At 40.1% G+C, this 51,799-nt stretch carries 41 protein-coding genes and 1 pseudogene; 19 read left to right on the top strand and 23 right to left on the bottom strand.

Features of this window, described 5'->3' with window-relative positions; all coding sequences use genetic code 11:
* The 3 genes and pseudogenes from HYG89_RS11610 to baeS all read right to left on the bottom strand — a co-directional run.
* A pseudogene (locus HYG89_RS11610) lies at positions 1–344 on the bottom strand (RNA-guided endonuclease TnpB family protein); the annotation flags it as partial.
* Positions 345–575: 231 nt separating this feature from the next.
* Positions 576–1,262 carry a response regulator gene (locus HYG89_RS11605; RefSeq protein WP_168418565.1) on the bottom strand — a complete coding sequence of 229 codons (687 nt, stop codon included), beginning with the start codon at positions 1,260–1,262 and terminating at the stop codon, positions 576–578.
* Positions 1,263–1,282: 20 nt separating this feature from the next.
* Entirely contained in the window at positions 1,283–2,938 is a 1,656-nt protein-coding gene (gene baeS, locus HYG89_RS11600; protein WP_178867610.1) for a sensor histidine kinase efflux regulator BaeS, read from the bottom strand.
* Between the two features lie 139 nt (positions 2,939–3,077).
* Here baeS and HYG89_RS11595 point away from each other — a divergent pair, with 139 nt between their 5' ends.
* The 4 genes from HYG89_RS11595 (at position 3,078) to HYG89_RS11580 (ending at position 8,456) form a co-directional block, all read left to right on the top strand.
* A complete protein-coding gene (locus HYG89_RS11595) occupies positions 3,078–3,695 on the top strand; it encodes a hypothetical protein (protein ID WP_131260773.1) in 618 nt (205 codons plus the stop codon).
* A gap of 309 nt (positions 3,696–4,004) precedes the next feature.
* Positions 4,005–5,807 (top strand): acyl-CoA dehydrogenase C-terminal domain-containing protein, encoded by a 1,803-nt coding sequence (locus HYG89_RS11590; RefSeq protein ID WP_178867614.1) that lies wholly within the window; start codon positions 4,005–4,007, stop codon positions 5,805–5,807.
* Between the two features lie 219 nt (positions 5,808–6,026).
* The gene (locus HYG89_RS11585; RefSeq protein WP_178867608.1) at positions 6,027–7,808 is read left to right on the top strand and encodes an acyl-CoA dehydrogenase C-terminal domain-containing protein; all 1,782 of its coding nucleotides are present in this window, start codon (positions 6,027–6,029) and stop codon (positions 7,806–7,808) included.
* A 138-nt stretch (positions 7,809–7,946) separates the two neighbouring features.
* Positions 7,947–8,456, top strand: a complete 510-nt coding sequence (locus tag HYG89_RS11580) for a phosphate-starvation-inducible protein PsiE (protein WP_004975036.1) — start codon at positions 7,947–7,949, stop codon at positions 8,454–8,456.
* 78 nt (positions 8,457–8,534) lie between these two features.
* Here the strand turns inward: HYG89_RS11580 and HYG89_RS11575 are convergent, their stop codons facing one another.
* Positions 8,535–9,005, bottom strand: coding sequence for a hypothetical protein (locus HYG89_RS11575; protein WP_178867606.1), 471 nt, complete (start codon positions 9,003–9,005; stop codon positions 8,535–8,537).
* Between the two features lie 179 nt (positions 9,006–9,184).
* Between HYG89_RS11575 and HYG89_RS11570 the strand changes: the two genes are divergently transcribed.
* On the top strand, positions 9,185–9,637 hold the full coding sequence (locus HYG89_RS11570) for a hypothetical protein (protein WP_178867604.1): 453 nt from the start codon (positions 9,185–9,187) through the stop codon (positions 9,635–9,637).
* Positions 9,638–9,704: 67 nt separating this feature from the next.
* Here the strand turns inward: HYG89_RS11570 and HYG89_RS11565 are convergent, their stop codons facing one another.
* Positions 9,705–11,168, bottom strand: a complete 1,464-nt coding sequence (locus HYG89_RS11565; protein WP_178867602.1) for a phospholipase D family protein — start codon at positions 11,166–11,168, stop codon at positions 9,705–9,707.
* A gap of 105 nt (positions 11,169–11,273) precedes the next feature.
* Entirely contained in the window at positions 11,274–13,415 is a 2,142-nt protein-coding gene (gene znuD, locus HYG89_RS11560; protein WP_178867600.1) for a zinc piracy TonB-dependent receptor ZnuD, read from the bottom strand.
* Positions 13,416–13,563: 148 nt separating this feature from the next.
* Here znuD and HYG89_RS11555 point away from each other — a divergent pair, with 148 nt between their 5' ends.
* The 3 genes from HYG89_RS11555 to HYG89_RS11545 all read left to right on the top strand — a co-directional run bounded on the left by HYG89_RS11555 (position 13,564) and on the right by HYG89_RS11545 (position 16,637).
* On the top strand, positions 13,564–14,313 hold the full coding sequence (locus HYG89_RS11555; protein WP_178867598.1) for a DUF4184 family protein: 750 nt from the start codon (positions 13,564–13,566) through the stop codon (positions 14,311–14,313).
* 209 nt (positions 14,314–14,522) lie between these two features.
* A complete protein-coding gene (gene aspS / locus HYG89_RS11550; RefSeq protein ID WP_004975017.1) occupies positions 14,523–16,307 on the top strand; it encodes an aspartate--tRNA ligase in 1,785 nt (594 codons plus the stop codon).
* 114 nt (positions 16,308–16,421) lie between these two features.
* Complete coding sequence (locus tag HYG89_RS11545; protein ID WP_019836460.1) at positions 16,422–16,637, top strand: hypothetical protein; 216 nt, start codon at positions 16,422–16,424, stop codon at positions 16,635–16,637.
* Positions 16,638–16,740: 103 nt separating this feature from the next.
* Here HYG89_RS11545 and HYG89_RS11540 read toward each other — a convergent pair whose 3' ends face one another.
* A complete protein-coding gene (locus HYG89_RS11540) occupies positions 16,741–18,717 on the bottom strand; it encodes an acyltransferase family protein (RefSeq protein ID WP_178867596.1) in 1,977 nt (658 codons plus the stop codon).
* A gap of 224 nt (positions 18,718–18,941) precedes the next feature.
* Here HYG89_RS11540 and HYG89_RS11535 point away from each other — a divergent pair, with 224 nt between their 5' ends.
* A complete protein-coding gene (locus tag HYG89_RS11535) occupies positions 18,942–20,027 on the top strand; it encodes a glycosyltransferase (RefSeq protein WP_178867594.1) in 1,086 nt (361 codons plus the stop codon).
* Here HYG89_RS11535 and HYG89_RS11530 read toward each other — a convergent pair.
* From HYG89_RS11530 to HYG89_RS11485, 10 genes are read right to left on the bottom strand one after another with little or no spacing between them, the layout of a single operon-like run.
* Positions 20,011–20,844 (bottom strand): glycosyltransferase, encoded by an 834-nt coding sequence (locus HYG89_RS11530; protein ID WP_178867592.1) that lies wholly within the window; start codon positions 20,842–20,844, stop codon positions 20,011–20,013. The genes HYG89_RS11535 and HYG89_RS11530 overlap by 17 nt on opposite strands.
* The gene (locus HYG89_RS11525; RefSeq protein WP_178867590.1) at positions 20,844–21,971 is read right to left on the bottom strand and encodes a DegT/DnrJ/EryC1/StrS aminotransferase family protein; all 1,128 of its coding nucleotides are present in this window, start codon (positions 21,969–21,971) and stop codon (positions 20,844–20,846) included. Before HYG89_RS11525 ends, HYG89_RS11530 begins: the two co-directional genes overlap by 1 nt.
* Complete coding sequence (locus HYG89_RS11520; RefSeq protein ID WP_178867588.1) at positions 21,968–22,822, bottom strand: WxcM-like domain-containing protein; 855 nt, start codon at positions 22,820–22,822, stop codon at positions 21,968–21,970. The genes HYG89_RS11525 and HYG89_RS11520 overlap by 4 nt, the downstream gene beginning before the upstream one ends.
* Positions 22,819–23,703 carry a glucose-1-phosphate thymidylyltransferase RfbA gene (gene rfbA / locus HYG89_RS11515; RefSeq protein WP_178867586.1) on the bottom strand — a complete coding sequence of 295 codons (885 nt, stop codon included), beginning with the start codon at positions 23,701–23,703 and terminating at the stop codon, positions 22,819–22,821. Before rfbA ends, HYG89_RS11520 begins: the two co-directional genes overlap by 4 nt.
* Entirely contained in the window at positions 23,703–24,761 is a 1,059-nt protein-coding gene (rfbB, locus tag HYG89_RS11510; RefSeq protein WP_178867584.1) for a dTDP-glucose 4,6-dehydratase, read from the bottom strand. The genes rfbA and rfbB overlap by 1 nt, the downstream gene beginning before the upstream one ends.
* Positions 24,762–24,791: 30 nt before the next feature.
* Complete coding sequence (locus HYG89_RS11505) at positions 24,792–25,856, bottom strand: glycosyltransferase family 4 protein (protein ID WP_178867582.1); 1,065 nt, start codon at positions 25,854–25,856, stop codon at positions 24,792–24,794.
* Positions 25,853–26,881: an ELM1/GtrOC1 family putative glycosyltransferase gene (locus HYG89_RS11500; RefSeq protein ID WP_178867581.1), complete on the bottom strand. Its 1,029-nt coding sequence runs from the start codon at positions 26,879–26,881 to the stop codon at positions 25,853–25,855. The genes HYG89_RS11505 and HYG89_RS11500 overlap by 4 nt, the downstream gene beginning before the upstream one ends.
* Positions 26,874–27,869 carry a glycosyltransferase gene (locus HYG89_RS11495; RefSeq protein ID WP_178867578.1) on the bottom strand — a complete coding sequence of 332 codons (996 nt, stop codon included), beginning with the start codon at positions 27,867–27,869 and terminating at the stop codon, positions 26,874–26,876. The genes HYG89_RS11500 and HYG89_RS11495 overlap by 8 nt, the downstream gene beginning before the upstream one ends.
* A gap of 1 nt (position 27,870) precedes the next feature.
* Positions 27,871–28,677, bottom strand: coding sequence for a polysaccharide deacetylase family protein (locus HYG89_RS11490; protein ID WP_178867576.1), 807 nt, complete (start codon positions 28,675–28,677; stop codon positions 27,871–27,873).
* Between the two features lie 13 nt (positions 28,678–28,690).
* The gene (locus HYG89_RS11485) at positions 28,691–29,581 is read right to left on the bottom strand and encodes a mitochondrial fission ELM1 family protein (protein ID WP_178867574.1); all 891 of its coding nucleotides are present in this window, start codon (positions 29,579–29,581) and stop codon (positions 28,691–28,693) included.
* Between the two features lie 177 nt (positions 29,582–29,758).
* Here HYG89_RS11485 and HYG89_RS11480 point away from each other — a divergent pair, with 177 nt between their 5' ends.
* Positions 29,759–30,928, top strand: a complete 1,170-nt coding sequence (locus HYG89_RS11480; protein ID WP_178867572.1) for a nucleotide sugar dehydrogenase — start codon at positions 29,759–29,761, stop codon at positions 30,926–30,928.
* Positions 30,929–31,302: 374 nt separating this feature from the next.
* Here HYG89_RS11480 and ilvC read toward each other — a convergent pair whose 3' ends face one another.
* The 3 genes from ilvC to HYG89_RS11465 form a co-directional block, all read right to left on the bottom strand.
* A complete protein-coding gene (gene ilvC / locus HYG89_RS11475) occupies positions 31,303–32,319 on the bottom strand; it encodes a ketol-acid reductoisomerase (protein ID WP_004974988.1) in 1,017 nt (338 codons plus the stop codon).
* A gap of 127 nt (positions 32,320–32,446) precedes the next feature.
* Positions 32,447–32,938 carry an acetolactate synthase small subunit gene (gene ilvN, locus HYG89_RS11470; RefSeq protein ID WP_004974986.1) on the bottom strand — a complete coding sequence of 164 codons (492 nt, stop codon included), beginning with the start codon at positions 32,936–32,938 and terminating at the stop codon, positions 32,447–32,449.
* Complete coding sequence (locus HYG89_RS11465; RefSeq protein ID WP_178867570.1) at positions 32,935–34,662, bottom strand: acetolactate synthase 3 large subunit; 1,728 nt, start codon at positions 34,660–34,662, stop codon at positions 32,935–32,937. The genes ilvN and HYG89_RS11465 overlap by 4 nt, the downstream gene beginning before the upstream one ends.
* A gap of 719 nt (positions 34,663–35,381) precedes the next feature.
* Between HYG89_RS11465 and HYG89_RS11460 the strand changes: the two genes are divergently transcribed.
* From HYG89_RS11460 to holA, 4 genes are all read left to right on the top strand, one after another.
* Positions 35,382–35,765: a DUF4124 domain-containing protein gene (locus tag HYG89_RS11460; protein WP_178867568.1), complete on the top strand. Its 384-nt coding sequence runs from the start codon at positions 35,382–35,384 to the stop codon at positions 35,763–35,765.
* 130 nt (positions 35,766–35,895) lie between these two features.
* A complete protein-coding gene (gene leuS, locus HYG89_RS11455; RefSeq protein ID WP_178867566.1) occupies positions 35,896–38,517 on the top strand; it encodes a leucine--tRNA ligase in 2,622 nt (873 codons plus the stop codon).
* A 196-nt stretch (positions 38,518–38,713) separates the two neighbouring features.
* A complete protein-coding gene (lptE, locus tag HYG89_RS11450; RefSeq protein WP_178867564.1) occupies positions 38,714–39,244 on the top strand; it encodes an LPS assembly lipoprotein LptE in 531 nt (176 codons plus the stop codon).
* 22 nt (positions 39,245–39,266) lie between these two features.
* A complete protein-coding gene (gene holA / locus HYG89_RS11445; protein ID WP_178867562.1) occupies positions 39,267–40,265 on the top strand; it encodes a DNA polymerase III subunit delta in 999 nt (332 codons plus the stop codon).
* A 50-nt stretch (positions 40,266–40,315) separates the two neighbouring features.
* Here the strand turns inward: holA and HYG89_RS11440 are convergent, their stop codons facing one another.
* Positions 40,316–40,765 (bottom strand): bacteriohemerythrin, encoded by a 450-nt coding sequence (locus HYG89_RS11440; protein ID WP_004974971.1) that lies wholly within the window; start codon positions 40,763–40,765, stop codon positions 40,316–40,318.
* A gap of 413 nt (positions 40,766–41,178) precedes the next feature.
* Between HYG89_RS11440 and HYG89_RS11435 the strand changes: the two genes are divergently transcribed.
* From HYG89_RS11435 to HYG89_RS11425, 3 genes are read left to right on the top strand one after another with little or no spacing between them, the layout of a single operon-like run.
* Entirely contained in the window at positions 41,179–42,513 is a 1,335-nt protein-coding gene (locus HYG89_RS11435) for an efflux RND transporter periplasmic adaptor subunit (protein ID WP_178867560.1), read from the top strand.
* 1 nt (position 42,514) lies between these two features.
* Positions 42,515–44,488 carry a MacB family efflux pump subunit gene (locus HYG89_RS11430; protein ID WP_178867558.1) on the top strand — a complete coding sequence of 658 codons (1,974 nt, stop codon included), beginning with the start codon at positions 42,515–42,517 and terminating at the stop codon, positions 44,486–44,488.
* 22 nt (positions 44,489–44,510) lie between these two features.
* A complete protein-coding gene (locus tag HYG89_RS11425) occupies positions 44,511–45,947 on the top strand; it encodes an efflux transporter outer membrane subunit (RefSeq protein WP_178867612.1) in 1,437 nt (478 codons plus the stop codon).
* 96 nt (positions 45,948–46,043) lie between these two features.
* Here the strand turns inward: HYG89_RS11425 and HYG89_RS11420 are convergent, their stop codons facing one another.
* Positions 46,044–47,312, bottom strand: a complete 1,269-nt coding sequence (locus HYG89_RS11420) for a sensor histidine kinase KdpD (protein ID WP_004974961.1) — start codon at positions 47,310–47,312, stop codon at positions 46,044–46,046.
* An 816-nt stretch (positions 47,313–48,128) separates the two neighbouring features.
* Between HYG89_RS11420 and HYG89_RS11415 the strand changes: the two genes are divergently transcribed.
* Positions 48,129–50,363 carry an NADP-dependent isocitrate dehydrogenase gene (locus tag HYG89_RS11415; protein ID WP_178867555.1) on the top strand — a complete coding sequence of 745 codons (2,235 nt, stop codon included), beginning with the start codon at positions 48,129–48,131 and terminating at the stop codon, positions 50,361–50,363.
* A 191-nt stretch (positions 50,364–50,554) separates the two neighbouring features.
* A complete protein-coding gene (locus tag HYG89_RS11410) occupies positions 50,555–50,854 on the top strand; it encodes an HNH endonuclease (protein WP_178867553.1) in 300 nt (99 codons plus the stop codon).
* Positions 50,855–51,563: 709 nt separating this feature from the next.
* On the opposite strand, the gene HYG89_RS11405 is transcribed toward HYG89_RS11410, so the two are convergent.
* On the bottom strand, positions 51,564–51,799 hold a 236-nt coding region (locus tag HYG89_RS11405), incomplete at its 5' end, for an integrase core domain-containing protein (protein WP_141112804.1).

Below are 51,799 nucleotides of genomic sequence, written 5' to 3'. Positions count from 1 at the left end.
GTGACATATTTGATAGCCAACTTTTTAAAGGGAACCCATCCCAAAGAGCGCCTTGCTGATTTTTTATTGCTGACACGCCATTTCAGCTTTGCCTTTTTAAATTGCTTTCTTCGGGTGACTAATTCTTCAGTTACAGCCTGAATGGTTTGACTATGTAAATTACATTCTTTGGATGTGCCTTTCGTATATTTGGCAATATCAAAAGCAGAGAGAAATTCAACTTTCCGCTTCAAATGCCTAAACCCTAAATCATTGACATAATTCCAGACGAAGTTCACTTCTGATGCTAGTTGGTCTAACACCTTGCAATGTTTGTCTTTTATACGTAATTTAAGGGTTTTCATGTACTTATATTAACAATCAAAACTCAAGGAAAATAGTCCTTAGTTAAATCAAACGACACTTTATGTCGTGTCGCTTATATCTCTGACCTGAAGGACTGAGTTTTACGCTCCATTTGATAAGGTATTTGATAAAAATTTTTTAAAGCTATTTGCTCTGCACTTTTTCAACATAATATCTAACTTAGAAAACAAAAGCGAACCTTCCAAGATTCGCTTATTGAATTTTTAAACTTATTCTTCTGGATACTCAAAACGATAGCCCACGCCATACACTGCTTGAATCCATTCATGACGATTTCCCGTTTCGGCAGCGTCAGAAATTTTACGGCGCAAGTTTTTAATGTGGCTATCAATTACACGATCTGCCACTTCAAAACTGTCAGGGTTAATATGATCTAGCAACTGCGCACGTGAATACACCTGCCCGACATGCTCTAAAAACAATTCCAATAAACGGAATTCGGTTGGGGTCAAATTCAAGGTTTTTTGCTGATACCAAATACGCTGCTGCGCTTTATCCATACGGAATAAATCATTGCTTTCGGGTTCAACTTTACGTTCCAAACGGCGCAACACCGCTTGTACACGTGCTACCAACTCTTTCGGGCTAAAAGGCTTACACACATAGTCATCTGCGCCCATGTTTAGACCTAGTACCCGATCAATTTCTTCAGTACGTGCTGTGACCATAATAATAGGCACATCGGACTGTTCACGCACTTTGCGGCAAATGGTCAAACCATCCATACGCGGTACCATTAAATCTAAAATCATCAAGCTCGGTTTACGCTGCAAAAAGCTGTCATAGGCCTCTTGTCCATCATGAAACATACTGACTTCAAAACCAGCAGCTTCTAAATAATCTCGCACCAATTGGGCAAGTTCAATTTCATCTTCAACCAGCAAGATATGTTTCATGCACGATTCCTTAAAGTCCTTCAAGATTTGATTGTTTTAGGAAAGCTTAATTTGCAACGTAAACCACCCAATGGTGAATGTGCAAAACTTAACTCTCCGCCCAATGCTTTGGCAATTTTGACCGATAAAGCCAGACCTAAACCTGTCCCACCTGTGGCGCGTGTACGTGAATCATCGGCACGATAAAAACGCTCACCCAAACGTGCCAATTGTTCATCACTTAAACCAAACGGACTGTCATCTACATACACTGTCCATTCTGTTGCACTTTGACTGGTGTGAATATGCACCTGCCCACCCGCTTCGGTATAGCGAATACTGTTACTCAATAAGTTGAGCATAATTTGCTTAAAACGGTCTATATCCAATTGTAATTGCGTGCCTTCACCCGACACGATCACGTCCAACTGCGCTTGTTCAAATTTCGGCTTGAAGCTTTCAATTTCCTGCTCAATCACTTGCCATGGATCAATGGTCGCAAAATAGCATTTCAACTGCATAGCCTCAGCTTGCACTAAGTCTGATAAATCCTGAGTGAGTTTTTTCAGACTGTTGACCTGATGCATCATCGCAGCCAAATGTTCTGGCGTTGCTTTGCGAATACCATCCTGCATAGCTTCAATTTGCGCCTGCAATACGGCCAACGGGGTTTTCAACTCATGTGAAGTATCTGCCACCCACTGACGACGTGAAGTTTCATGTTGATCTAAAATCACCGCCAAATGATTCAACTCGGTAGATAAATCACCCAATTCATCATTACGATTGACCTTGACCTGATGTTGATAATGGCCTTTAGTTAATTCACGTGTGCCATTTAATAAGCGCTGAATTGGCTTTTTAAAGTAGGTCGCCAACAATAAGGCAGCAATCAAGCTCGCCAAAATACTTAAAGCATAAGCCAACAATAAATAACGAGTTTGTTTACTAAAAAAATTAATACTTAAAGCATCTTCCTGATCTAACACAGGTTTTAAGCCCAGATAACCCACGATTTTTTCACCGACCATAATTGGACGAAAGGAAATTTGAGTTTCAGCAGGCTCTCCCACTACAAATTGCCGCTGAGCATCATATAAAGATAAGCGTGAACTCAAGCCTAAACGGTCAGGCATCGAAATAAATTGTTTTTTTCCAGATGATTCTGTCGTGTTTTGGTGTCCTTCATTTTTACGATCAGGACGGAAAGCATTCTGATTGGCACTCAAAGGAAATACTAAACCTTCAAATGGCTGAAATTGTGAAGGTAAATTCAGCTCTAACCAGCGAAGTTCTTCCGCATTGGCTTGTCGTTTGCCTGGCTCAGGCTCGACTACACTCGAGTTTACATTGGCGAGGGTGTGTTCCTGAAAATAACGCTGCTGCAAAGCAATATCATACTGACGACGCAACCACCACCGCGATAAACGGTCATAATTATCAGGCGCAGCTTCACCTTCAATTTGGAGAATTTGCGCCTGAATGGCATTGCCCCAATCGTGATATACCGCATAGACTTCTGCCAAGTTTTGAGTGAGCAAGTCCAGCTTTTGCATTTCGACATCGGCCACATATTTGCTGAAGTTTCGCTGCATATTGACATGCAATACCCCCAAGCTGACCGTGGTAATCAGCAAGGTCGTCAGCAGCACTGTTAAGAACAGGCGTAATGCGATGGGTATACGGCGAATTTTCAAAAGCGCAATCTCAGCTTTTTTTGTCGATTTTGAGCATTGTAACCAACAGTGCTAGAAAAAACTCTCCATTGTTTCTACATCTTTATTATTTAATCTTTAATCATCCAAAATCACATGCTCTTGTATGGGGGAATTTAGAATGAATAAGATGACAAAAATTGCTTTAGCCACTGCCAGCGTTTTATCTGTAGGTGCGTTGACTGCCTGTCAATCCACCCAAGCACCAAAAGATATGAAGCAGTCGCAATATATGCATGGTCATTATCAGAAAGACCGTCACATGACGCCTGAACAACGCAAACAATTTGAAAAAATGCGTACTGAACGTAAACAAGTCATGCAAGACATTAAAAAAGCCTGCGATGGCAAAGCGGTGGGTTCAGCAGTCCAAGTCAAAGCAGGTGAGCAAACACTAGAAGGCACATGTGCGATTACATTTAAACCGAACCGTGATGAAATGAAACGTGGTGAACATCACCCAATGCGTGCCGATAAAGCCGATCGTGGTCAATTCCGTGGCATGCATATGCATCGTGGCGAACCACTAACCGATGCGAAACGTGCTGAGTTAACCCAGCAATACGATCAACGTTTAGCTGAACGTCAAGCGCGTCAACAAGCTGCGACCAAAGCCTGCCAAGGTCAAACCGATGGTAAAGCCGTGCAGCTAAAAGTCGGCATACAAACAATAGATGGCAAATGTATCGTTCACTTCCAGCCTAAAGCACCTGTTTCAGCACCGGATAAGGCTGCTTAAGCCACTCTAAAAAGCATAAATAGATAAAAAAGGCGCAAATTGCGCCTTTTTTATTGGACATATCTCTTTACGGTTTTGACTATTTGTATCATTTCAAATTCAGCAAAACTATTTACACTCAAACAACTTAGCCATTTCAAGGTAAAAATCTTTGACTTTACAGTCACCAAGAAATGCTATGCAGATGCTTGTACCGAATTAGAAGATGTTGCACGATTACAACCAATGCAACACGGCATGTCTAATAAGGCATGCGCTGAAATCCATTTAAAATATAACGCTGGTCAAACCAGTATTGAGGAAACCGATATGCCACAATACAAAGCGCCTTTACGTGATATGCAATTTGTTTTGCATGAATTATTAAATGCCGAAGATCACTATTCAAAATTACCTGCATTCCAAGAAAACGTAAGCCGTGAATTGGTTGACCAATATTTGGAAGCTGCAGCAGATTTCTGTGAAAATGAACTTTCTCCAATCAACCAAAACGGTGACCGTGAAGGTTGTACTTGGAATGATGGCGTGGTGACTACACCAACGGGCTTTAAAGAAGCGTATCAAAAATATATCGAACTCGGTTTCCCATCACTTTCAGCTGAAGAACAATACGGTGGTCAAGCATTACCTGTTTCTTTAGGTAACGTTATTTCTGAAATGGTTGGTACTGCAAACTGGGCTTGGGGCATGTACCCTGGTTTATCGCACGGCGCAGTACGTACTTTAGAACACCATGGTTCTCAAGAACAAAAAGATGCTTATTTACCAAAACTAGTTTCTGGTGAATGGACAGGCACCATGTGCTTAACCGAATCTCACGCAGGTTCTGACTTGGGTATTATCCGTACCAAAGCTGAACCACAAGCAGACGGCAGCTATGCAATCTCTGGCGAGAAAATCTTTATCTCTGCTGGTGAACATGACATGGCAGAGAACATTATCCACATTGTACTTGCTCGTCTTCCTGGTGCACCTAAAGGTACTAAGGGTATCTCTTTATTCATCGTGCCAAAATTCAACCTCAATGCTGACGGTTCTGTAGGCGAGCGCAACGGCGTACGCTGTGGTTCAATCGAACACAAAATGGGGATTCATGGTAACGCGACTTGCGTGATCAACTTTGATAACGCGAAAGGCTTCCTAATTGGCCCTGAAAACCGTGGTCTAAACTGCATGTTCACGTTCATGAACACTGCACGTATCGGTACAGCGGTACAAGGTCTTGCAGCATCTGAAGGTTCTTTCCAAGGTGCGTTGACTTATGCCAAAGACCGTTTGGCAATGCGCTCACTTTCTGGTCCGAAAGCCCCTGAAAAAGAAGCAGATCCAATTATTGTGCATCCTGCTGTACGCAATATGCTATTGACTCAAAAAGCGTTTGCTGAAGGTGGTCGCGCATTAGTGTATCTGTTGTCTCTACACGCAGATATCGTGGAGCAAGGTGCAACCGAAGAAGAGCGTAAATACTCTGACAACATCTTGTCTTTATTGACGCCAATTGCAAAAGCATTCTTAACTGAAACAGGTTCTGAATCTGCAAAACACGGTGTACAAGTCTTCGGTGGTCATGGCTTCATTTCTGAGCATGGCATGGAACAAATTGTGCGTGATACACGTATTTCATGCTTGTACGAAGGTACAACTGAAATTCAAGCACTCGACTTGTTAGGTCGTAAAGTTTTGGGTACACAAGGTGCAATGTTGAAAGACTTCACCAAAATCATCCATAAATTTGCAGAAGCCAACAAAGACAACGCAGCAATGCAAGAATTTGTTGAACCGCTCGCAGCGCTCAATAAAGAATGGGGCGATTTGACCATGCAAATTGGTATGCGTGCAATGCAAAACCCTGAGGAAGTAGGTGCTGCAGCAGTAGACTACATGTACTTCTCTGGTTATGTAACACTAGCTTACCTATGGGCACGTATGGCATTGGTCGCTCAAGAAGCACTTGCAGCAGGCACAACCGATGTAGACTTCTATAATGCTAAAGTGACGACTGCACGTTTCTACTTCAAGAAAATATTGCCACGTGTTCGCTCACACGTAGACGTGATTGCAACAGGTGTAGAGCCACTATTTGCATTAGATGCTGAACACTTTGCTTTCTAAGCGAAAATTGAAACTCGCTAAATATTGAACATATTTAGCGGGATATTCAAAATGTTGTACTCTTGAGTACAGAAATTGAGAAAGGACGGTCATAGCATTGACAGTCCTTTTTCTTTATAAATAAAGCATTCTTTCGCTTTAGTGGTCTACAACATTCACAATTGTAGATTACACTGAACTCAACGAATCAAGATTCAAACAATAAACAGGTGAACTCACATGCCAATTTATAATGCCCCACTTGCCGATATGAAATTCATCTTAAATGATGTATTCAATGCAGAACAATTCTGGCAAAACAATGAAAACCTCGCTCACCTTGATGCTGCAACGGCTGAAGCAATTTTGGAAGAAATGGCAAAATTTGCCCAAAATGTGACGTTGCCTATTAACCGTAGCGGTGATGAAGAAGGCGCGACCTATAACAATGGCGAAGTCACCACACCTGCTGGATTTAAAGAAGCATTTAAACAATATGCCGAAGGCGGCTGGATTGGTTTAGGCGCAGATGAAGAATGGGGTGGTCAAGGCATGCCAAAAATGCTGACAGTATTGTCAGATGAAATGCTGTTTGCCACCAACCCATCCTTCATGTTGTATCCACTGCTATCTGTCGGTGCAGGCATGGCATTAAGCAGTTATGCATCACAAGAACAGAAAGAAACCTATTTACCTAAAATTTACTCAGGTGAGTGGTCAGGTACCATGTGTTTGACTGAACCACATGCAGGAACAGACCTCGGGATTATTAAAACCAAAGCAGAACCAAATGCAGACGGTACGTACAACATCACAGGGACTAAAATCTTTATTACAGGTGGTGATCACGACCTCGCAGAAAACATCATTCACTTAGTTTTAGCGAAAACACCAGACGCTCCTGCAGGTTCACGCGGTATTTCTTTATTCATCGTGCCAAAATTCTTGGTGAATGAAGATGGTTCGTTGGGTGAGCGCAACCCAGTAGGTCCAGGCTCAATCGAACACAAAATGGGCATTAAAGCCTCTGCAACTTGTGTGATGAACTTTGATGGTGCCAAAGGCTACTTAGTGGGTAAAGAAAACGAAGGCTTGGCTGCCATGTTCGTAATGATGAACTACGAACGTCTGTCTATGGGAATTCAAGGTTTAGGTGCATCTGAATTTGCCTATCAAAATGCTGCGCAATATGCGACTGACCGTATTCAAGGCCGTAGTGCATCGGGCGTAAAATCACCAAACAAAGCAGCGGATAGCATTTTGGTGCATGGCGATGTGCGTCGTATGCTGCTCAATGCACGTGCCAATAACGAAGCTTCACGTGCATTTGCGGTATATGTGGGTCAACAATTGGATATCACTAAATTCTCTACCGATGCAGAAGCTGTGAAAAAAGCCAATGACCGTGTTGCACTGTTAACCCCAATTGCCAAAGCCTACTTAACCGATACTGCTTTCAATGCGACACTTGATGCGCAAATGTGCTTCGGTGGTCATGGTTATATCCGTGAATGGGGTATGGAGCAATGTGTTCGTGATTTACGTATCGCCCAAATTTATGAGGGTACTAACGGCGTACAATCGCAAGACTTGATTGGTCGTAAAACCATTAAATGTAATGGCGAATTTATTGCAGAATACATTGCAGAAATCCGTGACTTTACCAATGGTTTAGATGCAGACCTCAACTTCATTAAAGATGCAACTTTAGATGCAGCCACTGAAGTTGAATCTGTGACCCAATACGTTTTAAATGCAGCCAAAGAAAATGTAGATTTCCCGAACGCAGCAGCGGTTGATTATTTACATGCGGTAGGTTTGCTCAGCTTCTCATATATGTTTGCGCGCATTGCCAATGCAGCCAAGCAAAAAGAGGGTGAGTTCTATCAAAACAAATTGTCATTGGCACTGTACTTTGTACAACGTATTTTGCCAGAACTGGCTTTACGCATTACCAAAGTGAAAGCGGGTGCAGAAGTGGTAATGAACTTCAGTGAAGATTACTTCACCAACCAGTCTTAATTAATACAGTATCGCAAAAACGCCTGAATCATCAGGCGTTTTTTTATACTAAATTTTATATACCTATTCTAATTTGTGCATGAAATTTGCATCACCTTTGTTGAAGTCTGAATATCCATACTTAAACAGGAGGTGAAAATGGCAGTACGTCGTTCAAAAATAGATAAAAATATTCAAGCAGTTGAAAGCCTATTAGACAAATATGGAAATTGGGCAGTAGAAAGTTTTCATTATCTTGCGCTCTTTATCATTGGCTGTATGGTCATTTGGTCTGCTGGACATACGGTAATTGATATTTTCACCATCAAACAATATGCCACTATTGATGACATCTTATTGCTTTTTATCTATTTAGAACTAGGAGCAATGGTTGGTATTTATTTTAAAACCAATCACATGCCTGTACGTTTTTTAATTTATATTGCCATTACCGCACTAACCCGTTTGCTAATTTCAGATATTCAACACGACCATAAAGCTGATCTCGATTTAGTGATTATTACTGGTTCAATTTTAATTTTAGCCGCTGCAATTTTAGTGGTGCGTTTTGCATCTTGGCATTACCCTTCCGTTATTCGAGACAAGCACAGTGAAAAGCCTTTAGCACAAGGCAAAACCCCTCGCCCAGAAGATGATGAATTGGCGTAAAAATCTAAAATAGGTCAAAAAAATGCTTCTAGATACTCAATATCTAGAAGCATTGATCTCTATGATTTCACTTTTTTCTCAACGATTTGCCACCAACACATAACGCCCATGTTCAAAAATCCAGTACATACCTCGTGGCTGAGCGGGTAAACCCAAGTGCTGCCAGTCGGTCACCACACGATAGGTCGAACTTTCAATATGTGCGCTACTTGGCTCACCATTTACCCAACTGTAACTTTGGTGGTTATATTGCACAGTACTTGGCGCATTGTATTGAATATTGATGCCACTACGAATCGTGGGCTGCCCCCACTGCGGCACAGGTCGTTGATGGTATGGATAATGTGGTGAATAGGAATAGGGTTGCTGTGAATGATAAGGTCGATGCTGCGGATAAGCAGGACGATGCTGTGGCGAATAAGGATGATGCTGATCACGCTGTGTATTGACGCCTGTATATCCTGCCCAACGATTGGTTTCGGCCAAGCTCTGCATCGACACACCTAAAAATAGCATGCCACTCAATGCAGTTAAAATCGCCACTTTCATATCTAGCACTCCTATTTTCATATTTTTATTCTAAGCTCAAATTAAGGATAAACAATGAATAAAAAATCAGCAATTTTAAACTTTCCTCCATACAGATTTCACCGACAAAGCTCGCCATTTATGAAATATCTACAGCCCCTATGCTAAGATACATTTTTTTTGAAATTGGATGAAACCTCGTGCCTGAATTAAATTTTGACCGCCTTCATCAGTTTTTCTGCAAAGTTCCGAGTGTACAGCAAGCCCGTGTAGACGCTTATGGTTCAGACGGTCAGCATGCATGGTGGTTCAAATTTCAAATTGATGTAGAACATCCATTGGCATGGCAAACTGTGCAGGAATTGGGACATGTGCTGAATTATATTTCCAGAGATGAGCGCTTGCCGACTCAATTCTTACCTGTTTCACCGCCACCGTATATGAATGGTGAAGCCAAAGATTTTTTATCGTGGGTGATTCAATGTAACCATCCAGAATTTAGCCCAGATGTGGTTTGTGACTGGCTAGAAGCGCGTTTACCGAATCCTGTAGATGATGAAGCGCAATGGAAAATCAAAACCGATATTGCCGAGTTAGATCAAATGAGTGATAAAGATTTGGATGAAATGGTGCCGCCAAATCCTATAAAGTAATATTCGGCTCAAAAAAATCCCTCTTTCAACAAGAGGGATTTTTGAGTTCAAGGCATAGAATTTAAAATCAAAAGGTCGATAAACCACTCCATTCCATAAAGCGATACAGCGCATATTTCCACTTCGACTCATCGGCATACACCGCATAATCCACACTCATATTTTTACCCTCAAGGTTTGACCATGCGGTATTAAAATAGTGTTGAGCATCCTGAAATACAGGGTCTTGCACCTGTCCGACCACACGCAAGTTGCTTTCTAAATTATAGTTTTTTAAATTACGTGCGGTGAAATTGGCAGAACCTAAAATCAATTCGGCCTGTGTTGCATTCGATTTCATCAGCATTTTATTGTGGCATTGCTCGCCTTGGGTATTACACCAACGTACTTTCACCCCTGCAGCATGCAATTCTGCTGCCACTTGTCGATTTGGAATGCCATTTTTTTCACGTCCAAAAGCATCTTTATTCGGGTCCAATAATACTCGCACTTGTACGCCACGTTGTTGTGCAGCAATCAGTGCCTTGATGATTTGTCGCTCCGATAAATAGAACATCGCCAAGTCCAGATGTTCTTGCGCTTTGGTCTGCCGAATCAGTGTCAAACTGCCCTCTAAAATGGCTTGTTCAGTGAGGATTTGCACTTGAGGATAGGACGAATCTGCCTCAAACTCCCCCACAATCACCCCAGACAGATTGCCCTGCGACATTCGCGCGACGGCTTGTTCTGTTTTCAACACATCTACTGCGGTATTGCCCGTCACCAATAACGCGCTGTTGGAATGACGTGAACTGCCATCATGTGGATTAAACGACGTGACCAATGCTTTCCAGCCTTCGGCAGTATCGACCACCATGGTTTTACGATGATTAGCTTTAAAATTGAACAAGCTGAAATAACTGCGCAAGGTAATTTTATCTTTACCGAAAGGACTGGGTAGCCAACCCTTTTCGGCATTATTTGAAATGCCCTGACAGCAGAGATACCAAAACCCCGACCACAAAGGATTCGATGCGCGCAGCGGGGTTAAATCTGTTTCAATCACATCAATGCCCGCCTGACGCAATTGACGATAATGTTCAGGTGCAATGCCACCATATACCGAATTAATGGGATCAGTAATGACTTTGATTTCAATATTGGGCTGCAGCTGACGTTTATGAATTAAAGCATCGGTGAGTTGCTGTGTCAGTGGCTGATGCTGCTGTTTAGATGTTCCCACTTCAGGATTAAACAAGAACATATCCAATACAATCGTGCTTTGTGCTGCATCAATCAGCCCTAAAATTTCATTAAAAATTTGATGCTGTTGTTGCTGAACACCTTGCGCGTCGATATAGGTCTGATCGGCAATAAATTTAATAGGCGCATGACGTAACTTTCCAGTGTAATTCAGCCCTTCGGGCAATGGTTTTAAGCTGTGGTAGGTCGCAGACGCCAAATAACCTAAAGCCAGAAAACTTATAATAAGTCCCACATACGCCCGAGGCGACCAATTCAATTTTTGATGAATTCGCTGAAAGATACGCATAACAAAAAACCTAGTCCGATGCGCTCAGACTAGGTTTAATTGTTTGGATTTTCAAGAGGATTTCTGTGTTTTCACGCAGACATCCTGCTCAAAGCAAATTGAATTTTAGAAGCCAAATTCCACACCAACTGTAAAGTTACGACCCACTTGTGGAATATTCGACAAGAATGAGGCATGTGAATACACTTCATCATCGAGCAAGTTGTTGGCTTTAAAATACACACGGTAATCTTGTTTGTTGGCATAGTTGCCCGCATAAGCCACACCAACATTGACCATATTATAGCCTGCTGTTTCTTGCTCTAAATAAGCAACCTTGTCTTGTTTGAAGACACGATAATATTCCGCCATACCCGACCAACCATCGGCAAAGTTGGCATCCACTTTAGTCCCCAAACGCCCTGCAGGTACGCGTGGTGCATTTTGATTGTCAATCTCACCACGGACATAATCACCAAACACACTGAGTTTATAATCTGGGCTGATCTGATACCCTAGCTTGGCTTCTGTGCCATAAAACTTGGCTTTGTCTTGTTGATAATCAATTAAACGGAAAGTTTCCTTATGGTCGGTAGTCGCACCATAAATATAATTATCAAACCAGTTATGATAGACATGCAACGAATAATCCAGTTTGTCAGCTTCATAGTGCAAACCAAGTTCTAAATTATTCGACTTTTCCACATCTAAATTTGCATTGCCACGCTCATAGGTGTTGGTTGCAAAGTGGATTCCATTGGCATAAAGCTCTTGCGCCAATGGTAAACGCTGCTGATGTGAACCTGTAAGGGATAGTTTATAGTTAGGTGCAAACTGCCAGTTGGCTGCGGCAGAAGCAGATACACCTGTATCTGAATAATCTTTTTTCTGAGCATCGACATCAATTTTTTGATGTTCAACCCGTGCACCGAGTTCAACATGCACATCGCCAAATTGTTTATGTTCTAAACCGAATAAACTATATTTTTGAGTTTTTGTATCTGGCATAGGCACGGTTTCATGAGAATGATCGCCGTGTTGTTCTACTTGTCCAGTTAAATCAATTTTTTGCTGACTATACTGTGTACCAAACATCCCTTCCCAACCCGCAATAGGTTGATGAACCAACTCTAATCGAGCATCGTAGCCTTTGCTTTTAAAGTTACTAATGACTTTGTTTTCTTCTAATTCATCATGTTCATAATCGGTAAAGCTGGCATGCGCACGCAGTTTCTCAAAGCCAGCAAAGGGCTGATCAAGCTCGGTACGTAAATCATAACGGTGTGATTCCAAATCAATCCACGGGCCACCATGTGCATGTTCGTGTTCGTCATGTGGATCTGGTTGTGGTGCAGGGTCATGACTTCCGCAATGCAATTTATTTCCATGTGGATGGCAATCATGATACTCATGACTATGCCCTGGCAAACCATATTTGTCCTGACGGTTACTGTACGACAACCCCACAAAACCACGGTCATGAATCCATGATCCACCAATATTCACCGTTTGGCCTTCGGCAAAGGTATTGTCTACACGGCGTTCTTTTACCAACTCTTCATGTTCATGTGTATGGGTTGAGCCATCTGGTTCAACATGTACTTCTGTATGATGATGCTCTACCCAATAGTTTGGGGTAATGTAATGATTGGCTTTACGTTTTGAACCTTCAATACGCAGCGCAAATTGATCACTGAGTGCTGCAGTTACCCCCGCACTCACTAGCTTTTCATCGCTACCTGTGTTGTAACGTAAACCTACCTGTCCTTCTAAACCATTATTTGGCATTTGAGTTGGAATTTTTTGATCGGTCACATTAACTAAGCCACCAACCGTTCCTGCACCATAAAGTAATGTTGATGGGCCACGAATAATTTCAACTTGTTTGGCTAAAATCGGATCTACAGTGATAGCATGGTCTGGTGAAAGCATAGACACATCGGCAGTTTCTGAAGCATGTTGCAGCACTTTAACCCGAGGGCCATCTTGTCCACGAATCACAGGGCGGCTAGAACCTGAGCCATATTGATTGGAATATACACCTAGCTCATCTGACATTGCATCACCTATAGTGGTACTGCGCTCTGCCAAAGTTTTTTGATCAATCACATGATCGGCCACTGCAAAGTCTGCAGCAGTTTGCACCAAAGGATGTGCTTGTAACTGAATGGTTGCCAGTTGTGTGCTACTGCTTTCAGTATTGGCGAATGCTGCAGGTGTCAGCACTGAAAAAATGGAAAGTGTTATTAAATTTTTATGGAACGACATGACCCATGCTCAAATTAGCAAAAATAATTGATGTTATAATATAACATTTCATTAACATTGCAATAAAAAACATTGTTATTCTGTATTCTCAATTAAGCTATTCACCACAATTTATTCTGATTTTTTATATTCTTTACTTTGAATTGGTATGCCCTTTACGCTCTCACATGCGGTACTTGCCCCACCACTCGCCAAGCTTTCAGGACAACGTCTGCCCATCGCTGCACTTGCGATAGGTACGATGTTGCCAGATTTACACCGTCTGTTTACTTTGCGTCATGATCCCACTCCACATTTATGGTCAGCATTGCTGTATCCAAATTTATTATTGGGTCTTGTCTTTTGTGCGCTGTGGTATTTACTCTATCGCCCTGCATTGTATCGCTTTGTGGGCGTGCATCACCCGTTAAATCTAAACACGATAAAATCTGTACTTGGGTTTGTATGTGGCTTGATTCTGGCCTTACTGATTGGCAATGCCACCCATTTAATTTGGGATGGTTTAACCCATCACGACTTTCGTAGTTTTGCCTTTCAGGATTTTTTAGCGCAATCGGTACAATTAGGCACAGGTATTTATCCGATGCATCGCGTACTACAAATTGGCAGTTCTATTTTGGCGCTGCCTTTTTTGTTATGGATGAGCCTGCATTATTATCGCAAGCATCGGCAGGTCAGTTCTGTAAGCACTAAAATTCGCGTTTATGCCATTGCTCTAATTATCTTGTCGATTGTATTTGGTGGTTTTTCCCTTTGGGATTATGCGCGTTATATCCCCGATGCGACTTGGCAAGCCGAACTGTATTATTTTACGGGACGTGCCATCAATGAGTTTAGCCAAGGGGCATTACTCATGTTCAGTTTAGGTTGTCTGTTATTTTTGTTTTTGGATCGGTAAGGGTAGATAAAATAAAGTCAAAGCTCATCACTTTATCCTGAATCTTGCTGCATTATCCTATTTCAGACACATTCCTTGTAAAAACCCACTGTTTTTGCAGCAGGTTCTTGTAGCCACATGCCCAAAGAGGCATAATCCTACCTTTGCTAAAGGCGGTGCGCTGTTTACGTATTCGCTTCCTTAACCCATATAGTTGGATTTTTAACGCTATGATGCGAACTCATTATTGCGGTTCTTTAACCGAAGCTCAAATTGATCAAACCGTGACCCTGTGTGGTTGGGTACACCGTCGTCGTGACCACGGTGGTGTAATTTTCCTAGACATGCGTGACCGTGATGGTCTTGTGCAAGTCGTAATTGACCCAGATACCCCAGAAGCATTTGCAACTGCAGATAAAGCACGTTCAGAATTTGTATTAAAAATCACAGGTCGTGTACGTCGTCGCTATGCAGGCACAGAAAATGCCAATATGGTCAGTGGACAAATTGAAGTTTTAGGCAAGGAAATTGAAGTTCTTGCAGCATCTGAAACGCCTCCGTTCCCATTGAACGATGAAAATACCAACATTTCAGAAGAAATTCGTTTGAAATACCGTTTCTTGGATATCCGTCGTCCAGAAATGTTAGATCGCTTACGTTTCCGTTCAAAAGTCACCAACCTGATTCGTAACTATTTAGATGATCATGGTTTCTTGGATGTTGAAACACCAATTTTGACACGTGCAACGCCTGAAGGTGCACGTGACTATTTAGTGCCAAGCCGTGTATCTAACGGTAGCTTCTATGCTCTACCACAATCGCCACAATTATTTAAACAATTGTTGATGGTGGGCGGTATTGACCGTTATTACCAAATCGCTAAATGTTTCCGTGACGAAGATTTACGCGCAGACCGTCAGCCTGAATTTACTCAAATCGACATTGAAACATCGTTCATGAGTGACGATGACATTATGGATTTGATGGAAGGCATGACCGTGAAGATGTTCGATGAACTTCTAGGCGTGAAATTCGACAAATTCCAACGTATGCCATATTCGGAAGCGATGCGTGATTATGCGTCTGATAAGCCAGACTTGCGTATTCCACTGAAACTGGTAGACGTTGCTGACTTGATGCAAGACGTTGAGTTCAAAGTATTTGCTGGCCCAGCGAAAGATCCGAAAGGTCGTATTGTTGCGCTTCGTGTTCCTGGCGCGGGTTCATTGCCACGTAGTGCGATTGATGAATACACCAAATTTGTAGGCATCTATGGTGCGAAAGGTTTGGCGTATATTAAAGTCAATGAGCTTGAAAAAGGCATCGAAGGCTTACAATCTCCAATTGTGAAATTTATTGAGCCAATCGTGCTTGATTTATTAAAACGTGTAGGCGCTGAAAATGGCGACATCGTATTCTTTGGTGCAGATAAAGCCAAAGTGGTCAACGATGCGATGGGCGCACTGCGTGTCAAAATCGGTCACGATTTGAACCTTGCAACCTGCGAATGGGCACCGCTTTGGGTGGTTGACTTCCCAATGTTTGAAGAAACAGATGATGGTAAATGGACCTCTGTGCATCACCCATTCACTTTGCCAAAATCAAGCGTTGAAGATGTAAAGAGCAACCCAGGTGAAGCTTTATCTGTTGCGTATGACATGGTATTGAACGGTACTGAAATTGGTGGTGGTTCACTGCGTATTTATACTTTAGAAATGCAAAAAGCGATTTTTGAAGCTTTAGGTATTGAAGAAGAAGAAGCCGAAGAGAAATTCAGCTTCTTACTGAATGCGTTGAAATATGGTGCGCCTCCGCACGGTGGTTTGGCATTTGGTTTAGACCGTTTGGTGATGTTGATGACAGGCGCATCGTCTATTCGTGATGTAATTGCCTTCCCGAAAACTAAGACAGCTGAATGTCCATTGACTCAAGCACCAGCACCAGTTGAAGCGACTCAATTGCGTGATTTGGGTATTCGTTTACGTGAAAAACCAAAAGCAGAATCTCAAGAATAAGTTTTGAGAATGTGAGAAGAACCCTGCAAATTTGCAGGGTTTTTTATGAATTGAGATAAAGCTAAGCTAGTGGCATAATAGCGCTTCGTTTTGAATTTTGAGTTGAGCGTTACTATGGCTATGCGTCCTGCAGTTCGTAATCGTGGCATTATGCTAATTGTATTTGCTGTCGCTCAATGGTTATTCATGCGTTATATTCTGGCCAATAACCTGTTTGCCTTAGACACCAATGACCGCATTTTGTACTTTAGCTTAAGTTCTATTGGCGGTGCGTTTGTGATTTTTGTGGGGCTGATTTATATGGTGTTGGCGGGGAATGCGGAGAAATAACTATTACTATAATCAAATAATTTGCTTATAAATTTATAAATATAAGTAAATAGCCTAAAAGAGGTCTAGGCTATTTACCCATATAAATAATGCAAGATGTTTATTATTTAAGCGGGTTTTCTCTTATTTCCAAATACTCTTTACCTAGTTCTTTCGCTCCAACATAGGATAAATGATTATTATCTTTATCACGATATAATGGAATATTATTTAAACTAGTATTACAAGAAATTTGATCACACAATAATGTATTAAGATTAACAATTTCTAGCTTTGGAAATTTAATCTTTAGACGATCAATAACTTCTAAATATTGTCTATCTCGCAACTTTATATCATCAACAGAAATTACACAGTTTCTAGTTAAATCAAGTGATTTAACCCTCACATCACAATTAGCTTTAACTTTATTTAACTCAGGCACATCCAATATTAAGATAACTCTATCACTTGCTTTAGAAATATTATCAAGAGCACGTACCATTCCATCTTCAAATACTTCATTATTAGCTCTACCCGTACCATCAATCAGCTTAACTTTATCCGTTAAATAAGTTGAAAAATATCCAGAAACTATAGTTATGGAATAATGATTATCTTGTAAAAGTAAAGTTAAACTATCATTTCTCGCCTTAAATTGAGACTGAAGTACATATTCATGATTTGCTTTTCTTTCAAATAATTCCACAGAAGGTAGATACAGTGTCGTGCTTTGAGTTGGATCATAGCCTCTTAAATTTAAGTCCTTGGCCCAAAAATCTACAGCACCTACCAAACTATTCGCATGTGAATCGCCAAGCAATATAAAGTCAATCTTTTCCCTATTTCCATTACCTAAAACACATAATGATGAATCAGGTAAAATTGCTTTATTTTTTGGAAAATCATGACAATCTTTTCTAACTACATGAGCAGCTGACTGCAATGCCGCGACTTGAGTGTTTACATGTTCATTAAATCTTTGAGGAAAACCAGAAGTATATTTAACAATCCCTGCTATAGCAGAAAGCCCTACGCTCGGTAATAAAAAACCTATTAAAATAACTCTTTTATTAGACCATACCATCCAACTCTTTGCTGGAAGTTCAATATACCTATAGGTAAGATAAGCTAAACATATTGTCGCAACCAAAATTAAAATCTGAATGATTGGATCTTTTTCTATCAAATAAATATTACAAAAAACAATGAGAGGCCAATGCCACAAATACATAGGATAAGAAACCTTTCCAAGCCAAATAGAATAGGAATTCCCCAAGATAAAACTTTTTTTATCCGCGATCTGACTTAAATAGATAATAAGTGCTGTAGCCAGACAAGGAACCAAGGCATTCAAACCAGGAAATTTGGTCTGCTGATTAAACAGCATCGCTGTTGCAAATAAGCATAAAACACCTGAGTAAATACCAATTTGTATAAATATTTCTTTTAATTTTATCTTCGGCAAAAAGCAAATCAAAGCACCTAAAAACATTTCACAGGCACGAACTGGCATTTTATAGTAGGCTTTACCGGCATTTTTCAATATTTGTTGCTCTGCATAAAATACAGACAGCATAATTAAACTTATAACAATCCATATCAGCCATTTTCCATTTATTTTTTTTATCAAGAACAATAAAAGTAAAGGCCAAAATAAATAAAACTGCTCCTCAATCCCTAATGACCATAAGTGAAGTAAAGGCACCTCCTCAACACTTGTTGAGAAATATCCGCCAACCTCTTTACGCATGTATACATTTGCCATTAAGAAAGTTGAATAAAGTACACTCTCAAAATACGAAATCAACTCATGTGGAAGCATAAGTAAAGAACTGATAATAGAAACTGCCACAAGCATAGTAAAAAATGCTGGTGCAAGTCGTATTACTCTTTTTTTGTAAAAATGGCCTAGACTAAAACGATTTTCACGCATTTCTTTATACATGATAGAAGTAATCAAATATCCAGAAATAACAAAAAAAATGTCTACTCCAATAAATCCCCCTTGAAACAAGCTGATATTAAGATGATTAAAAATTACAAAGAGGACTGCTATTGCCCTTAAGCCATCAATATCAGCATTATACCTTATACTCATATACAACTAGCCAATCAAAAATTTTTGCTTATTCTATTCGCTTGGTTACTATTTACAACAATAATTTTACCAGTGACAAATAACCTGACCTGATTAATATGCAGATAAAGTACTATTTAATCTACGATTTTTAGAATAGACTTAAAAGTAATATTTTAAAGTGTAATTTACAAAAATAATCTTGCTGATATACTAATGACAACAACCTACTATTGCTAAAAAAAATGTCAAAAATCTTGTTTATTATCGACCACTTAGGCCGTGGAGGTGCAGAAAGGATTACACTGCAACTTGCTGAATACCTGGCAAAACAAGATCATATTATTTATTTAGCTGTCCTGAATGGACAACGTAATCACTATCATTGTTCTCCCCTTGTCCACTATATGGATCTGCAAATAGCTGAATCCTTTGCTTACGGTAAAATGTGGAAAAATAAAATCTTGACATTAGCAGAACAAGACAAAATTTCTCTGTTACTAAATCACAATTTTGATCTAATTGTGACAGGTTATAATAATGGTCATTGGTTATCTCCCTATTTGAAAGGAAATGTATGGCACTGGATCCATGGCGACCTTTTAGAAGTTCGTAAATTTAATAACCGTTTGAAGCAACTGAAAGAACACTTACGTTTTTTCAAAAATAAAAGGAAATTTTCTAAATTATTCCACAATCGAAATTTAATCACTGTTAACCGTGATCTAGAAAATAAAGCTAGAGCATACTCCAATCCAAATTCCATTAAAACGATTGCGAATGGTGTAAATATTCCATCCAAATACCTCAATCGATATCCAACAACAGAAAAAAAGTGGGAGGTCGTTTTTGTTGGAAGATTAGTCCCTATTAAACAAGTAGATCATGCGATCACAGCTTTTTCTATGTCTAATACAAATGGCAAAATGGCAATTGTTGGTGATGGCACAGAAAGACAAAAACTAGAAGAGTTGACCAAAGAATTAAAAATAGCCGATCGAGTTGATTTTTTAGGTTGGGTGGAAGAACCTTATACCGTAATGCTTCAAAGCAAGTGTTTAATGATGTCCTCATTATATGAAGGTAGCCCAGTTATATTAGCTGAATCAATCTTATTAGATGTACCAGTGGTTACCTATAACTCCTCACATGGTATTGAAGATTTGTTTTGTGCAAATATCATAAAAGATATTTTAGTAAATAAACAAAATATTCAAGATTTAGCATTCTCTTTAAGTAAATGCATACAAAAACCTTATGTTTACCCACAAATATGTAAAAATAAAGTTTCTATAAAAAATATGGCCGATAAATTTATATCGTTGATCTAATATAGTTCATTTTATTTATTATTTTCATTATATAATATTTTATAGGATTTCTTTTTTTAAACCTCTCTCTTAAAATAGTTCTATTTAATCTATAATTTACATAAGAATAATATGGCTCGTGCTTAAATTTTTCAAGTACCTTCTGCATTTCTATAGCCATTCGCAAACTATTTTTTGAAAAATTTGTATTATGAACCCTATATTTTGCAAGTTTTTCAGGAATATAAGCTAACTTATATTTTTTTTGAAGTAATCTCAATAGCAAATCCCAATCTTCAATTTTTATATTTGGATCAAACCCATCAATATCTTTTAGAACTGACAACAAATACATTTGAGTTAGTGCAGGTAAGTCATGTTTAGATTTAATGACATCCTCAAAAGTATATTCTGTAATTTGAGAGACTCTTTCACCAACAACCTCACCTTGATCATTAATAAGAAAAATCCCTCCAAATACACCTGTTATATCGGCATGATTTTCTAAGTATTTAACCTGTATAAAGGTTTTTTGAGGCAACATAAGGTCATCAGATGCAATAAAACTGACATATTTACCATGACAATGCGTTAATGCTTCATTTAAAGTTGCACACACACCCTTATTCGGACGCGTAGTAAAATAAACTCTCTCAAACCGTTTTTGACATATTGGTAACATTGCTTTAATTTTAGCAACAGAAAGGTCTATTGAGCCATCATCAATAATGATGAGTTCAATACGCTCATACGTTTGATCAATGATGCTCTGGATAGTGTCTTCAATAAAACACTCATGATTATAGCAAGGGATTACAATTGAAACTAAAGGTTGCATTAAACACCACCTTTGAGTGTAAATGCATTGCACAATTCAATCACTTTCAATGTATCTTTCAGCTTTTGCGTTGGACCAATTGGCAAACTAAGAACCTGCTGATGAATGAGTTCCGTTAATGGAAAATTTAGATTATTCCATTCCTTATATGCGTGTTGTTTATGTGGTGGAATCGGATAATGGATTAATGTTTGAACACCATGATCTAATAGATATTTTTGCAAAGCATCACGTTGATTAGTGCGAATTACAAATAAATGCCAAACATGCTGCATATAGGATTCAGCATTAACATCGCCTAATGGCAGTTGAATTAGTGGATTTTTGATTCCATTTAAATATAAGCCTGCGATGTGACGTCTATGTTGAGTTTCTTGCTCCAAATATTTTAGCTTAATATCAAGCATCGCTGCCTGAATTTCATCTAACCGACTATTCACACCAGGAACTAAATTTTTATACTTTTCATGCGAGCCATAGTTACGCAATGCTTTTAACATGGTCGCTAATTCTGCATCATTCGTCGTAACGGCACCCGCATCACCTAGTGCACCTAAATTTTTTCCAGGGTAAAAACTAAAACCTGAAGCATCCCCCCAGTTTCCTGCTTTTTTACCTTGTATTTGTGCCCCGTGGCTTTGCGCTGAATCTTCTAAAACCAATAAATTGTGTTGTTTAGCAATTTGCATAATTTCTGGCATCTCTGCCAATTGACCATACAAATGGACAGGTAAAATCACTTTGGTTTTAGCCGTTATTGCTTCTTTTATTTTTATAGGATCAATATTGTAGGTAGAAATATTTGGCTCAACTAAAACTGGCGTCAAGTTATTTGCTGTAATGGCAAGAATGCTAGCAATATACGTATTCGATGGAACAATAACTTCATCTCCATCTTTAAGTTTGCCTAACTCTTTCCATGCACGTAGTGTCAGAATCAACGCATCCAAGCCATTTGCAACACCAATTGCAAACTGTGCACCACAATATTCAGCAAAGTTCTTTTCAAAACTTTCTAACTCTTCACCACCAATATACCAACCTGAATCAATCACTCGCGTACAAGCCGTAATCAACTCTTCACGATACTGCTGATTGATATTTTTTAAATCAAGGAAAGGGATCATTCTATATAACCTTTAATAAATGCTGGATTACCAATGACTATTGCATTTTCTGGCACATCTTTAGTCACAACAGCACCAGCACCTACTAATGCATTTTTACCAATTTTTATTCCAGGCAATATAGTCGCATTTGCACCGATACTTGCACCTTCCGCAATTACTGTTTTAGCGAAAGAGTCAGGATATTGTTTCGATCTTGGTTTTTTATCATTGGTAAATGCAACACATGGGCCAATAAAAACATTATCTTCTAACGTGATTCCATCCCATACATAGACACCTGATTTTATGGTGACATTGTTGCCAATGATGACATCATTTTCAATGAGGGTATGCGCACAAATATTACAATTCTCACCAATCATTGCATTCTGTAAAACGACACTAAATTGCCAAATTTTGGTTTTCTGACCAATTTTTTGGGATTTCACATCTGCCAAAGGATGAATAAATGGCTTATGTACTTCTTTTAAAAATTCTTGATAATGACGAATATAATCAGATTCATCATAATGTTCACTTGCCAGCACCAGCAATACACAATCTTCTGAAAAATCATGCATTTCTCGCCAAGTTAGCGCATCAATATAAAGACCTTGTGTTGGTGAGTTAAGCGTTACTTCTTCTCTAGTATGCCCATTATCTAAAATAAAACGACAACTTCCTTTGACGCACACCGCGACTTGCTTTAAATCGATATGTGCATGAAAGCCACGAGACTGATTGGTTGTATTAAAAATATAATACAAACGCTTAATCTCAAAAGGAATGGATTGATTAGACTCTATTGCAACCAATCCCCCTCGCTGATCTCCCAAACTCGGCAAATCAATTAGTTTTATTAAACTCATATTAATTCATTCACCAATGAAATTAGATATTGACCATAGTCATTTTTACTCATGCTCTGACCAATTTCTAAAACCTGTTCTTTACTGAGCCAGCCATTATTCAAGGCAATTTCTTCTAAACACGCCACTTTATAGCCCTGACGTTTTTCAATGGTTTCTACAAACTGTGCTGCCTCTAGCAAACTTGAATGCGTACCTGTATCCAACCATGCAAAACCACGTCCAAGTAACTCTACATTTAAATCACCACGTTCTAAATACATCTGATTAACGGTAGTAATCTCTAACTCTCCACGCTCAGAAGGCTTCACTTGTTTCGCAATTTGAATCACATCATTGTCATAAAAATACAAACCGGTGACTGCAAAGTGAGATTTAGGTTGTTTAGGTTTTTCTTCTAGAGAAATTGCACGTTTCTGCTCATCAAATTCAACCACACCAAAACGCTCAGGGTCTTTCACCTGATAGCCAAATACCGTTGCACCTTTTTGACGTGCGACGGCTTGACGGAGCATTGGAGTAAAACCTTGACCGTAAAAAATATTGTCGCCAAGCACTAAACAAACATTACTGTTTCCAATAAAGTCCTCACCAATAATAAATGCTTGTGCTAAACCATCTGGACTAGGTTGGACGGCATATTCAAGCTGAATTCCAAATTGAGCACCATCACCCAATAAACGCTTAAATCCATCAATGTCTTCAGGAGTGCTAATAATGAGTACTTCACGAATACCAGCAAGCATCAGCACTGAAAGCGGGTAATACACCATTGGCTTGTCATGAATAGGCAATAATTGCTTAGATACACCCTTAGTAATGGGATATAAACGTGTACCTGAACCGCCAGCTAAAATAATACCTTTTGTTGTATTTGACATTATGAATTTACACCTAATCTTTCGCGTTGGTAACTACCATCTTGCACTCGATGACACCAGTCTAAATTATTTAAATACCATTGCACCGTTTTACGAATTCCAGTTTCAAAAGTTTCTGCAGGTGTCCAACCTAATTCATTTTGAATTTTTGTAGCATCAATCGCATAGCGTAAGTCATGCCCAGGGCGGTCTTTTACAAACGTAATCAATGACTCATACGCTTGACCGTTGGCTTGTGGTTTTAGCTCATCCAAAATTTTACAAATAGTTTTGACTACTTCAATATTCTGCTTTTCATTATGCCCACCAATATTGTAGGTTTCACCCACCACACCCTCGGTCACCACTTTATATAAAGCACGTGCATGATCTTCTACAAATAACCAATCCCGAATTTGCTGACCATTACCATATACAGGTAAAGGTTTAGCATCCAGTGCATTTAGAATCACCAATGGAATTAATTTTTCAGGAAAATGATAAGGCCCATAATTATTTGAGCAGTTGGTGACTATAACAGGTAGGCCATAAGTTCTGTGCCAAGCACGTACTAAATGGTCTGAACTGGCTTTAGAGGCAGAATATGGAGAGCTTGGCGCGTATGAATTTGTTTCAGTAAATAAATCTGTCGTGCCTTCTAAATCACCATAAACCTCATCAGTTGAAATATGATGAAAACGAAAATTTTGTTGAGCTTCGGCATCAAGCCCCATCCAATACTTTCGAGCGGCTTCCAATAAAGTATATGTTCCCACAATATTGGTTTGAATAAATGCTGCTGGACCATCAATTGAGCGGTCTACATGTGACTCCGCAGCTAAATGCATAATTGCATTAGGCTGAAATGCATCTATTGCTGCTGTAATTTGTTCTGTATCACAAATATCAATTTGTTTGAACTCATAGTTCGAGTGTTGATCAATTTCTTTTAACGATTCTAAATTACCCGCATAAGTCAGTTTATCGATATTCAGAACTTGGTTATTGGTATTTTGAATAATATGGCGAATAACAGCTGAGCCAATAAATCCTGCACCGCCTGTAACTAAAATTTTCATAGCCAACCCAAATAAACCATAATGACATTATTAAATATATGTAGAATCAAGAAAAGTGATCAGCTTATCCGCGACTTTGCAAAATTGATATTCATTTTTAGCATCTTGGTGTCCAAGATGTGCAATTCTACTAATTTGCTCAGGGGATTCAATCAAAATAATTAGATTATTAACTAGATCTTGAACATCTCCGCATTTTGTCATCAAACCATTTTCACCTTGTCGAATAATTTGCTGGACACTAATATGATCACTTGCAACAACAGGTATCCCCCAAGCAAAAGCATCTAATATAGCCAATGGTTGGGTATCATTCATTGTAGGAACAATTGCAATATCAATATCTTTATAAAATTTTCTTTTTTGTTCTCCGCTAATCCAGCCTAAAAACTCTACTTCACTCTCCAAATTCAAATCTTTAACTTGCTGAAATAAAAACTCTTTCTGTTCACCATCCCCTGCAATCAACAACTTGACCATGTATCCTTTTTGCTTTAACTGCTCCACAGCAGAAATTGCTATATGCGTACCCTTGTATTCAACCAAGCGTGTCATAACCCCAAAGACCACGGGTTCCCCAAAATTTTTAGCAAAAGAAGGTTCATCATCTGGCAAATGTATTAGATTTGGAATAACTGCTTGTGGTTTTTGACTCAAATCCACACCCTTCTTTTTAGCGACCTCAGCAACACACTGCGCCACATAAGGAGTAATATGAATAAATCCATCTGCACGCAATGTTCTTTTCACGTTATGACTATGATTCATCGCAATAACAGGGCATTTAATTTGTGAAAAAAACATCGCATTTTTAAATAAGTAAACAGCACGTCCACTATGGGCGATTACAACATCAGGTCGATAAGAGCGTAACCATAAAGCTAGTTTTACTGCTGCGATCAAATCATAAAACCCTGAACTGTTGAGTAAAAACTTTGGGTAATTTTCAGATTTTAACTTTTTATTTTCATCACCATACACCAAAATACCTTCATGCCCCTGACTTGCTAATGCATCAAAAGTGTTCAGCATTGCTTGCCAACGCCCACCTGAAGCATCCCCATAAACTGTGTGAACTATTTTTAATTTTTTCAAGAGAATAACCTTTCGTTAAGCAACTCTGCCAACTTTTCACTTGGCTCATAATCTAATACTTTCAACTTTTCTATAACACCACTAGCTCTATCAACTTCAGAAATTGGAATTAGTTGGATAAAACTTTGCTTCTGCAAATGTGTTAAAACTCCTTGAAATTTAGTATCTGGTTTAAAGCATTCTGGATGATAAACTACCAATTTTCTTTGAGCAGCTAGACTCTCCATCATCATAGACATAGAGTCCGCTCCACAAAATACCGTCTCACTCAAACCGAAAAAGGCATGTAAAACTTGACGAGGTTGCTCACACCACCATACAGCATCTATGATATTTTCAGATTTCAATATTCCTTTTAAAACTTTTTCTGCCTCTACACCTGTACGCCTAGAAGTACTAACAAACCAAGAAATATTGTTTTGCTCGGCCAATGAATTCATTTGCTTAGCTAAATTTTCCCAATCTGATGTCGTATATTTAGCTCCGGCCCCATCTCCACCAACTAACATAGTCCAAACAGCACCTTTTATATCTGAATGTTCTTTTACCCAGTTTTTTGATGCAAGCGATAAAATTCTTTGACTTAAAGGCATTGCAGACACTGTTAAACTTATAAAAGGTGGAAGCATATTTGGCTCTAAAACCAATACGACATCGAATAAATCTTTTTTTAAATGCCTCAAAGATCCACAGAAAATATTTTTAGCACATTTTGCTCTAGCTAACCAAGCCACAGCATAAGATACATTCCCACCAGCTCCAATCACGATATCTGGCTGATTATTAGGTAGTAAAGAAAGTCTATAAAAATATTTAATTTTTGATAGCTTTGGAATATTCAAATTTAATATAAATGCTAATAGTCGACGTAAATAACTATTTCTCAGTTTTAAATCGATCCAATAAACATCCAAATCAAATAGTATTTCTAATGCAAAAAGCACCCCTTTGGACTGATTAAAATGTCCAGGTATGCCATCACTAACCACCCATACTATTTTCTTTTGTTTCACTTTTTTAACCACGTATTAGTTCCTGGTATACTTGAACAGTATGCTCAAGCATGGCATCAATAGTAAGATTCTGCTTAGCCAATTCATAAATTGGTTTAAAAGACTGCTCTAGATCTTTAAAATTGGAAAAATGCTTTTCAATTAAATTATGTAATGCTAAAACATCTTGTATTGGGCATATAAATTCAAAAGGCAAAATATCAGAAACCATGCCAACATTCGTAGAAATGACTGGACGATTCGAAAGCAATGCTTCTGATAATGTGTATGGCCCACCTTCATTTCTAGAAGAAATTACTAAAATATCTGATTTATATAGCAACTCATTGACGTCACTTCTATGTCCTAATAATTGAATGTTTTGCTGTAAACCTAACAAATCAATTTGTTGTTGCAGGCTTTCTCTATCTGGTCCATCACCTATTATAATTAAGTTTGCAGAAATACCTTGCCATGCTTCTATTAAAAGATCGAAACCTTTTGCTGGCACTAATCGCCCAATTGCTAAAGCCTGTATATTGCTATTAATTTTTTTTTCAGAAACTTCATTTTTAGGTACACTTACTCCATTTAAAACGACTCTAACTTTCTGTTGATTTGAAAATTGATTCGCTACACTCTGACTTACCGCTATTACTCTATCAAATTTTTCAAATGCTGTTATATTCCTCTTAAAATTATGCAAAGTTGCTACACTTGGAATTTTTAACCACGTTAAAAATGGAGCAATCATAGTTACAGCTTTATTTGCATGTACGTGTAAAACATCTGCTCTGATTGATTTAACAAGATGATACAGTTGCCATAATAAAATAAGATTCCTACGCCCCTTGCTTAAATCTAATGCTTTAAAATCAACTCCATCAACTCGGGATTGGTATTTTTCATGAGCAATTAAAGTAACTTTATGACCATACTTAACTAGGCCATTCGCTAACTCAACAACATGCTTTTCCAAACCACCATCTTCATCGCCAGCCATCACTAAACAGATATGCATCTTAATTCCGCTTCCCCAATTTCATTCGCAACTTAAAAGCAAATAATGAATCTTTTCCGCTGATTTTAATACGTTGCAACTGCATAAAATCAGGCATTTTTCCATCTATGCCTTCTTGTGTTGTTACGGCATTGCTATATCCTGCCTGCTGCGCCAAACTTACATCACGCGCTGCATAAATACCAAATGGATATGCAAAGCTATTTACAGAGCGATGAATCAAACTTTCAAGTGATTGCTTGGATTGTGTTAACTCATCTAAGCATTCAGTATCATCCAACTTTGCAAGATTCGCATGGGTCATTGTATGTGAACCAATTTCAATCAAACCAGAATTTGATAAAAATTTGACTTGTTCATCATTTAATTTAGGTTCACGGGCAAGTTCACCACTATTATGATGCGCTTTTTTGTAGGTTGACCAATCTCGATCATGTCGGTCTACCACTACATAAATCGTCGCTTTGGCTTGATATTTTTCTAAAATTGCAAAAGCATTTTCCAAGTTATCTAAATAACCATCATCAAAAGTGATTGCAACAGTTTTTGCAGGATGCTCCCCCCAATGATCTTGTAATTCCTGCATAGTTACAAAGTTAAAACCTTCTGCTTTTAACCATGCTATTTGCTTTTCAAACTCAGTAGGCTTAACTCGTAATTTATTAAACTTTGCACCATCTATATGCTCACGTACCATGTGATACATTAATATACGTGGTCTATTCCAATCTACTGCTGGCTTCCACCATGCGTACTTATAACTGAATGCGAACAACAAGATAAATAAAACAATCAGAATATAAATCACGATTAAATCACAGCTACTTGATTAAAAGATATGTTGCCACACGCTCTGCTTCTTTAAAAGCAGTCGTAGAATATAATTCAGCAATTTGTCTAGCATTCGATACAAGTTTTTGATCAATCAAATGCTGCACGGAACGCGTAATTCGATCCTCTTTCGCTCGATCTATCTGAACAAGCCCCACTTTACAGCCTGCGGTGAGTGCCTCGTATATCATAGACACACTATCTTCAGTCACCCATACTGCTTCCGCTTTTTGCATCTCTTCAAAAATCCAACCCTGCGGCGTTTCTTCAACTGGGAAAATTTGCAATTGTGAAGCAAAACTTTGCTGAGCCACTGCAGGTAAAAAATCAGCAGGTGTACGCCTAGAACTCGTCAAAATAATGTCACACTGCATGTTCTGCTGCACAATCTGCTGAATCGCAGACATCACCTTATCTGCATTCCAAATATGCCGTTTAGATGAACCACCTAACGCAATCAAAATACGGTTTGCTATGTGTCGCTGCTCATTTTCAATGGGATTCAACGCACCTTGTGTAACAATCACATTTTCCCGCTCTAGCACACCATCATGTTCAGGAATAACCACATGATCAAACCAAGATAATGGAAAATTGGGTTTCATTAAAATGACAGTTTTCGCACATGGAAAAACTTTGCCCATCAATAAAACACGTAATTGCGTATGACTACCTACTCCAAAAATATAATCAGGTGGCTGCGATACTGCAGCATGTTTTTGTTTTTTATATGCGGTCAATAAACTCAACAGTGGTAAATGATCAATTGAAATTTCTTCAAAAGTCAGATCAATATTTGTTTGCTTTTGCATTGCCTTAAAAAGACCCAATGCTTGAGAGCGATGACCTGCCTTACCATCGCTCACATATAAAATATGCATATTCACCCACCAGATCTAAAGCACGAATAGCATCATTTTACTCGATCAAAGCATTTAAAGTAAGCAAAGCTACATATCCTCAATGACTCGACATATAACCTTCACCAAACCGTCATCGAGCTTGAATAAATTTTCATCACATTAAAAATATATAAATAATAAGAAATTTGATTGAATATGAAAATCGCAATTACAGGTACAGGTTACGTCGGTTTATCTAATGCCATGATTTTTGCTCAATATCATCAAGTTGTAGCTTATGATCTACAAGCAGAAAAAATTAAATTGCTCAATCAACGCATCTCGCCCATTCGCGACCCAGAAATTTCTGATTTTTTAGCAAAACCAGAATTAAATTTTCAAGCCACACATTGCAAAGTCGATGCCTATCAACATGCAGATTTTGTGATTATTGCTACCCCTACCGACTACGACCCAGAAAACAATTACTTCAATACAAAAAGTGTTGAAGCAGTCATTCAAGATGTATTGGCTATTAATCCTCTAGCCACTATGGTGATTAAATCCACTGTACCTGTAGGCTTTACCCAACACATCAAACAAAAATATCACACCGAAAATATTATTTTTTCACCTGAATTTTTGCGCGAAGGTAAAGCGCTACATGACAACCTTTATCCTTCGAGGATTATTGTGGGTGAAAAATCAGAACGTGCCAAACTTTTTGCGAATATGCTGTTAGAAGGCTCCATCAAAAAAGACTGTCCGGTGCTGTTTACCGACGCTACCGAAGCCGAAGCGATTAAGCTATTCGCCAATACTTTTCTGGCGATGCGTGTGGCTTATTTCAATGAGTTAGATACCTATGCTCAAATCTACAACCTAGACACACGGCAAATTATTGATGGTGTCTGTTTAGACTCACGAATTGGTCAGTTTTACAACAATCCATCCTTCGGTTATGGCGGATATTGCTTGCCCAAAGACACCAAACAATTACTGGCAAACTATGCTCAAGTTCCGAGCAACTTGATTAAAGCCGTGGTAGATGCCAATCAAACCCGTCAAGAATTTATTGCAGAATCCATTCGCAAACAACAACCCAAAGTAGTTGGGATTTATCGCCTGACCATGAAAAGTGGTTCAGATAATTTCCGCGCCTCGGCTATACAAGGCGTGATGCAATATCTGAAAGCTTATGGCATAAAAGTGATTATTTATGAACCCGAATTAGATCAGAAAAAGTTTTTAAATTCTAAAGTAATTCACGATTTAGCCGAGTTTAAACAACGTGCCGATTTAATTGTCTGTAACCGTAAATGTTCACTGCTGCATGATGTGCATAACAAGGTTTATACGCGCGACGTATTTGGGATGGATGATTAGAATAATGCACAAGGACCCAAAACCCTACTGTGAATGAAGCACAAGGAGCGAAAACATTGTTCTCAGCGAAGCGCAAGGAATTCAAAGCATTGCTTTAAATGAAGCGCAAGGCACGTAGCAATATTTACTTCATACGCAAAAAACCTTATTTAATATAAGGTTTTTTTAAAGATTAAACTAAAACTTAGTTTTTATCTTTGTCTACAATCTTGTTCTCTTGAATCCCAGGTCTGAGCGAATTCTAAAGCACTGCTTTGAATGAAGCGCAAGGAGTAAAAGCACTGCTTTAGTCGTTTTAAGGCACGTAACTATAAATATAAAAAACCCACTCAAATTGAGTGGGCTTTCAAATTCAAATCGACTGATTCGAGAAATTAGTTTTTCTCTTTGTCTACGATCTTGTTCGCTTGGATCCAAGGCATCATTGCACGTAATTTGTTACCCGTAACCTCGATACCATGCGCCGCATTTTGGCGACGACGAGCTGTCATTGATGGGTAGTTCAACGCACCTTCTTGGATGAACATCTTCGCATATTCACCAGATTGAATACGTTTAAGTGCATTACGCATTGCTTCACGTGATTGTTCATTAATTACTTCAGTACCTGTTACATACTCGCCATATTCAGCATTATTAGATACTGAATAGTTCATGTCAGCGATACCGCCTTCGAACATCAAGTCAACGATCAATTTAAGCTCGTGTAAGCATTCGAAGTAAGCCATTTCTGGTGCATAACCAGCTTCAACAAGAGTTTCGAAGCCCATTTTAACCAATTCAACAGCACCACCACAAAGAACTGCTTGCTCACCAAATAAGTCAGTTTCAGTTTCTTCACGGAAAGAAGTTTCGATGATACCTGTACGACCACCGCCTACACCTGAAGCGTAAGAAAGTGCAACGTTACGTGCATTACCAGAAGCATCTTGATGAATCGCGATAAGATCAGGAACACCTGAACCACGTTGGAATTCAGAACGTACAGTGTGACCAGGTGCTTTAGGTGCAACCATGATTACATCTAAGTCTGCACGTGGAACAACTTGGTTATAAAGTACAGAGAAGCCGTGAGCAAATGCTAAAGTTGCGCCTTGCTTGATGTTTGGCTCAATCACGTCACGATAAAGTTGTGATTGGAACTCATCTGGAGTCAAAATCATAACTAAATCAGCTTGAGCAACAGCAGCAGGAACTTCAGAAACTTTAAGACCCGAATTTTCAGCTTTTTTCCAAGAAGCAGAACCAGCACGTAAACCTACAGTTACGTCTACGCCAGAATCTTTAAGGTTAAGCGCGTGCGCGTGACCTTGTGAACCGTAACCAATGATCGCTACTTTCTTAGATTGAATGATAGATAAGTCGCAGTCTTTATCGTAAAAAATTTGCATTGCTGTCTCCGCTAAAATGCTTTGGATTCCTATCTTACTCAAGTACTTGTCTATTCAGTACTTGAGTAAGCTCTCCATCCTTTGAGATGGAATGAATTCGATGAGTAAAATTAACTATGAAATTTAGTTAAATGGTTAAAACTTTTTCGCCGCGTGCGATACCTGACACACCTGAACGCACAACTTCTAAAATGGTGTTTTCAGCAATCGCGTCAATAAAACCATCTAGTTTTTCAGTTGTACCCGCAAGCTGCACCGTATAAGTCGTTGGTGTGACATCCACAATTTGACCACGGAAGATGTCTGCAGTACGTTTAATTTCAGCACGTGCAGCACCAGATGCTTTGACTTTAATCAGCATCAATTCGCGTTCAATATGCGGGCCTTCTGACAGGTCGACCACTTTAACCACTTCAACCAATTTATTCAGTTGTTTGGTGATTTGCTCAATTTTATGATCATCACCATAAGTTGTAAGCGTTAAACGTGAAAGTGTTGGGTCTTCGGTTGGCGCAACGTTTAAAGTCTCAATGTTATAACCACGTTGAGAGAATAAACCCACTAAACGAGAAAGCGCACCTGATTCGTTTTCAACGAGAACGGAAATAATGTGTCTCATTCTGTGCGCTCCCCTTTACCTAACCACATATCTTTCATGGATTGACCCGCAATTTGCATCGGATAAACGTGCTCTGTACGGTCAACCATTACGTTAATGAATACGCATTTGTCATTAATCGCCATCGCTTCTGCAAGCTTAGACTCAAGCTCATCGGCATGGTTAATTTGAATACCAACGTGACCATAAGCTTCCATCAATTTAGGGAAGTCAGGCAATGAGTCAACATAAGAACTTGAGTGACGACCTTCATAATTCATATCTTGCCATTGTTTAACCATACCTAAAGCTTGGTTATTCAAGCATAAGATCTTAACGTTTAAACCATATTGCTTACAGGTAGAAAGCTCTTGGATACACATCTGAATCGATGCTTCACCCGTGATACATACAACCTGTTGATCTGGATAAGCCAGTTTAGCCGCCATAGCATACGGTAAACCTACACCCATAGTACCTAGACCACCAGAGTTCAACCATTGACGTGGACGCTTGTACTTATAGTAGTTCGCGCCAAACATTTGGTGCTGACCTACGTCAGAAGTAATGATCGCATCACCATTGGTCACTTTGTCTAAAGCTTCAACCACTTGTTGCGGCTTCATCGTGCCATCGGTTGGTTTGTCATATTTCAAACCATGAACTTTACGCCATTCATTGATCTGATTCCACCATGCAGCAATCGCTTCAGGGTTTGGCTTGGACACATTTAATTGCTTCAATTGAACCAACATTTCCTGAAGTACAGGTTCAACCGCACCTACAATTGGAATGTGTGCCATGACAGTTTTTGAAATGGTCGCAGGGTCAATGTCAATATGAATGACTTTGGCATTTGGACAGAATTTTGCAGGGTTATTGGTTACACGGTCATCAAAACGCGCACCAATACATAAAATCACATCAGCATTATGCATGGTCATGTTGGCTTCATAAGTACCATGCATGCCCAACATACCAATAAATTGTGGATCATTACCTGGGAACGCGCCCAAGCCCATTAATGTATTGGTTACAGGGAAGCCTAAGATGTGTGCAAGTTCAGTCAATTGCTCAGAAGCATTGCCTTGTACAACACCACCGCCTGAATAAATCACAGGACGTTTGGCATTTAATAGCTCATCAATTGCTTTGCGAATTTGACCTGAGTGACCACGATGCGGCGGTTGATACGAACGCATCTTCACTTTTTCTGGGTATTCGTAAGCAAATTTTTCTGCTGGGTTGGTTGCATCCTTAGGAATATCAACCACCACAGGACCAGGACGACCTGAAGATGCAATATAGAATGCCTTCTTAATCACTGAAGGAATTTCGCTTGCATGACGCACTTGGAAACTGTGTTTTACAATCGGACGTGAAATACCCACCATATCGGTTTCTTGGAAGGCATCTTCACCAATTAAGTGTGTTGCAACCTGACCAGACAAAATCACCATTGGGATTGAGTCCATATAAGCCGTTGCAATTGGAGTTACCGTGTTGGTTGCACCAGGACCTGAAGTCACCAGCACCACACCTGTTTTACCTGTTACGCGCGAGTAGGCATCTGCCATATGACCAGCAGCTTGCTCATGGCGCACAAGGTAATGATTAATTTTGTCTTGTTGAAAGAACGCATCGTAAATATGAAGTACTGCGCCGCCTGGGTATCCAAAAACATGCTCAACGCCTTCGTCCGCCAATGCGCGAACGAGCATTTCACCACCAGATAAAAGTTCCAACGTGATTCACCCTAGTCTTGTCACTGCAAAATGGGAGACACCTGCAGTGTTTTGTTCATTAATTCCTGCACTGTTATAGCACACATATTTCATAGTTTTCATGGCAATAGGAAAAATTTCTGATCTGATTACCGTATAAGCAATATGAGATCTAAAACGTGTTGGGGTAAACACATTTTATAAGCTTTGTTCAGCTTCTCGGCTAGAGAAGTTGCCCATTGCATGACATGACACTTATTCGAAGGGTGATCGATCTAAGGCACATAAAACTAAAGTGTGCATTTTTGTAGTTTACCCGACTAAAGTCAAGTTTAAAAATCGGCTTTTTCTGCTTTATTTATAAACTGGGTATTTTTTTTACGCTTTGTGTCATCCATCACAATTTAATCCAAAGTCTAATATTTCCATATAAAACAAATAATTTCAGAGATTTGCTGAATTTTTTATAATTTTTTCATATCACATACATAAAAATAAAGAATGAATTAAAAAATATATAAATCGCTTGGTTATGATTCACCAACGCATTTCAGCTTATTTTAACTCGCAAATTGGCAAGCCAATGCTCCAATTTTGAAGAGGCAATATTGCAGATAAAAATCATCGAAAAATTGTCAATAAATCCTAGCTTCATGGGGAATTATTGCTAAAATTTAGCCAACATGATTTTTTGTAATTGGTTTTCTGCCATTTACCCTTTTTGCTCAGGACTTCCAAACATGAAAACGCCAATGATCCGCTTGAGTTGTCTTTCTGCAAGCTTGATTTTAATTTTTGCCACTAGCTCAGTTTGTGCAAAACAATATTACAAGTGGGTCGATGCAAATGGTTCAACCCATTACACCACGACACCGCCGCCAAAAACTGCCAAGAAAAAAGGTAAAGTCGACACCTATGGCTGGAGAAATTCAGCACCAACCGTTGCCACTCCTGCAAATCCTGCTGACAACCCTGCACCTACTGCTGCAAATGCAACAAACCAACAAGCGACACCAACCGCAAATCATCCTGCAGGAAATCCAGCCATGGATCAGCAACAACGTGAAGCCAATGCAGCTTTAAATCAGGCACAACAAGAACGTGCCAACCCACAAGTTTTTTAAGTTTTAAGCCACAAAGTGCGACTCGCTTAAATTTTCCTGCACAATCCAACGCGCAAAATTCAATTTAGCTGCATTTTGCGCTATGCTGTGTGACACACTTTTTTTAACCGTTTATTCCTGATTTAACCTTATGACTACTCACATTGACCCTGAATATCAAGCCAGTGCGATTGAACCCCAAGTCCAAAGCGACTGGGAATCTCGTAAAGCCTTTAAAGTTGCCGACACAGTCGAAGGTCCACATCGTTATATCCTCTCGATGTTCCCTTACCCAAGCGGCAAACTGCACATGGGTCACGTGCGTAACTACACCATTGGTGATGTAATTAGCCGTTTTCACCGTTTAAAAGGTGAAACAGTCTTACAACCTATGGGTTGGGATGCTTTTGGTTTACCTGCTGAAAACGCAGCGATTGCGCATCAGGTTGCCCCAGCTAAATGGACTTTTGAAAATATCGCCTACATGCGCGACCAATTGAAAAAACTAGGTTTGGCAGTAGATTGGGATCGTGAATTTGCCACTTGCACCCCAGAGTATTACCACTGGGAACAATGGTTATTCGTGCAACTGTATAAAAAAGGGTTAATTTATCGCAAACTCTCGACAGTCAACTGGGATCCTGTCGATCAAACAGTTTTGGCCAATGAACAGGTCGAAAATGGTCGTGGTTGGCGTTCAGGTGCATTGGTAGAAAAACGCGATATTCCAATGTACTACTTCCGCATTACCGATTATGCCCAAGAATTATTAGACGATTTAGAAACTTTAAAAGATGGCTGGCCACAGCAAGTCTTGACCATGCAACGCAACTGGATTGGGCGTTCGCAAGGGATGGAAATCACATTCCCATCGGCAAATCCTGAAATTTATGCAGATGGTCTGACTGTATTTACAACGCGTGCTGACACGTTAATGGGTGCAACTTATGTGGCTGTTGCTGCAGAACATCCAATGGCGTTAAAAGCAGCAGAAAACAATGCACAATTAAAAGCCTTTATTGAAGAATGCCGCATGGGTTCTGTGGCAGAAGCTGACCTTGCCACTGCCGAGAAAAAAGGCATGGCGACTGGCTTATTTGTGAAGCATCCAGTAACAGGTAAAGAATTACCTGTGTGGATTGCCAACTATGTGTTGATGTCTTACGGTTCTGGCGCGGTGATGGCTGTACCTTCACACGATGAGCGTGATTTTGAGTTTGCCAATAAATTCCAATTGCCAATTATTCAGGTGATTGATGCCAAAGGTGCAGACGATGCGGACTTTGACACAACCCAATGGCAAGAATGGTACGGTTCTAAAGAAGGTAAACTGGTCAATTCAGGCGAATTTGATGGTTTAGATTTCCAAGCGGCTTTTGATGCACTTTTAGCGAAATTAGAGCCACAAGGCTTAGCCAATGTAAAAGTACAATTCCGTTTACGTGACTGGGGTGTTTCACGCCAACGTTACTGGGGCTGCCCAATTCCGATGATCAACTGTGAAAAATGTGGACAAGTTCCAGTTCCAGAAGATCAGCTTCCTGTCATTTTACCTACCGATGTTGTGCCAGATGGCTCAGGCAACCCGTTAAATAAAATGCCTGAATTCTATCAAACTACTTGCCCATGCTGTGGTGGCGAAGCACGTCGTGAAACCGATACCTTAGATACTTTTGTAGAATCATCTTGGTATTATGCACGTTATGCATCTCCAGATTTTACAGGTGGTATGGTCAAGCCTGAAGCTGCGCAAACTTGGTTGCCAGTTAATCAATATATTGGTGGTGTAGAACACGCCATCTTGCACTTATTGTACGCGCGTTTCTTCCACAAACTTATGCGTGATGAAGGCGTGGTACAAGGCAATGAGCCATTTACCAACTTGCTGACTCAAGGCATGGTCTTGGCTGACACCTTCTACCGCGAAGCAGAAAGCGGCAAGAAAACTTGGTTTAACCCAGCCGATATCGAACTTGAAAAAGACGAAAAAGGTCGCGTTCTTTCGGCTAAATACATGGGCGATGGTCAAGCAGTAATTGTTGGCGGTCAGGAAAAAATGTCGAAGTCAAAAAACAACGGTATCGACCCGCAAGCCATTATTGACCAATACGGCGCAGATACTGCACGTGTGTTTATGATGTTCGCTGCACCACCAGATCAGTCTTTAGAATGGTCAGATGCAGGTGTTGAAGGTGCGAACCGCTTCTTAAAACGTGTTTGGCGTTTGGCGGCAGGTTTCCTTGAAAAAGGCAGCAATGCAACTGCAATTGACAGCAGCAAACTTGCTACAGCAGCACAGGAATTACGTCGCAAAACCCATGAAACCATTCAAAAAGTGGGCGATGACATTGAGCGTCGTCATGCGTTCAACACTGCAATTGCAGCATTGATGGAACTCTTGAATGCTTGCAACAAGTTTGAAGCGCAAAACGAACAAGACCTTGCGGTTGAACGCGAAGCGATTGTGACGTTATTGACCTTGCTTGCACCATTTGCACCACACTTGAGCCAAACCTTGTTGGCAGAGTTCGGAATTGAATTAACTTCTACCCTATTCCCTGTAGTCGATGAGTCTGCATTAACCCGTAACACTCAAACGATTGTGGTGCAGGTAAATGGTAAATTACGTGGCAAGCTTGATGTAGCAGTAGATGCATCTAAAGAAGACATTCTTGCACTTGCCAAAGCCTTACCTGAAGTACAACCATTCTTGACTGGGCCAACCAAGAAAGAAATTGTGGTACCGAATAAGTTAGTGAATTTGGTGGTTTAAGTGCTTTTAAACCTCCCTTTTTTAAAGGGAGGCTTGGAGGGATTTTATAAAACAATCCCCCTAAACCCTCCTACAAAAAAGGAATTAAAACAATTTCCAAACAAAGCCCGTTGTCAGTCAATGGGCTTTGCACCTACAATCAAGATATTCTCAACTTCCGCTTTTAAACTTTCAAGAATATTACAGAGGACAGCACATGCACTTTAGCCAACGTCTAGCAGTCATTGTTTTAACTTGTGGACTCAGTGCTGGCTTAGTCGGCTGTGGTTTTCATCTTAAAGGCACCAATCCAAGCATTGCACCTGTGGCTTATTCAAAAATGAGTCTGGCTTTACCGAGCAATGCTGAAGAATTAGAAGAAAAACTTTCCATTCACATGGGTACAGCGGGCGTACAACTCAGCAATGACCCTAATGCCTATGTACTGCGTGTACTTGACTATACGCCACGTCGCTTGGAATTGAATGGCAAACTGGTAGAAACCTTATTACGTTTGAGTGTGACTTTCCGTATTGAAGATGCGCAAGGCAACCCGATCACCGAACCTCGTACCGTCATGGCAACGCGCAGTTATCAATACGATGTGGCAACTGTGAATACCGATGATCAAGAACAAAAATTTTTAAGAGAAGTGATTATTGATGATGTTGCGCAGCAAATTGTGCGTCAAATTTCATCTAACCGCTTACCTTTGGTCAACCCACCAGTTTACACGCCTAATAAATAAGCAACTGAGTTCAGATTAATCTATGAAACTTGACTATCTACAAGCCCTAAAACGTGTTGATGAAGCACGTGGCGCATGGATTTTGCATGGTCAAGAACCTTTACTCGAGCAAAACTTGCTGGATGCTTTTCGTGCTAGCTGGCAAAAACAAGAGATCGAACGTCAACGCTATGATTTAAATAGCGTTAGCGACTGGAAAAATGTATTCAATGCCTTAAACAGTCTGTCACTGTTTTCGAGTCAATTGGCGGTTGAAGTACACGGCAATATCAAGCCCGATGCCAGCACACTAAAACAACTGAAAAGTTATATTCAGCACAATGAACAAAACTTGCTGTTGGTAGTGATGCCAAAACAGGACAGCAATAGCCTGAAATCCAGTTTTTTTCAGTTGATTGATGCCAATGGGGTCAATGTTGCACTCACGGCGAATTATCCTAAAGATCGGCAGCAGATTTTAGGTTTGGAAGCAGAAAAGCTTGGCATCCAATTGGGACATGATGCGTGGCAATGGTTGGAACAACATCATGAACACAACCTTTTGGCTGCCAAAAACAGCTTAATGCGGGTCAGTGACACCTTTCCTGAAATTCAGCAGATTCAGATTGAACATTTACATGCCTGTTTACAAGATCAATCCCGTTATAGCACTTACGATTTAAATGATGCTTTACTGGCGGGAAATCTAGCGCAAGCCATGAAAATTTTTCAATACCTCATGGCTTCGGGTGAAGCCATGAGTTTAATTTTGTGGAGCATCAGCAAAGAAATGCGCCTGCTGATGCAATTATTTGAACAACCACAAAATGCTTTGCAACTGGGTATTTGGAAAAACAAAGTCAGTGTTTATCAGCAAGCTTTGCGACGTTTAAATCCAAATAGTTTCTTGCAATGGCCCGCCCTATTATTGCGTATTGATGCCGCCATCAAAGGGATGTCCAAGGAAAACCCTGAACATTTGGTGCTACAAGCCATTACAGAACTCTGTGGTAAAACGCTGTTTGCTTCTCACTCGGCTTAATTAAGCAGACTTCATCAAATAATTTTTAAAATCATCTGCTTTTCAGAGGATTAGCTAAAGAAACGTGCAAACCAACTTTTACCTTTTTTCTGCTCCTGCGAACGCAAATAATGCAGCATATTGTCACGTACTGCATCGACATAATCCTGATCATCATGCTGAATATGGTTAATCAACCATTTAGACAATAAACGATACAAGTCATGTTCTACCGATTCGCCATTGGCAAAACGCTGACGGCAATCATTCAAACGCTTCACAAAGAGTTCGTGAATACCGCGATGCGATGGTAAGTATTGATAATTGACCTGTGACAACAAGTTTTCTTCAAAGCTAAAATGCGATTGCGTATAGTCAATCAAGTCATCCAAGACTTCTTTGATTTGCTCCCGCGCACCTGTCGCTCGTATTTTTTCCAGCGCATTAATATAGTCCAGAATTTGTCGATGTTGATTGTCAATCACATCAATTCCAATATTAAATTTCTCACTCCATTCCATGATTTACCCCTCAGATTTTTTGCTTAAAGTCGTGTTTTATTGCATCGTCCCGATGCCGTATTATCCTAATGATTAAATCCATAATTATTTTATGGAATTTGATACTAGCCGCTTTTAATTTTTAAATCCATATAGAAAATAAGGTTTTTTAAGCAACTTAGACCATAGTTGTATTTTTCAGCATTTATCATAAAAATTCATAAAATTATCATAGAGATGAAACAAACTACCCCACCTCGTTAACAGATGCTATTTTCACTTTTTTTATGGATGTAATACCGTACTCAGACTGTATTAAATCTAGCTCAAACCACTAATAAATAATTCTCATTTGCAGTTTCTTCAAAAAATTCACGATTTATCCTTATTTCACTTCTATAATCCTTTTAATTTCTTTTTCTGTTTTTTGACTCATGCCAAAAATAAAATCGACCAAACTTATTGCGGGAATTATCATTGCGCTGATGCTGGCATTTGCCGCTTGGTATTTTTTAAAACCCAAAGAACAACAACCGCAATACATTACTGCCGAAGTGAGCCGTGGAGATATTGAAAGTGCGGTTTTAGCAACAGGCGTGCTTGAAGCCACCAAAATGGTCAGCGTTGGTGCGCAGGTTTCAGGTCAAGTCAAAAAAATGTATGTTCAGTTAGGCGATCAGGTCAAACAAGGACAGTTGATTGCCCAAATTGACTCTGTACGACAGGAAAACGAGTTTAAAACAGCACAAGCCAGTATTAAAAACCAACAGGCACAATTGGCGGTTCGACAAGCCAATCTCGCCAAAGTCGCAGCAGAATATCAGCGTCAACAAGCCATGTATGCGCAAGATGCGACCTCACGTGCCGAACTTGAAACTGCCTTAGCCAACTATAAAACTTCACAAGCAGAAATTGCTGCCATTAACGCTCAAATTGAACAGTCACGCCTAACTTTAGACACGTCTAAAGAAAATTTAGGTTATACCCGTATTCTTGCCCCAATGGATGGCACTGTCGTCGCAATTGTGACCGAAGAAGGTCAAACCGTGAACGCCAATCAAAGTGCGCCCACGATTGTTAAATTAGCCAAACTTGACACCATGACTGTAAAAGCAGAAATTTCTGAAGCGGATGTGATGAAGGTCGAAGAAGGACAAACGGTTTATTTCACCACCTTGGGCAACAGTGAGAAAAAACATTACGCTACTTTACGTCAGGTAGAACCTGCACCCAAATCCATCAATACCGAAAGCAATAACAACACCTCATCATCTTCAAGTTCTGCCGTGTACTACAACGCTTTATTTGACGTACCAAATGAAGACGGCAAACTACGCATCAATATGACTGCACAAGTATCCATTGTTTTGGCAGAAGCGCGCAATGTGCTGACCATTCCTGCTGCTGCGGTGCAAGGTGCAAACCGTTCACGCAGTCGTAGCAACAGCAATAATTCAGACAGCAACGCACGTACTGAACGCAACAATACCGATGCCAGCTCTGCCAAACGCCCTGCCCGTTTGGAATTGACAGCCAATGAAAAAGCCTTGGTTGATCAAGGTAAAGCCTCTTTAGGCATGGTACGTGTACTGCAAGCCGATGGCTCAGCTCGACCTCAATCGGTATTGCTTGGCTTAAATAACCGTGCAACAGTACAAGTCATTCGTGGCTTAAAACTGGGCGATCAAGTCATTATTGCCGATGGCTCCGATACCTCAAACGATGCGGCGAAGCGTGGTGGTCGTGTTGGCCCATCAGTGAGAATGTAAGATGAGTCAGTCACAACCTCTGTTAGAGGTCACCAATCTGACCCGTGAATTCCCTGCGGGTGAATCTACAGTGCAGATTCTCAAAGGCATTGACCTGAAGATCTACCCAGGTGAATTGGTTGCCATTGTAGGTCAGTCGGGTTCGGGGAAATCCACTCTCATGAATATTTTGGGCTGTCTGGATCAACCCACCACTGGCAGCTATAAAGTCAAAGGACGTGAAACCCGACAACTTGAAGCCGATGAACTGGCACAGCTACGTCGTGAATATTTTGGTTTTATTTTCCAGCGCTATCACTTATTGGGTGATTTAAGCGCTGCGGGCAACGTCGAAGTGCCTGCAATTTATGCAGGTGCCGATGTTGAAGAACGACAAACTCGCGCAACTGCGCTGCTCAGTGATTTAGGTCTAGCCGATAAAACCCAAAACCGCCCAAGTCAGCTTTCAGGTGGGCAACAACAACGTGTATCCATTGCACGTGCCTTGATGAATGGTGGCGATGTGATTCTTGCCGATGAACCCACAGGTGCACTCGACAAGAATAGCGGTATTGAAGTGATGCGGATTTTGCGTGAGCTGAATGCCAAAGGTCACACCATCATCTTGGTCACACATGACCATAATGTCGCTAAAAATGCCACACGGATTATTGAAATCAGTGATGGGCTTATTATTTCTGATCAGCCCAACACACCTGCCGATCAGGATGATATTACTCAACAAACCTTGCAACATCCGCCACAAAAAAGAACTTCAGCTTGGCGCTCTGTATTTGATCGTTTAGGTGAAGCCTTCCGCATGGCGCTACTGGCGATGAATGCACATCGCATGCGCACCTTTTTAACCATGCTCGGGATTATTATCGGGATCGCTTCGGTTGTATCTGTTGTGGCACTGGGCAATGGTTCACAGAAACAAATTTTAGAAAACATCAGCAGTTTAGGCACCAATACCATCACCGTGTTTCAAGGGCGTGGTTTTGGTGATACCTCGCGCTCATCTCAGCTTAAAACCCTAATTCCTGCCGATGCCGATGCTTTGGCAGAACAACCTTATGTGGATGGGGTCAGCCCATCGGTCAATAGCAACGTCACAGTACGTTTTAAAGACACCGAGGCTTCTGCCACAGTCAATGGTGTGAGCGAAGACTTTTTCTATGTGCGCGGCATGAACTTCCAGTCGGGTCAGCCTTTTGACAAACACAGCGTGCTGGAACAAGCGCAAGATGTGGTGATTGATCACAACACCAAAAATACATTTTTTAGTGATGGCAGCAACCCTGTCGGGCAAGTAATTTTATTGGGCAGCGTACCCAGCCGTATTATTGGCGTGGTCGAAGAACAAAAAAGCATGATGGGCAATGCCGACAGCTTAAATGTGTATTTGCCCTACTCTACGGTAATGAGCCGCATGCTTGGCCAAAGCCATGTGCGCAGCATTATTGTACGAGTCAAAGATGAATATCCAAGTGCTGCAGCAGAAAATGCCATCCTAAGTCTGTTGGTACAGCGTCATGGTGCGCAGGATGTATTTACTCAAAATGCCGACAGTATCCGTGAAACCATCCAACAAACTACCGCCACCATGACCTTACTGGTTTCTGCTATTGCAGTGATTTCACTGGTGGTCGGTGGAATTGGCGTAATGAACATCATGTTGGTCTCTGTCACAGAACGCACCCAAGAAATTGGGGTACGCATGGCAGTCGGCGCACGACAAAGCGATATTTTGCAGCAATTTTTAATTGAAGCCATTTTAGTGTGTATTTTAGGCGGTGTACTTGGCGTCTTGCTCGCACTCGGAATTGGGCAATTGATTAATCATGTGGCAGGTGGAACCTTTCAAATGGCGTACTCCACCACCTCGATTGTAGCCGCTTTTGTCTGTTCAAGCCTGATTGGAATTGTGTTCGGTTTTATTCCTGCACGTAATGCTGCCCAACTGAACCCTGTCGATGCGCTATCTAGAGAATAAGGAATTAGAGTAAGGAATGATGATGCGATTTAACCAGAAGTCACGACAATTCAGCCAACTCGTCACTGCGCTTTTTCTTGGCAGCAGCTTAGTGGGTTGTGCAGCCGTAGTCAAAACACCTTATCAGGCACCTGCTGTAAATATTCCTCAACAGTTTGAGCAGCAGCAAAAAAGCCAGCAAGTCCTTGCACAACTAAATACAGACCGTTGGTGGACACTCTTTCACGATGCTGCTTTAAATCAATTGGTTGAACAAGTCTTGGCGCGTAACAGTGACCTCGCGGTTGCAGGACTGAATTTACAACAAGCCAGATTACAAGCCAAACAAAGCCAAAGTCAGCAAGGTGTCCGGATTGGCAATGCAGGTATTTCTACAGGGCATCAATTTAGTTTAGAGGGCAATGGTGATACAGCGCGTGGGATTTCGCTGAATTATCCCGGACTGAGCTATGAATTGGACTTATTCGGTAAACTTGCCAATCAGACTGAAGCTGCACGTTGGGAAGCCTTAGCCACCGAACAAGACTTACAAGCCACCGCACAAAGCCTGATTGCAACCACTGCCAATTTATATTGGCAATTGGGTTATTTAAATGAACGCTATGTTGTCGCACAACAAAACCTTGCCAGTACGCAAAAAACGTATCAATTGGTCAGTGCGCAATATCGCGCGGGTGCAGTTTCAGGATTGGATTTAAACCAAGCCGAACAAGCCCTGCAAAGTCAAAAATCAACCTTGAGCCAAATTGCACAGCAAAAAGTTGAAACACGCACCGCCTTGGCAGTTTTACTGCATCAACCTGTGCAAATGTTGAATATCAATGAACCACAGAGTTTAGCCGTTGTTCGTTTACCGAATATTACTGCTGGCTTACCTGCAGAACTGCTGTCACGTCGTCCCGACTTACGTGCAGCCGAATTACGTTTACGTAAAGCCTTGGCCAATAAAGATGCCAATCGAGCCAGTTATTACCCATCCATCAGTCTTACAGGCACACTCAGTACAGGTGTCGGTACAGGCGCGCATACCTCTTTAAGCGATGCCCTAAAAAACCCAATTGCCACTTTAGGTGCAGGTTTAACCCTGCCATTTTTGCAATGGAATGATATGCAGCGCGATCTAAAAGTGAATGCTTTGGAATATGAAAAAGCCATTGTGCAATATCGACAAACTTTATATAAAGCCTTTGCCGATGTCGAAAATGCACTGTCAGCACGAACCGCGCTGAATCAACAAGTCGCGCTGCAAAGCCGCAATTTAGCACTGGCAGAGAAAACTGAACGCTTAACTGAGGTGCGTTATCGGCATGGTGCGATTGCCTTAAAAAACCTGCTAGATGCACAAGAAACCACCCGCAATGCACGTTTAAGTTTATTGCAGACCAAGCAAAACCAATACAACGCCTATGTGACTTTATTGCAAGCGTTGGGTGGTAGTCCGATTCAAAACATTCAATAATGCAAGAGTTGATCTAAATTGATCACGATAAAAAAAGCCTGTGGATGATTTTAAACATCCACAGGCTTTTGCTTGCTTTGTATATAAACTTTGAAATTAAGTTTTCTCAGATAATAACGCTTCTTTACTTAATACTTGATGGCTACTGGTCGCAATTGGCAAACTGACTTTAAAAGTCGTTCCCACACCTTCTTTCGATTCCACCACAATTTGCCCGTGGTTCAAATCGACAAAACGCTTACACAACACCAAACCTAAACCAATACCCTTTTCACCTGCAGTGCCTTTAAAACTAACAGTAAGTTTAGGCTCGAACAGCGTTTCGAGTTGTTGTGCAGTCATGCCCAAACCCGTATCTTGAATATAAATATCCACACTGGTTTCTGTTTGCTCTGCACGTAAAATGACTTTGCCTGTGCCATCGGTAAAGGTAAATTTCAGCGCATTCGACACCAAATTTTGAATCACCGAGGTAATCATATTGATGTCGGCATAAACTTTAATGCCTTCTTCAACTTGATCAATCAGTTCAATATTTTTCTTGATTGCCAAACTTTTCAACACATCGCAAACAATTTTGGTCGATTGCTTTAACTCAAAATTAATTGGGTGATACACAAAGCGTCCACCCTCTGCCATCGCCCAATTCAATAAACTTTCTAGCAAGTTATAGGTCGATTGTGCTGTGTCGAATAAATAGTCGGCAATATTTTGAATACTAGAATCATCCAAAGTTTCGCGCTCTTGCGCTAAAACTTCCGAAAACCCCAATAAGCCATGAAATGGCGCGCGCAAATCATGCGCAATAATTTGGAAAAATTTGGTTTTACTAAAATTCAATGCAGACTGCTGTTCATACAGTTCTTTTAAGCTTGCATAATCAACTTTTAATTCAATATAACGCACCAAACCTGCAGCAAACTCCGCCACTGTCGGCAAAGCACCTAAACTAAACGCTTCTTCACGATGATCAAATAACAACAACTGCCCAATCGACTCGCCATCGGTTTTGAGTAAATCCAGTGCGATTAGGCGCGCGGCTTCTATCCCCAAACTTGCGATGTGCTGCACAAAATTTGCATATTGAGGATGTTGAGGTTCAATCAGTTGCTGACCTTGAAAGAAAGCGTCTAACCGTGCGTTTGGGTTGGCACGAAAGGCTTTAAAAACTTGATTGGTGGAATACCAGATGTACGGCTCATTTTTAAAAGTCAAAATGGCATGATCTACTTGCAGCATTTGACGGGCAAACTTCAAAAAACCATCAATTTGGTTACTTGGCGTATGTACACCCAATAATAACGAGAGTGTGCAAGCACTGAGTTGCTCCGTTTCAGGACCAATTTCCAGCAACTGTATTTTCATTTTTGCCTCGTTAATTAAAGTGTGCCGCGCCTATGAATTATTTTGTCTACAAAACTCATCCACTGAATTCAGAGTTAACCTACAAACTTTAACACAAAACACAAGCTTTCAAACTAATTTAAAAAACTGCGTAACAACTCGGCATTTCTTCTTTACTACTTGATTTTTTCATCTATGGATTAACAAGGGTTTAGCTCACGCTTGATTATGATTTTTGATGGATCAAACGGTGCTACAAACCCACTAAAAAATACGCTTATTTTTGTAAAATTTGGACCATAAAAATAGATCTAAACTTTTAAAATATAAATCAGGCTTTTTATCTGTAGATTTCCCTCCGTTTTTGAAGAAAATCTCAACTTCTATACAAGAGTTTACATTGCATCACACTGTAAAAAATAGAAGCAACATATTGATAAACATATAAAATAAATAGAATAAATATATTTACCTATCATTTTCATCGGTTATTTATCAAACATTCGACTTAAGTCGAACCCTCAACTGGTTAATTTATAATAAAATATACATATATTTTTGATGTCATATCTTCATCATACGATTTGATTAGTATTTCAACAGTAAATACTCAAGGCGATTTTTAGGTTTAAATAGGCTCATTTTTACATTAAGCCGTGTCTTGACTCGCACAAATGCGACACATCATTTCGTAGCGAAATGGCGTCATCACTGTAATTACGTTGACTGAAATGCATAGAGAGTCGATACTCTCAAGGTTAAATTAGGCAAATCGGTTCGCAGGGGCTGAGTCATCATCTCGCTCCTAAAAAACTCAATCAAAGCAAGGGGCTATATATGGCTGGTGGAAAGTCAAAAATCATTTACACACTGACCGATGAGGCGCCATTGTTGGCGACCTACTCTCTACTGCCGATCATTGAGACCTTTACTAAGCCTGCTGGCATCGAGATTGTCAAGAGTGATATCTCTGTAGCAGCACGCGTACTCTCTGAATTCTCGGAATACCTAAGCGAAGAACAGAAGGTAGCCGACAACCTCGCAGAGCTTGGACGTCTCACGCAAGATCCAGATACCAATATCATCAAACTTCCAAACATCAGTGCTTCAGTTGCTCAGTTAGTTGCATGTATCAAGGAATTACAAGCAAAAGGCTATGCAATTCCTGACTATCCTGAAAATGAAAATACTGCAGAAGATAAAGCTTTACGCGCTCGTTTTGGCAAATGCTTAGGCTCAGCAGTAAACCCTGTATTACGTGAAGGTAACTCTGACCGTCGTGCACCTGCTGCAGTGAAAAACTATGCGAAAAAACACCCGCACTCTATGGGTGAATGGAAGCAATGGTCACAAACTCACGTTTCACACATGGATGAAGGCGACTTCTACCATGGCGAAAAATCGATGACGCTTGACCGCGCACGTAACGTAAAAATGGAACTCATCACTCAATCTGGTGAAACCATTGTACTGAAAGAAAAAGTAGCGTTACTTGACGGCGAAATCATCGATTCTATGTTCATGAGCAAGAAAGCGCTTTGCGACTTCTATGAAAAAGAATTGGATGATTGTAAAGAAGCAGGCATTTTGTTCTCTTTACACGTAAAAGCGACCATGATGAAAGTTTCACACCCGATTGTATTCGGTCACTGTGTGAAAATTTACTATAAAGAAGCGTTTGAAAAACACGGTAAATTGTTTGAAGAACTTGGCATTAACGTCAACAACGGTATGGCAGGTCTTTATGAAAAGATCGAAACCTTACCAACTTCTTTACGTGAAGAAATCATCGAAGATTTACACGCATGCCAAGAACACCGCCCTGCACTTGCAATGGTGGATTCTGCAAAAGGCATCACCAACTTCCACTCTCCAAACGACGTAATTGTAGATGCTTCTATGCCTGCAATGATTCGTGGTGGCGGTAAAATGTGGGGTGCTGACGGTAAACCTTACGACTGTAAAGCAGTAATGCCTGAATCTACTTTCGCGCGTATTTACCAAGAAATGATCAATTTCTGTAAGTGGAATGGTAACTTCGACCCACGTACGATGGGTACTGTGCCAAACGTAGGTTTGATGGCGCAAAAAGCTGAAGAATACGGCTCACACGACAAGACTTTTGAAGTTCCTGCTGCAGGTGTTGCAAACATCACTGATATTGACACTGGTGAAGTGTTGATGACTCAAAACGTAGAAGAAGGCGACATCTGGCGTATGTGTCAGGTGAAAGATGCACCTATTCGCGACTGGGTTAAACTTGCAGTAACACGTGCACGTAACTCTGGTATGCCAGCAATTTTCTGGTTAGACCCGTACCGTCCACACGAAAACGAAGTGATCAAGAAAGTTCAAAAATACTTAAAAGATCACGACACGACTGGTTTAGATATTCAAATCATGTCACAAGTTCGTGCGATGCGTTATACACTTGAGCGTGTTGCGCGTGGTTTAGACACCATTTCTGTAACAGGTAACATCTTACGTGACTACCTCACTGACTTGTTCCCAATTATGGAGCTTGGTACTTCTGCGAAAATGTTATCTATCGTTCCGTTAATGGCGGGTGGTGGTATGTACGAAACTGGTGCGGGTGGTTCTGCGCCTAAACACGTACAACAACTTGTTGAAGAAAACCACTTACGTTGGGATTCATTAGGTGAGTTCCTTGCGCTTGCTGCTTCTTTAGAAGAAATGGGTATTAAAGAAGATAATACTCGTGCGAAATTACTTGCATCAACTCTTGATCAAGCGACCAGCAAATTACTTGATAACGACAAGTCTCCATCACGTCGTACTGGCGAACTGGACAACCGTGGCAGCCACTTCTACTTGGCAAAATTCTGGGCAGAAGCACTTGCTGCTCAAGATGAAGATGCTGAGTTGAAAGCGAAGTTTGCACCACTTGCACAAGCTTTAGCTGCAAACGAAGACAAAATTGTTGCTGAACTTGCGGAAGTACAAGGTAAATCGGTTGATATCGGTGGTTACTACGCAGTAGATCAAGCTAAAGTGAATGCAGTAATGCGTCCAAGCGCAACATTCAATGCTGCACTTGATGCAGCTCAATAAGATGATGCAAAACTAACCTAAGTTAGTGATGTAAAAAACCAGCGCTTCGGCGCTGGTTTTTTTACACCCTCATTTATATAGTGTTATGACAACTATTTCATTTTATGCTTAGATCTAAATTTTATGAATGTGAGTTATCAAAGGTTAGGATTTTTCATTCAACTATAGCCATAAAATAAGGAAAACCTAAAATGGCAAATTCATGGGGAATACCAAAGCACATAGAAGATGCGGTCTCGGAGCGAGACCTGTGCTGTGTATATTGCGGCAAAAAGTTTGGCACTGAAAGAGCTAATAAGAAGTCTTGGGAACACATTATCAACGATATAAGAATAACAACCTTATCCAATATTGCATTGTGCTGTGTTGGCTGCAATGCATCTAAAGGCAATAAAGACTTAGCAACTTGGTTCCATTCTGAGAATGCTCGAAAAAGAGGCGTCACCACTGAGACAATTGCAGATGTCATCAAAGTAGCTTTAGATAGTTAATAAAGCTTTTAAGTACCACAAGCCCTATAAGACACCCGATCAATCACATTTGATTATTGTATTGATCTAATAATTTAAGCTTAACATCTGATTCCACCATGAGTATCCAAACAAAGATCGGGTACTCATTTTACGAAGTGACCACCTGATATGTGGCTAATAGAATCATCGAAAATTTTCTAGGGATTTGATATAAGTTATTAATTTCAGACAATAAAAAACCCCCAAGTCTTAATATGCTTGAGGGCTTTTCCTTTATATGGTCCCGAGGGTCAGAACTATATCCAAACAATAACACCATGATATTAAAAGATATTTTAATTAAATATACCAATGTATATCTTTATTTTCTATTTCACCCTGCTTCAACACTCGTTCGCTAGGCTCTATATCTTGATGAATAATTATCTGAATTTTCAACGAAATAAAAAGCCAACTTTCAATCGTCGGCTTTGTTGTTAGCAATATTTAGCAGATTGGCTCGGTTGATCCCCCATGTGAAATATTAAACAATTTGTCTTCTTAACATAATGATTTTTAATATCCGAAGATATATGTGCCTCATCGCTTATATATGTTTTATATTTCAAATCAATATGATTAATATTCTTACTGCCTTTCCAAGAAAATAGATTCTCATGCCACTATCTAAACGTAGAAAAAAACCGCATGAACCGTACCAGGTTTGTCGGAGACTTTTTTATTTAAGTTAGGCCACCTGACCTAACGGATTAATCTTATCATAGTACATTGCTTCAAACTCAAAAGGCGATACATAACCCAGTGCGCTGTGTACACGTTCTTTATTGAACCAATCGACCCAGTTTAGTGTCGCAAGTTGTACATCCGCTAAACCTTGCCAATCCGCTTTTAAATATTCAATCACCTCTGTTTTGTATAAGCCATTCACCGTTTCAGCCAAAGCATTATCGTATGAATCACCGG

The sequence above is a fragment of the Acinetobacter sp. SwsAc5 genome, assembly GCF_013391485.1.
In the GTDB taxonomy this organism is placed as follows: domain Bacteria; phylum Pseudomonadota; class Gammaproteobacteria; order Pseudomonadales; family Moraxellaceae; genus Acinetobacter; species Acinetobacter towneri.
This window is presented reverse-complemented; position numbering and strand designations above follow the sequence as displayed.

What these genes read in the sequence shown, in the direction of transcription:
- HYG89_RS11605 (WP_168418565.1), bottom strand. Translation starts at nt 1,262, where the DNA reads ATGAAACATATCTTGCTGGTTGAAGATGAAATTGAACTTGCCCAATTG.
- HYG89_RS11595 (WP_131260773.1), top strand. Translation starts at nt 3,078, where the DNA reads ATGAATAAGATGACAAAAATTGCTTTAGCCACTGCCAGCGTTTTATCT.
- HYG89_RS11590 (WP_178867614.1), top strand. Translation starts at nt 4,005, where the DNA reads ATGCCACAATACAAAGCGCCTTTACGTGATATGCAATTTGTTTTGCAT.
- HYG89_RS11585 (WP_178867608.1), top strand. Translation starts at nt 6,027, where the DNA reads ATGCCAATTTATAATGCCCCACTTGCCGATATGAAATTCATCTTAAAT.
- HYG89_RS11580 (WP_004975036.1), top strand. Translation starts at nt 7,947, where the DNA reads ATGGCAGTACGTCGTTCAAAAATAGATAAAAATATTCAAGCAGTTGAA.
- HYG89_RS11575 (WP_178867606.1), bottom strand. Translation starts at nt 9,005, where the DNA reads ATGAAAGTGGCGATTTTAACTGCATTGAGTGGCATGCTATTTTTAGGT.
- HYG89_RS11565 (WP_178867602.1), bottom strand. Translation starts at nt 11,168, where the DNA reads ATGCGTATCTTTCAGCGAATTCATCAAAAATTGAATTGGTCGCCTCGG.
- znuD (WP_178867600.1), bottom strand. Translation starts at nt 13,415, where the DNA reads ATGTCGTTCCATAAAAATTTAATAACACTTTCCATTTTTTCAGTGCTG.
- HYG89_RS11555 (WP_178867598.1), top strand. Translation starts at nt 13,564, where the DNA reads ATGCCCTTTACGCTCTCACATGCGGTACTTGCCCCACCACTCGCCAAG.
- aspS (WP_004975017.1), top strand. Translation starts at nt 14,523, where the DNA reads ATGATGCGAACTCATTATTGCGGTTCTTTAACCGAAGCTCAAATTGAT.
- HYG89_RS11545 (WP_019836460.1), top strand. Translation starts at nt 16,422, where the DNA reads ATGGCTATGCGTCCTGCAGTTCGTAATCGTGGCATTATGCTAATTGTA.
- HYG89_RS11540 (WP_178867596.1), bottom strand. Translation starts at nt 18,717, where the DNA reads ATGAGTATAAGGTATAATGCTGATATTGATGGCTTAAGGGCAATAGCA.
- HYG89_RS11535 (WP_178867594.1), top strand. Translation starts at nt 18,942, where the DNA reads ATGTCAAAAATCTTGTTTATTATCGACCACTTAGGCCGTGGAGGTGCA.
- HYG89_RS11530 (WP_178867592.1), bottom strand. Translation starts at nt 20,844, where the DNA reads ATGCAACCTTTAGTTTCAATTGTAATCCCTTGCTATAATCATGAGTGT.
- HYG89_RS11525 (WP_178867590.1), bottom strand. Translation starts at nt 21,971, where the DNA reads ATGATCCCTTTCCTTGATTTAAAAAATATCAATCAGCAGTATCGTGAA.
- HYG89_RS11520 (WP_178867588.1), bottom strand. Translation starts at nt 22,822, where the DNA reads ATGAGTTTAATAAAACTAATTGATTTGCCGAGTTTGGGAGATCAGCGA.
- rfbA (WP_178867586.1), bottom strand. Translation starts at nt 23,703, where the DNA reads ATGTCAAATACAACAAAAGGTATTATTTTAGCTGGCGGTTCAGGTACA.
- rfbB (WP_178867584.1), bottom strand. Translation starts at nt 24,761, where the DNA reads ATGAAAATTTTAGTTACAGGCGGTGCAGGATTTATTGGCTCAGCTGTT.
- HYG89_RS11495 (WP_178867578.1), bottom strand. Translation starts at nt 27,869, where the DNA reads ATGCATATCTGTTTAGTGATGGCTGGCGATGAAGATGGTGGTTTGGAA.
- HYG89_RS11485 (WP_178867574.1), bottom strand. Translation starts at nt 29,581, where the DNA reads ATGCATATTTTATATGTGAGCGATGGTAAGGCAGGTCATCGCTCTCAA.
- HYG89_RS11480 (WP_178867572.1), top strand. Translation starts at nt 29,759, where the DNA reads ATGAAAATCGCAATTACAGGTACAGGTTACGTCGGTTTATCTAATGCC.
- ilvC (WP_004974988.1), bottom strand. Translation starts at nt 32,319, where the DNA reads ATGCAAATTTTTTACGATAAAGACTGCGACTTATCTATCATTCAATCT.
- ilvN (WP_004974986.1), bottom strand. Translation starts at nt 32,938, where the DNA reads ATGAGACACATTATTTCCGTTCTCGTTGAAAACGAATCAGGTGCGCTT.
- HYG89_RS11460 (WP_178867568.1), top strand. Translation starts at nt 35,382, where the DNA reads ATGAAAACGCCAATGATCCGCTTGAGTTGTCTTTCTGCAAGCTTGATT.
- leuS (WP_178867566.1), top strand. Translation starts at nt 35,896, where the DNA reads ATGACTACTCACATTGACCCTGAATATCAAGCCAGTGCGATTGAACCC.
- lptE (WP_178867564.1), top strand. Translation starts at nt 38,714, where the DNA reads ATGCACTTTAGCCAACGTCTAGCAGTCATTGTTTTAACTTGTGGACTC.
- holA (WP_178867562.1), top strand. Translation starts at nt 39,267, where the DNA reads ATGAAACTTGACTATCTACAAGCCCTAAAACGTGTTGATGAAGCACGT.
- HYG89_RS11440 (WP_004974971.1), bottom strand. Translation starts at nt 40,765, where the DNA reads ATGGAATGGAGTGAGAAATTTAATATTGGAATTGATGTGATTGACAAT.
- HYG89_RS11435 (WP_178867560.1), top strand. Translation starts at nt 41,179, where the DNA reads ATGCCAAAAATAAAATCGACCAAACTTATTGCGGGAATTATCATTGCG.
- HYG89_RS11430 (WP_178867558.1), top strand. Translation starts at nt 42,515, where the DNA reads ATGAGTCAGTCACAACCTCTGTTAGAGGTCACCAATCTGACCCGTGAA.
- HYG89_RS11425 (WP_178867612.1), top strand. Translation starts at nt 44,511, where the DNA reads ATGCGATTTAACCAGAAGTCACGACAATTCAGCCAACTCGTCACTGCG.
- HYG89_RS11420 (WP_004974961.1), bottom strand. Translation starts at nt 47,312, where the DNA reads ATGAAAATACAGTTGCTGGAAATTGGTCCTGAAACGGAGCAACTCAGT.
- HYG89_RS11415 (WP_178867555.1), top strand. Translation starts at nt 48,129, where the DNA reads ATGGCTGGTGGAAAGTCAAAAATCATTTACACACTGACCGATGAGGCG.
- HYG89_RS11410 (WP_178867553.1), top strand. Translation starts at nt 50,555, where the DNA reads ATGGCAAATTCATGGGGAATACCAAAGCACATAGAAGATGCGGTCTCG.